Here is a 57,671-nt window from a genome sequence, read left to right as displayed (position 1 = left end):
CGACAAGGTCGAGGACCTGCGGCACGGCCTTGCGGATCTCGCCGCGCGGCTTTCCGATGACCTCCTGGGCGAACGCCACGTTCTCGGCGACGGTCTTGTTGGGCAGGAGGCGGAAGTCCTGGAAGACGGTGCCCAGCTGGCGCCGCATGTGCGGCACCTTCCAGTTGGACAGGCGGGCCAGGTCCTTGCCGAGGACATGGACCATGCCCTGGCTGGCGCGCTCCTCGCGGAGGAGGAGCCGCAGGAACGTGGACTTGCCGGAACCGGACGACCCCACGAGGAAGACGAACTCGCCCTTCTCGATTTCGAGGGAGACGTCGCGCAGGGCAGGTCGGTTCTGCTTGGGGTAGCTCTTGGAGACGTTGTCGAATCGGATCACGGGTGCACCACGGTCGGCCGGGAGTAGGTGTGCGTGACCTTACGCGAACCGGGACGGGCCGTGCAGGCACCGCCCCGACTTGCCCTTTTTGTCCGGTCGAGGAACGGGGGTAATCCGGCGGGGCGCGCCGAAAAGCGCGTGAGCTGGCACAGTGGTAGGGGAACAGTGGCCATTCCCAGTGCGTTGTCGGGAGAGAAATGTGCTGACGGTCCGCGCCTGCGGCTCCGGCGCGCGGGAGGAGGAAAGCGCATGACCTACGACCGATTGGTGTGCGCCAACTGCGCGGCACCCGTTGCCGAGGGCCGCTGCCCGGTCTGCCGGGCCAATCGTGAGCGCCTCCAGCAGCAGGGCCCCTTCGGCGGCATGAGCCCCGTGACGCTGCTGGCTCTGCTGGTGGCCCTGATAGCGACACTGGCGATGTTCGCGGCGTACAGGACCGCATAGCCCAGGACACACCGAAGGGCCCGGGTGCTCGGCACCCGGGCCCTTGTGTTGCGCTATGCGCTTGTTACGGTCCGTATCGCTCAGACAGCAGCGCGTCCGCCACCGACGAGACGCGGCAGCATGCGGAAGCCGATGCCACCGGCGATCATCGTCGCGGCGCCGATCAGCAGGAACGTGGTCTCGGCAGCGCCGGTCTCGGCGAGCTCGCCGCCGTTGCCGTTGCCGGTACCGGACAGCTCTTCCTTGCCCTGGCCCTGCTCGACGGGCTGCGAGCCGGCGTTGTCGGTGTCGGTGCCGTCACCGTCGATCACGCCGCCGTTGGGGTCGGTGTCGTTGCCGCCGTTGCCGTTGCCGCCGTTGCCGTTGCCGCCGTTGCCGCCGTTGCCGTCGCCCGGGTCACCGGGGTCGCCCGGGTCACCGGGGTCACCCGGGTCGCCCGGGTCACCGGGGTCACCCGGGTCGCCCGGGTCACCGGGGTCACCCGGGTCGCCCGGGTCACCGGGGTCACCCGGGTCACCGGGGTCACCGGGGTCACCCGGGTCACCGGGGTCGCCCGGGTCACCGGGGTCGCCCGGGTCACCGGGGTCGCCCGGGTCGCCCGGGTTGCAGCCCAGCGGGGCGACGTCGCAGGGCTCTTCGGGCTCATTGATGCCGATACCGGCGTCGATGCCGTTCTCGTCCGCGTTGGCGGAGACCTCAAGGGGGCCCACGTTGATGTCGAGGGCCTGTGCGGCGCCGGCGGCGGTCAGCGACGCACCCGCGGCGATCACCGCGCCGGCGGCTATACGCGCGACACGGATCCGCGTCTTCTTGGTCATCTGGCTGCTACCCCCAGTAGCTATCTCGTCATTGGAGCAGCGCCCGGGGCAGCCGGCTCGGGGGTCTTTGCTCTGTGCCCCCGTTCACACACGCCCCGGAGATACGCATGCCGCGCGCCAGCTTTCCCAGATTTCGCAACAGCGTCAAGGTCGTTGCGGGCGCGATGTCCGAAATGCTGTCAGTTGACTGACGTGCAGGGATGCAACTGTGACACAAACGGGAACTGCCGCCCGGTGGGCGGCAGTTCCCTTGTCGACAAAGCGAGGATTTACTTCTCCTGCTGCTTGCGCCAGCGAATTCCGGCTTCCAGGAAGCTGTCGATCTCGCCGTCGAGCACCGACTGCGGGTTGCCCACCTCGAACTCCGTACGCAGGTCCTTGACCATCTGGTACGGGTGCAGGACGTACGAACGCATCTGGTTTCCCCAGGAGTTGCCGCCGTCGCCCTTGAGGGCGTCCATCCTGGCCTGCTCCTCCTGGCGGCGGCGCTCCAGCAGCTTCGCCTGGAGGACGTTCATCGCGCTCGCCTTGTTCTGGATCTGGGAGCGCTCGTTCTGGCAGGAGACCACGATGCCGGTCGGGATGTGCGTGATGCGCACCGCCGAGTCGGTGGTGTTGACGCCCTGGCCGCCGGGGCCGGACGCCCGGTACACGTCGATGCGCAGCTCCGACTCGTCGATCTCGACGTGGTCGGACTGCTCGACGACCGGCAGCACCTCGACGCCCGCGAAGGACGTCTGGCGGCGGCCCTGGTTGTCGAAGGGCGAGATGCGCACCAGACGGTGCGTGCCCTGCTCTACGGAGAGCGTGCCGTACGCGTACGGCGCCTTGACGACGAAGGTGGTCGACTTGATGCCGGCCTCTTCCGCGTAGGACGTCTCGTAGACCTCGGTGCCGTAGCCGTGTCGCTCGGCCCAGCGCAGGTACATGCGCTGCAGCTGCTCGGCGAAGTCGGCGGCGTCGACGCCGCCGGCCTCGGCGCGGATGTTGACCAGCGCCTCGCGCTCGTCGTACTCGCCGGACAGGAGGGTGCGGACCTCCATCTCGTCCAGCGCCTTGCGCACGGCCTGCAGCTCGATCTCGGCCTCGGCACGGGTGTCCGGGTCGTCCTCGTCCTCCGCGAGCTCGAAGAGCACCTCGAGGTCGTCGATACGGCCGCGGAGCGCCTCGGCCTTGCGCACCTCGGCCTGGAGGTGCGAAAGCTTGCTCGTGATCTTCTGCGCCGCCTCGGGGTCGTCCCACAGGGACGGTGCCGCCGCCTGCTCCTCGAGCACGGCGATGTCTGCCCTCATCCTGTCGAGGTCCAGAACGGCCTCGATCGACCCCATGGTCGAGGAAAGGGACTTCAGCTCTTCGGAAACATCGACGACTGCCACGGGTCCAGCGTAACGGCTGAGCGGCGGAACCCGTGCTGCCCCTGCTTCCGGCCCCTGGGGACGGGGCCGGGCCGGACGGGACCTAGGGCTCCGAGGGAGCCGACTGCCGCGTCTCCTCCGGCGTGGGCTCGGTGTCGTCGCCGCCGGCGGCCAGCCAGCCGCCGACCCCCACGGCCGCGGCCACCACCACGGCGGCGACACCCACGGTGATGCGGCGCTTGCGCACCGAAGCCGCCCTGTTGCGGGCCGAGCCGGGGCGACGCTGGCCCGGGGCGCGGGGTGCCCGGGCGGTGCCGTGGGCCCCGCCCGCGAGCTCGTCCGGGGCGGGCACCCGCATCGAGGTGTGGGTGTCGCGGTTGGAATCGGCCGGGGCCGATCCGGGGACGAGCGGGACCGCGCCCCGGCGGCGCGCCTCGCCCCGGACGGCCGGGGCCACGTCCTCGTACGGCTCGGGCGCCGGCTCCGCGTCGGGCTCGTCGACATCCAGCGGGGGCATACCGGCGAGCGTCGGCAGCAGGTCGTGCAGCCGGTGCGCCAGCTCGGAGGCGCGCAGCCGGGAGGCGGGCGCCTTCGCCAGGCACTGGACGATCAGCTGCCACAGCTCGTCGGGGATACCCGGCAGCGGGACGACGGTCTCGGTGACATGGCGCCGCAGGACGGCCCCGGGATGACCGCCGCCGAAGGGAGTGAACCCCGCCAGAAGCTCGTACAGGACGGTGGCCAGCGCATAGATGTCGACCGCCGCGCGGGGCGGCAGGCCCTCGACGATCTCGGGCGCGATGTAGTCCGGCGTGCCGATGATCCCCGACGGGTTCGGGGCGCCGCCGCCCGTGGCCCGCAGGGCCTTGGTGCGGCGCGGGGTGTCGATCAGCTTGGCGACGCCGAAGTCGGTCAGCAGCGCCGGGTGAGACCCGGCCGGACCGAGCGGGCCCTCCATGTCGAGCAGGATGTTCTCCGGCTTGACGTCCCGGTGCACGACCCCGGCCGCGTGGGCGGCGGCGAGGCCGTCGGCGACGTCCGCGATGATCGCGACCGCCGCCTCGGGCGCGAGCCGGCGCTCGCGGTCGAGCCGGGTGCGCAGATCGGTGCCGCGTACGAGGTCCATGACCAGCGCGAGGTCGTTGCCGTCGACGACGAGGTCGCGGACGCCGACCACCCGGGGGTGGTCGAGCCCGAGGAGGGCCGTGCGCTCCTGGACGAAGCGGCCGACCAGTTCCTGGTCGCAGGCCAGGTCCTCGCGAAGAAGCTTGATGGCCACGGGCCCTTCGGGGCCCTCGCCGAGCCACACCGTGCCCGCGCTTCCCCGCCCCAGGATCTGATGGGCCGTGTACCGGCTGCCGATATTCCGTGCCAAGACTGCTCCCTCAGCGGCTGGCGTTGCCCCATAACGTACGCGGGCGCGGGGACCTGTGTGCCCCGGATGACACCAACCTCCACCTCTGCGGAACAAATCAGCCCGCAGAAGTCGACAAAACGACAGGGCTACCGCTGTTACTGCTGGTTCTGGATCTGATCGGCGGTGTCCTTCGCCTCACCGAGCTGCGAGATCCAGTCGGTGACCTTGGTGATGCCGTCGCCGATCGCGTCCCAGTAGCTCTTGCCCTCGGCGATCCAGCTCTGGAGCGGTGTGAGCTCCCAGATCAGCCAGCCGCCGATGAAGAACAGCACGATCATCACCAGGCAGCCCTTGAGGCAGCCGAGGCCGGGGATGCGGACCGGGTTGGCGCTGCGCCGGCGCGGCTCGCGCGGCGGTCGCGGCTGCTGGGGCGGCGCCTGCGGGGGCGCGTACGGCTGGGGCTGATGGCGCTGGGGCTGGTGGCGCTGGGGCTGCGGCGGGTACGGCTGCGGCTGGGGGCGCTGTGGGGGCCGCTGCTGATACTGCGGCGGCTGGGGCGGCGGCGCCTGGCGCTGAGGGCGGCGGCGCAGCGGGTCCTGGCTCGGGTCCAGGTACTGCACCTGCGTCTGCTCGTTGCGGTCGCGGGCTGCGCGCAGCTGCGACTGCCAGGGGTGCGGATCCTCGGGACGCTGCGCGTCGCCCGGCGGGACGGGGGGCATCACGGAGGTCGGGTCGGCGCCGCCGCCCGGGCGTCCGGTCTGCGGCATGACGCTCGTCGCGGCCGACGGGTCGTACGCCTGACCGCCGCCCGTGTTCGGCAGGACCTGCGTCGGGTCCGCGGCACCGGGCGTCTCGGGGACGGGCGCCGGGGCGGGGTCGGGCGCGAGCAGCGCGGCGACGCCGAGGGCAGCGTCGACCTGGGCCGCGTTGGAGTGCACACCGATGCCGGCCGCGACCGTGCGCAGGCCGCGGGCGAGATTCTCGGCGCTGGGCCGCTCGCCGGGCTCCTTGCGCAGGCAGCGCTCTATGACCGTCCACAGCGGCTCGGGGACGGTGGTGGGGCGGCGGGGCTCCTCGCTGAGGTGCCGGTGCAGCACTTCGAGCGCCGTACCGCCCGCGAACGGGGGCCGGCCGGTGACCAGCTCGTACAGCAGGATGCCCGCGCCGTAGATGTCGACGGCGGAGGTCTGCGGGCGGCCCTCGGCGGACTCGGGCGCGACGTACGCGGGGGTGCCGACGAACTCGTGCGTGCGGGTCAGGCCCGGGGAGTCGGCGAGGCGCGCGATGCCGAAGTCCGTCAGCATCGGGTGCATCTGACCGTCGGCGTCGGTCTTCAGCAGGACGTTCGCCGGCTTGAGGTCGCGGTGGACGATGCCGTCGGCGTGGCTGGCGGCGAGCGCGTCGGCGATCTGCGCCGTCAGCAGGGAGGCGGCGACCGGCGACAGCGGGCCGTTGTCGCGCAGGTAGTGGTGGAGGTCCGGGCCGTCGACGAGGTCCATGACCAGGGCGAGGAGATCGCCCTCGACGACCAGGTCGCGGGTGCGCACGATGTTCGGGTGGGTGAGCCGCAGGAGGACGGAGCGCTCCCGCAGGAAGCGCATCACCACGTCCGCGTCGTTCGCGAGCTCCTCCTTGAGGACCTTGATCGCGACGGTCTCACCGGGCTGTCCCGCGACGGCGGCCTCGGCGCCCGCGGTCTCCCTCTGACGGGCTCGCCAGACGGTGCCCGTGGCGCCGCGCCCGAGCGGCTCCTCGAGCAGGTACTTGCTGCCTACCGGCCGCACGTCATGCGCTCCCTGCTGGTCGGTCCTCTGGAACCCGGGCTGCCGATGATGCGGTGATCCTGCGGGCCGCCGGGTGTCCGACCCACTGTAATGGTGCCGAACGGATCACCGGCGGTGCGCGCCCCGGTGCCTGTTCGAAGAACAGACGCGGGCATCGTACGGATGGTTGCCCTACGGAAGTGCAGCGAACGTCACGATCAGGGGGCGGGGCGTTCCGGTTCCTGTGCCAACCAGGCACTTTTGCGCCCAGAGCCGACCAATCAAGATCGCTTACGGATGGGGCCCGGGCGTGTTGTCGGCAGCAGGTGCGAGGATGCCTCTCAGCACATGGCCGTGGGAGGGAGCTCATGGCTCGTGCCGACCTGCCGGGCGGGGGGCGATCAGGGCGGCTCCCCTGCCGGGTACCCCGCGCAGAAGGGATGGCTGACGGCGATGCAGATCCGGCTGACTGTGCTCGCGCCGCGCGGGGGGTCGTCCGCGACCGCGGGGCGCCCTTGCGACGTGCTGGTCACCGCGCCCGCGGGCACCGCGCTGGCCGCGGTGGCCTCCGGCCTCGCCGCCGCCGTCTCCGGCCCGGACACCTCGGGCACGGTCGTGCTCTACGCGGGACAGGAGCGTCTCGACCTCCAGCGGCGCACACTCGGCGAGCCGCCGCTGGTGGACGGAGCCGTCCTCGCCCTCCAGTCCCCCGTCGACGAGGACGCGCACGACGCGGTGGACGCGGCGGCGCAGCTCCATGTCGTGGCCGGACCGGACGCGGGCGGGGTCCATCTGCTGCACGGCGGGCGGATAAGCGTCGGCCGCTCGGCCGACGCCGATGTGCCGCTGGACGATCCGGACGTCTCCCGGCTGCACTGCGCGGTGACGGTCGCGGACGACGGCCGGGTGACGGTCGCGGACCTGGGCTCGACGAACGGCACGACGGTCGACGGCGCGTCCGTCGACACCCGCCCGGTCCGCCTCCCGGCGGGCGCGCTGCTGCGCCTGGGCGAGTCGACGCTGCGCCTGGCGACCGCGCCGCCGCCGGAGCCACTGCGGACGACCCCGGACGGCGAGGGTCACCTGCGGGTCTCTCGCCCTTCCGGCGCGCCGGAAGGACCGGACGCCCCGGCCGGAGCGGGCCCGGAGGCCACAGGTCAGACACTGCGCCGGCCGACGAGCTCCTCCGAGCAGGCCGCCGCCGGGCGCGCGGCCGGCGCGGGGCCCGGAGGAGCGTCCGGAGGCGGGCCCGCGGACCAAAGGCCCGCCGGACGCGGCGACGCCCGGCGCGAACCGCCGGACACCCACGCCACCGGCGGCGGCCGGGACGGGTGGCCGGGACCGGCGGGTGCCGACGGGGCAGGGCGCGCAGACGCGCAGAGCCCGGACGCCCGGCGGCCGGCGGGCACGTACGGTCAGGCCGGTACAGGCCACGGGAGTACGGGCCGCGCGGATGCGCCCGGCACCGGCGGCGGCCGGGACGGCTGGCCGGGGCCGACGGGGCCGGGCCGGACCGGCCCGGAGAGCGCGGGGGCACAGAACAGCGACGTGCGCCGCCCCCGGTGGGCCCGGCCCGCCGAGGCGTACGGGCACGGCGGCGTCGAGGGCGTGGGGCGCACCGACACGCCTCCGGCCGATCCGACCGACGCGTACGGGCACGGCAACGCGTGGCGCGAGCCGGCGAGCACCGGAGGCGCGGGCCTCGCCCACGGCCCGGGCGGTCACCCGGGCAACCAACCCGAGCCGGCCGACACGTACGGGCGCGGCCGTGACGGTGCCGGGCAGTACGGCGATGGCGGCGACGGGCCGGACGCCGGGGCCCGCGAGGGGCAGCGCCACCGGGCCGACCGGTCGGGGTCGTCGCAGACGTATCGGGCCGACGCCGCGAGCCCCCGCGTGCCCGCTCAGTACGCCCCCGTCGGCGGCGACACCCACGGGCGGGCGCTCGACGTGTCCGGCGGGGAGCCGGTCCGCAGTCGGGCCCCCGAGGGGCCGACCGCCCGGCGCCGCGGCATCGGCGCCTGGGCGCGGCGGCTCGCCGGCGGCCGCGACGCGCGCGTGCCAGAGCCGCACGAGGCGGCCGGCCCGGACGTCACCACGGGCCCGCCCGCCGTCGAGGCGTGGCCCGACCCCGCCGCCGTGCTGCTGACCGCGCTCGGTCCCGGCCCCCGGTTGTGGGAGCGCGGTCCGGAGCACCCCGAGTCCCTCGTCATCCGGCTCGGCACGACCGACCGTGCCGAGCTGCCCTCCGTACCGGTGACCGTCGCGCTGCGCGAGGCGGGCTCCCTCGGGCTGGCCGGCCCGCGGGCGCGGCTGGCCGGACTCGCCCGCTCCGCCGTGGCGCAGCTCGCCGCGCTGCACTCCCCCTCCGATCTGGAGTTCGTGCTGATCAGCACGGACCGCTCCCGGACCCTGGAGGAGCGGCGCAGCGAATGGGCATGGCTGGGCTGGCTGCCGCATCTGCGTCCCGCGCACGGCCAGGACTGCCGTCTCCTGCTCGCCTACGACCGCGACCAGGCCACCGCCCGCACCGCCGAGCTGACGCGCAGGCTGGACGAGGGGCCGCTCGGCCAGGGCTGGCCGAGCGCCGACCGCCGGGCCGTGGCGGACGCGGCCGACCGGCACACCGGCCCGCGTACGGTCGTGATCGTCGACGGCGACCCCGGTTCCGCAGCGCTGCGCGAGACCACCGCGCGGCTCGCGGGCGCGGGCCCGGCCGCCGGGATCCACCTGATCTGTCTGGCCGAGACCCCGGCCGCCTCCCCTCTCTCCCCCGTGGCGGCGACGTACGAGTCCGCGTGCGCGGCGTCGCTCGCCTTCCGGGAGTGCGGCGCCGTCGCGATGCTCAGCGGTGACGTGGCGACCGCGCTGCGGCTGATACGGGTAGCCGGTGGGCGGCTCGCGGGCCACGGCACGGTCGGTGCGGTGGACGCGGTGTCACCGGCGTGGGCGGAGCGTTTCGGGCGCGCGCTCGCGCCCCTGCGCGCCGAGGGTGCTCCGATGCACCCGGGCCGGGTCGCGGCGCTGCCGCAGTCGGCACGGCTGCTGGACGAGCTGGGGCTCGCCCGGGCCACGCCCGCCTCGCTGATGGCGCGCTGGGCATCGGCGGGCGACGGCACGGTGGTCCTCGGCTCGGGGCCGCGCGGCCCGCTCGCCGTGGACCTCGCCGAAGAGGGCCCGCACCTGCTGATCGAGGGCCCCGCGGGCAGCGGCCGCACCGAGTTGCTGCGCGCGGCCGCCGCTTCCCTGGCCGCCGCCGGCCGCCCCGACCGGCTCGGTCTGCTCCTGGTCGACGGCGCAGGCGGCGAGCGCGGTGAGGGCCTGGCCGCGTGCACGGAGCTGCCGCACGTCACCGAACACCTGGTGGCGAGCGACCCGGTGCGGATGCGGGTGTTCGCGCAGGCGCTGGGCGCCGAGCTCAAGCGTCGCGCGGAGCTCCTGGACGGTGTCGGCTTCGCCGAGTGGCAGGCGCGGCGCGAGGTCGCCGGCCGCATGGTCGGCCAGCGCGGCCCCAGCCCCGCCGAGCAGCGCGGCGATCTGGACTCGCCCGCGTCCGGGACCCTGCGGCTGCGCCCCGGCGGGCGTACGCAGAGCCAGGAGCCGGACCCCCTGCCGCGCCTCGTGGTGCTGGTCGACGACTTCGACGCGCTGGTGGCTCCGGCGCTCGGCAGCCCGGGCCGGCCGGCGGCCGGTTCGGTCGTCCGGGCCCTGGATGCGGTCGCCCGGGACGGTGGGCGGCTCGGAGTGCATCTCGTGGCGACGTCCTCGCGTCCGGACCGGACTGCCGACACGCACCTGGCGGAGGGGGCCCGGCTGCGCGTGGTGCTGCAGGCGCCGCCCGCCTCGCCGGGTCCGGACGACCCGGCCCCCGGCCGGGGCAGGCTGGGGCATCCGGACGGCCGGGTGACCCCGTTCCAGAGCGGCCGCGTCACGGGCCGCATACCGAGGACGGCGACGCTGCGTCCCACGGTCGTCCCGCTGGAGTGGGAACGGATGGGCGACCCGCCGGCCCGCCGTCCCGTCCGCGAGCTGGGCAACGGACCGACGGATCTGGCGCTGCTCGCCAGCGCTCTGCAACGGGCCGCGCAGTCGGTCAACGCCGGTCCGGTCCCGCCCCTCATCCCGGCGCATCCCTGATCCGCTCGTGGGCGCGGCGGGCCGTGGGGCCATCCGCCTGACATCGCGTCACAAGGCCATCACGAAAGGCCGCTTGTCGCCGGAGGCGGTATTGCGACACCCGCAGCTCGGGCGTAGACCTGCTGTCACGGGACAGCAGCGCACAGGAGAGACGGGGCAGCAATGCGCACAACTCTTCGTACGAGCAGGGCCGCGGTGGCGTTCGCCGCCATCGGCGCGCTCGCCCTCACCGGATGCGGCGGCGACAGCGACGCCGGCCGGCCCAGGGGCGACGAAACCACGAAGCCGGCGACGACCGTCCAACTGCCCAAGCTGGACGGCGAGAACATCCAGGTCGCGGCCGTCTGGAGCGGACCGGAGCAGGAGAACTTCACCAAGGTCCTGGACGAGTTCGAGAAGCGCACGGGCGCGAAGGTCACCTTCGTTCCCGCCCAGGACCCGATCGTCAACTTCCTCGGTACGAAGATCGCGGGCGGCAGTCCGCCGGACGTGGCGATGCTGCCGCAGGTCGGCGCGATCCAGCAGGCCGTGCAGCGCAAGTGGGCCAAGCCCGTCGGCCCCGAGGCGAAGGCCCAGCTCGCGAAGAACTACTCGAAGGGCTGGCAGGACCTCGGGGCCGTGGACGGCACCCAGTACGGCGTCTACTACAAGGCCGCCAACAAGTCCCTGATCTGGTACAACAACGCGGTCTTCGAGAACGCGGGCGCCGCCGCGCCGAAGACGTGGAAGGACTTCCTCTCGACGGCGGAGACGATCTCCGCGTCCGGTGTCACGCCGGTCTCGATCGCGGGCGCGGACGGCTGGACCCTCACCGACTGGTTCGAGAACGTCTACCTCTCCCAGGCGGGACCGGAGAAGTACGACCAGCTCGCCAAGCACGAGATCAAGTGGACCGACCCGTCCGTGAAGGACGCGCTCACCACGATCGCGCAGCTGTGGGGCAAGCCGTCCCTGATCGCGGGCGGCGCGGACGGCGCGCTGCAGACCGAGTTCCCCGCCTCCGTCACGCAGACGTTCAGCGGCGGTGACCAGCCCAAGGCCGCGATGGTCTTCGAGGGCGACTTCGTCACCGTCAACATCGCGCAGACGGACGCGGAGATCGGCGGCGACGCGAAGGTGTTCCCGTTCCCCGCGGTCGGTGCGGAGGCGCCCGTGGTGACCGGCGGCGACGCGGCCGTGGCGCTCAAGGACAGCAAGGGAGCACAGGCGCTGCTGACGTTCCTCGCCTCGCCCGACGCGGCGGCGATCTCGGCGGCGGCGGGCGGCTTCATCTCACCGAACAAGTCCCTCGACGTGGCCGCGTACCCGAACGACGTACAGCGCGACATCGCCAAGGCGCTGATCGCCGCGGGTGACGACTTCCGCTTCGACATGTCGGACCAGATGCCGCAGTCGTTCGGCGGCACGCCCGGCAAGGGTGAGTGGAAGGCGCTCCAGGACTTCCTGAAGAACCCGAAGGACATCGCGGGCACCCAGCAGCGGCTGGAGGCCGACGCGGCCAAGGCGTACCAGGACTGAAGCCGTGGCGGCCGCGACAGCGGGGGGGCCGGCCCGTCCGGCGCCCCCCGCCGGTACACGCAAGAGCGTGACAGGCACACGTAAAGTCGTGGCGGCGGGCTTCCTGCTGCCCGCGCTCGTGCTGCTGGGCGCGCTCGTGGTCTACCCGATCGGGTACTCGATCTACCGGTCGTTCTTCGACCAGTCCGGCAGCGGTTTCGCCGGGTTGGGGAACTACCGGGAGATCTTCACCGACGACACCATCCTGACCGCCGTCAAGAACAACGCGATCTGGGTGGTGGTGGCGCCGACCGTGTCCACCGCGCTCGGCCTGATCTTCGCGGTGCTCACGGAGCGGATCCGCTGGGGCACGGCGTTCAAGCTGATCGTCTTCATGCCGATGGCGATCTCGATGCTCGCCGCGGGCATCATCTTCCGCCTGGTGTACGAGCAGGACCCGGAGCGCGGGGTCGCCAACGCGGTCTGGGTGGGCGTGCACGACACGTTCAACGAGTCCGCGGGCTTCCCCAAGGCGCATCCGCTGCCCGCGCATCCGCTGAAGGCGGGCGGCGGCGGTTCGTTCGTCACCAAGGAGCCGGTCTCGGCCGGAACGCCCGTCCAGTTGCCGCTGGTCGGGGTGGCGCCCGCGAAGATGCCGTCGGACGCCGAGCCCGCGAAGGCGCCGGAGGCCGGCGGTGACGGGATCAACGGCACGGCGTGGCTGGACTTCACCCGGGGCGGCGGCGGAAAGCCGAACGTCGTCGACGCCAGGGAACTCGGGCTCAGGGGCATCAAGGTGGAGGCGGTCAAGGACGGCAAGGTCGTCGCGGAGGCGCGGGCCGGTGCGGACGGGCGGTTCACCCTGCCCGCCTCGGCGGAGGGGGCGCTGCTGCGGCTGCCCGCGGAGAACTTCCGCGAGCCGTACAACGGCGTGAACTGGCTCGGCCCGGGCCTCGTCACCCCGGCGATCATCGGCAGCTACGTGTGGATGTGGGCCGGCTTCGCGATGGTCCTGATCGCGGCGGGGCTGGCGAGCGTGCCGCGCGAACTGCTGGAGGCGGCCCGCGTGGACGGCGCGAACGAGTGGCAGGTCTTCCGCAGGGTGACCGTGCCGCTCCTGGCGCCCGTGCTCGCGGTGGTGCTGGTGACGCTGATGATCAACGTGCTGAAGATCTTCGACCTGGTGTTCATCATCGCGCCGGGCTCCTCGCAGGACGACGCGAACGTCCTCGCGCTCCAGCTGTACCGCTCGTCGTTCGGCACGGACGCGAACCTCGGGCTCGGCAGCGCGATCGCGGTCCTGCTGCTCCTGCTGGTGCTGCCGGTGATGTTCCTCAACATCCGGCGGATGCGGAAGGAGGCCGGGCGATGAACACGCGCCACACCGCACCCGGCACCTGCCGCGAGTCCGGGGGTCGCCCCCCGGGCAAGCACAGCAACATCCGGCGGACGCGGAAGGAGGCCGGGCGATGAGCACCATGAGCGGCACCGGCACGGCCGGCACGAGCGCTGCGCCCGTCAAGGCGAAGCAGTCCCTCGCCACCCGCATCGCCGCCCGCACCGGCGGCGGCGTGATGCGTGTCTTCCTCGTCCTCGCCGCCCTGTTCTGGCTGATGCCGACCGTCGGTCTGCTGCTCTCCTCCCTCCGCAGCCCCGGTGACATCGCCGCGAGCGGCTGGTGGGAGGTGCTGACCGCACCCGCCCAGCTCACCACCGAGAACTACACCCGCCTCCTGGAGAACGAGGTGATCACCGGCTCCCTCGTCTCCACCGTCCTGATCACCGTCCCGGCCACCGTGCTCGTCGTGGTGATCGGTGCGCTCGCCGGATACGCCTTCGCGTGGATGGAGTTCCCGGGCCGCGACTGGTGGTTCATGGTCGTCGTCGGGCTCCTCGTCGTCCCCGTACAGGTCGCGCTCGTTCCGGTGTCCGAACTCTTCGGTCTCATCGGCATCTTCGAGACGACGATCGGCGTGATCCTCTTCCACGTCGCCTTCGGCCTGCCCTTCGCGATCTTCCTGCTGCGCAACTTCTTCGCGGAGATCCCCCGGGAGCTGCTGGAGGCGGCCCGGCTCGACGGAGCGGGCGAGATCCGCCTGTTCACCCGGGTCGTGATGCCGCTGGGCGGACCGGCGATCGCCTCGCTCGGCATCTTCCAGTTCCTGTGGGTGTGGAACGACATGCTGGTCGCGCTGATCTTCGCGGACTCCGAGTCCGCGCCGATCACGGTCGCGCTCCAGCGCCAGGTACGGCAGTTCGGCAACAACATCGACGTGCTCGCGCCCGGCGCGTTCGTGTCGATGATCATCCCGTTGATCGTGTTCTTCGCCTTCCAGCGGCAGTTCGTCTCGGGCGTCATGGCGGGCGCCGTCAAGTGACCCTCGTGCACAGGAGGCGGCCCGGTTCCCCGTAACCGGGCCGCCTTCACGCGCTCGTCCCCCGGATGCCACGTGCGGCGTAACCAAGTCACCCCATTGGCCGTTTTCGGGCCATCTGCCCGCGCCGACCCATGGATGTGCCGTGCCCCGGTTCAGCGTCATCGTGCCCGCGTTCAAGGTCCAGGCCTACCTGCATGAATGCCTTGAGTCGGTGCTGAGTCAGAGCTTCGACGACCTCGAACTGATCGCCGTCGACGACTGCTCGCCGGACTCCTGCGGTGCGATCATCGACGAGGTCGCGGCGCGCGACCCGCGCGTGCGGGCCGTGCACCTGCCGGAGAACGCGGGCCTGGGCGGTGCGCGCAACGCCGGACTCGCCCGCGCGTGCGGCGAGTACGTCATCTTCCTGGACAGTGACGACACCCTCGTACCCGGCGCGCTCCAGGCGATCGCCGACCGGCTCAAGCACACGGACGAACCCGACGTCCTGGTCTACGACTACGCCCGCACCTACTGGACCGGTGAGATCACACGGAACAGGTTCGCCGCGCTGCTGAGCGAGCAGGAGCCGGCGACGTTCCGTCTGGAGGACCGGCCCGGGCTGCTGAAACTGCTGATGGTGGTCTGGAACAAGGCGTACCGGCGGGAGTTCGTCGAGCGCGAGCGGCTCGCCTTCCCGCCGGGCTACTACGAGGACACCCCGTTCACCTATCCGGCGCTGCTGGCGGCGTCCACCGTCGCCACTCTGGACCGGGTGTGCGTGTACTACCGCCAGCGCCGGGAGGGCGGCAACATCCTCGCCACCACGAGCCGCAAGCACTTCGACATCTTCGACCAGTACGACCGCGTCTTCGCGTTCCTCGACGCGCGGCCGGAGCTCGCGCACTGGCGGGGCGTCCTGTTCTGCCGCATGGTCGACCACTTCTCGACGCTCGCCATCACCCGCGGCCGGCTGCCCCTCGGCAGCCGCCCCGAGTTCTTCCGCCGCGCCCGCGCGCACTGCGCCCGCCACCGCGCGCCGGGGGCGCGTCCCTCGCTGCGCGGGCGGCTTCGGCACCTGCTGATGCGGCACGGCTGCCACCGCGTCTACCGCCTGCTGTGGACGACGGACCTGCTGCGCGCGCGGGCCCGCCGCGTCGCGGGCGCCGGCCGCCGGGTGCTGCACGCCGCCGCGGTGCGGGTGCACTACCGCATCCAGCTGAGGCTGCCCGTCCGCAAGGACCTGGCCGTGTTCTCCGCGTACTGGAACCGCGGCTACGCGTGCAATCCGGCCGCGATCGAGGAGAAGGTCCGCGAACTCGCACCGCACATCCGCACCGCCTGGATCGCGGACCCCGCCCACCAGCACACGATTCCGGCGGCGACACGGCGTCTGCGGCCGGGTTCGTTCGCCCACTGGTCGGCGCTCGCCCGCGCCAAGTACCTGGTCAACAACGTGAACTTCGACCGCCGGATGGTCAAGCGCCCCGGTCAGATCATGCTCCAGACCCACCACGGCACCCCGCTGAAGACGATGGGCATCGATCTTCGCGAACGCCCGGCCGCGGCGCGTGACATGGACTTCGAGCAGCTGCTCGCGAACGCCGACAAGTGGGACTACTCCCTGTCCGCCAACCGGCATTCGACGCTCGTGTGGGAGCGCGCGTACCCCGCGGCCTGCACCGTCCTCGAGTACGGCTACCCCCGCAACGACGTCTTCCACCGGGCCACGCCCGCCGACGTGGCCCGGCTGCGCGCCGCGCTCGGCGTCCCGGAGGGCCGCACCGCGATCCTGTACGCGCCCACCCATCGCGACTACCGCCGCACCCAGCGGCCGCCCCTGGACCCGGCGCGGCTCGCGAACGCGCTCGGCGACCGCTTCGTGGTGCTCGCCCGCGCCCACTACCTCGCCGACGGCGGCACGTTCGGAGCGGCTCACCGGGTCGTGGACGTCTCCGGCCATCCGAGCGTCGAGTCCCTGGCGCTCGCCTCGGACGCCCTCGTCACCGACTACTCGTCCCTGATGTTCGACTACGCGGGCCTGGACCGCCCGATCGTGCTGCACACCTCCGACTGGGACGCCTACCAGGCGGCCCGCGGCACCTACTTCGACGTGCGCACGTGCCCGCCGGGCGCGGTGGCCCGCACCGAGGAGGAGCTGATCGACATCTTCACCACGGGCCACTGGCGCGGCTCGCGCTCGGCCCAGCTGCGGACCGCGTTCCGGGAGCGGTTCTGCCCGTACGACGACGGCCACGCGGCGGAGCGTGTCGTACGGCGGGTCTTCCTGAAAGAGACCGGGGGCCTGCCCGCCTTCGTCCCGCCGGCCGAACGGATCCCGGTCCCGCCGGCCGGGACCGTCCCGCAGCTGCCCTGCCCGCGGCCCGCCACCGGCGCCCCGCTCTCCGTCCGCCCCCTGTGACCTGTACGAGAAAGAGTCTTCATGCCCCGCCTGAGCATCGTCGTCCCTGTCCGTCTAGTGCGTGGAAGCCTGCGCGAGTGCCTGGAATCGGTACTGACGCAGTCGTTCGCCGATGTCGAGATCATCGGGGTCGCCGACGGATCACCGGACGGCTCGGGGCAGTTGCTCGACGAGATCGCCGCCCGTGACCCCCGCGTGCGCGCCGTGCACCTCGCCGAAGCGGCGGGCTCGGACGGCCGCCGCACGGCGGGCGCCGAGCGCGCGACGGGCGACTACCTGCTGTTCCTGGAGGGCTCCCACGTCATGCTGCCCGGCGCGCTCCAGCTGATCGCGGACCGGCTGGAGACGGCGAAGGACCCGGACGTGCTGCTGTTCGGGCATGTCCACAGGCCGTTCCGAGGACTGCCGCTGCCGAGCCGTTCGCTGCACCTGCTGACGGAGATGGGCGACACCGACCTGTGCACGCTCGCCGACCGCCCGGCACTGCTGGGGGTCGCGGCCGTCTGCTGGAACCGGGCGGTCCGCCGCGACTTCCACGAGAGCGGCCAGGTGCCCTTCGCCCCCGGCCCGTACGGGGACCGGATGTACGCGCTCGGCACGCTCGCGACGGCGGAGACCGTCGCCGCGCTGCCCGTCCCCTGCGTCGAGCACCGCCGGCGGCGGTACGTCCCCGGGCTCGACGACCCCGCGGAAAGGGTCGCCCCGCACGACGTGGTCGAGCAGTTCTGCGACCTGTTCGACGCCCTGCGGGGCACACCGCGTTTCGCTGGGGTGCACGCCCCGCTGTTCCAGCTGGCCTCGCAGCATCTGCTGGAGACGTACACGGAGGTCTCACGCCGCCGGCGCGCGTACGTGCGGGCCGTGGCCGCCTTCCACCGGGAGTACCGGCCCCGCGGGTACCAGCCGCCCGGCGGCCTCGCCTGGCTGCGGCTGCGGCTCCTCGCCGGCGGCCGGACGGCCGCGCTGCGCGGGTTCGACGCGGCGCTCACCGTGCGGCGCGGGCTGCGGGCCGCGGCGGCCGGGGCCCGGTCCCGGCTGGCACACAGGGTGCTCCCCGTGCTGTACCGGCTCCACCGGCTGCGCCCGCTGGACCCCCGGCTCGCCGTGTACAGCGCGTACTGGAACCGCGGCATGAGCTGCAACCCGGCGGCGATCTACCACAAGGCCGCCGAGCTGGCCCCTGACGTCCACGGGGTGTGGGTGGTGTCGAAGAAGGCGGCCGCCTCCCTCCCGCCCGGCGTGGACCACGTCGTGCCGGGCTCGCGCCGCTACTGGGCGGTCATGGCCCGCGCCACGTACTTCATCAGCAACGTCAACTTCCCCAACCAGGTGGTGAAGCGCCGCGGTCAGATGCATGTGATGACCCATCACGGCACTCCGCTGAAGGTGATGGGCGTGGGCCAGTACCAGTACCCGGCGGCCGCGCAGGGCCTCAACTTCCCTGACCTGCTGCACCGCGTCGACCGCTGGGACGTCAGTCTGTCGTCCAACCCGCACTCCACCGAGGCATGGACGAGCGCCTACCCGAGCGCCGTGCGCCACCTGGAGACCGGCTACCCCCGCAACGACGTCCTCGTGAACGCCACGCCCGAGCAGGTCGCCGCCGTACGCGCCTCGCTGGGCATCCGCCCCGAACAGCGCGCCGTCCTGTACGCGCCGACCTTCCGCGACCACGAGCGCGGCTACACCTGCCGGCTCGACCTTGCCCGGATCGCGCGGGAGCTGGGCGAGGACACGGTGCTCATGATCCGGGCCCACTACTTCCACGACGGCAGCGGACTCGGCGCACAGCCGGGCATCATGGACGTCTCCGGCCATCCGAGCACCGAGGAACTGTGCCTGGCGGCGGACGCACTGGTCACGGACTACTCCTCAGTGATGTTCGACTACGCCAACCTGGACCGGCCCATCGTGGTGCACGCCCCCGACTGGGAGATCTACCGCGCGGTGCGGGGCGTCTGCTTCGACCTGCTGTCGGGGGCCCCGGGAGACACCCCCGGAGCGGTGACCCGCAGCACCGACGAGCTGATCCGCGTCCTCACGGACGGCACCTGGAACAGCGCGGCGAACGCCGGGCTGCGCGCGGCCTTCCGGGCCCGCTTCTGCGCGTTCGACGACGGCCGGGCGGCCGAGCGCGTGGTGCGCCACGTGCTGCTGGGGGAACGCGAGCTGCTTCCGGTGACGCCGCCCGAGGAGCGGGGCGCGGTGGCGCTGCCGCGGCAGGCGGCGGCCGAGCAGAGCGAGGCACCGGCCGGGACGGCGGTCTGAGCCGACGGGCGGCCCGGCCCTCGCCCGAGCCGCCGTCGTCACTGCTGGCCCGCCATCACCGTCACCAGCCCCGCCACCACCATCAGCGAGCCGCCCCAGGTCCACGGCGACGTCCGCTCGTGCAGCACGGTGGAGCTCGCGAGGACGATCAGCAGGTACCCCAGGGCGTTGAAGGGGTACGCGATGTTCAGCGGCACGCGGGCCAGCGTCGACATCCACGCCACCGCGGAGACGGCGAAGACGACCAGTCCGATGACGACCCACGGGGTCGTGGCGGCCCGCATCACCAGCGAGCCGCCGCCGTGCTGGGCGGCCGCGGCGGCGGACCGCATGCCGTGCTTGAGCATGATCTGGCCGCCCGCCGACGAGAACACCGCGAAGAGCAGCAGCAACAGGCTGGACAGCGTCAAGATCTTCCTCCTGCGCGGGGGCCGGGGCTTCGGCTCAGGCCGTGGCACCCACGCGGTCGGCCCGCTCGGCGGGGACGTACTGGCGGTTGAGAATGTCTTGGACATCGACGTGCTCCCCGGCGATGATCGTCTGCGCCGCATGCGGGGTGAGCACTGCGACGTACTGGTAGCCGAAGAGTGTCGGCCGCACACGGGTCAGCAGCCGGGACGCCCCGCCCAGGACCTTCGCCACGGGTCCGCCGCCGAGCACGGACCAGAACGGCGCCCCGGTGGCGGCGAGCCGCAGTTCGTCGTAGCCGGCGGCCCGCACCGTGCGGCGCAGACTGGCGCGGGTGAAGAAGCGCAGATGCGTCTCGTCGAGGATGCCGCGCCGGTCGTATCCGAACACCCCGAGGACGACCCGCAGCCGCGCGTACCAGTGGCTGAAGTTCGGTACGGAGAGCAGCAGACGGCCGCCGGGGCGCAGGACGTCCCGCAGGTCGGACAGGACGCGTTCGGGCCGGGAGAGATGCTCGATGACGTCTGCGGCGATCACGTAGTCGTAGTCGGCGGCGATGTCGGGCGGCAGGCCCTCCTCCAGGTCGGCGAGGACGAAGTCGGTGCAGCGCTCGCGTACGCCCGGCACCTCGACGAAGTCCAGGCCGGTGACGGTGTGTCCGAGGGCCTCCAGGCGCTCGGCGAACAGGCCGCCGGAGCAGCCGACGTCGAGGACGCGGCCGGGCGGCATCGTGCGCATGAGCCGCAGGATCGCCGAGTGCGAGGAGCCGTCGCCCTCCTTGAAGGCGTACTCGACGGGCTTGGGGATCCACGGGCAGGTGCCGAAGCCCTTGAGCGCGAGCCGGTATTCGAGCACGTCCTTGACCACGTCCTTGGCGTAGCGCATGCCGTTGACGTAGCAGATCTCGTCGCCGTAGTAGGTGGGGATGGGGATCTCGCGGATCCGCATGCCCGCGTCGATCAGCTGGACGACGATCTGGGTGTCGAAGTCGAAGGCGTCGGTGTTGCGTTCGATGGGCAGCCGGCGCAGTGCGGCGACGCTGTAGGCGCGGTACCCGGAGTGGAACTCGCTGAGCCGGGAACCGAGCAGCCCGTTCTCGAAGCGGGTGAGGACGCGGTTCCCGAGCCACTTGTAGAACGGCATACCGCCCTTGAGCGCGCTGCCCGGGTTCATCATCCGCGAGCCGAACACCGCCTCGCACTCGCCGCGTTCGATGGGGGCGACCATCTCGGGCAGCAGCTCGGGGGCGTACTGGCCGTCGCCGTGCAGCAGGACCACGATGTCGAGTCCGCGCTCGGCGGCCAGGGCGTAGCCCGCCTTCTGGTTGCCGCCGTAGCCGAGGTTCTTGGTGTGCCGCATGACGACGGTCGGCGGCATGCCCTGCAGCTGCGACCAGCGGCAGCCCGCCGTGAACGTCTCGTCACTGCTCGCGTCGTCGAGGATGAGGATCTCGGCGATGCGGGACCGGAAGTCCTTCGGGATGCGGTCGAGCGTCTTCTCCAGCGTGGCCTCGGCGTTGTACGCCACCACGAGGATGCCGATCCGCGGTCCCGGGCCGGACGGCCGGCCGCCGTGGGGGGCGGTCCGCGAGCTCTCCAGCGTGCTCTCCATCACCAGCGCTTCTCTACTCTTTCGTCGGTTCGCTTCAGTTGACAGGGGATGCGGGGGTGGACGGGCTCTTCGCCCGGGGCGCCACCACGGGCAGCGTCCGGTGCGGGAGCGCCGGGGGCGGCTCGGCGAGCACGCGGCGCAGGCCGGTCACGATCCCGGCGGCGAGCAGCAGCCACCCGAGGGCGGCGAGGTTCAGCGCCCAGTCGTTCCAGCGGACGGCGCTGGCTCCCGAGTACACGCACACCGTGACGACACCGACGACCACGCCGAACGCGGCGCCCTCCCAGAGGCCGAACAGGCACAGGCCGACCACCGGCCAGGCGAGGTACTGGACGGCCGAGCCGGTGCTGAGCAGAAGCAGCAGGGTGAGCGACAGGGCGACCGCGTAGGCGGGCGCGGCGGGCCGCACCCACGCGAGCCAGACGCCGGCCGCCATGCAGACGAGCACGAACAGGAGGCGGAAGTCGCTGTGGAGGGCGACGATGAACGCGTCGGAGGCGCCCGCCCAGTCGGCGAACCGTACGAAGCCCCAGAGCCTGGCCCGCCCGCCCTCGTATTCGAGGACCTTCTGGCGCAGCGGCTCCGGCACGGTCACGAGCACCGGCCCCCACAGCACCGGCATGACGGCGGCGAGGCCGGCGGCGAAGCGTACGAGGACGGGGCGCCCGGCGCGGAAGGCCGCCACGAGCAGGGCGGGGATCGCGACGACAGGAATGAGCTTGATGCTCACCGCCACGGCGGCGCAGATCCCCGCGGCGAGCGGTGCCCTGCGGTCGGCGAGGAGGTGGGCGGCGAGAACGGCGAACATGACGGCGACCGAATCGGTGTTGCCGTGATATCCGGACGTGGCGAAGAGAACGGGGCTCAGGGCGCAGCCGAGGGCGCACGCCATGGCCGTTCCGGTGGACCTCCGGCGGCGGAGGATCTCGAATACGAGAACGGCGGAGACGAAATCGGCGAGGCAGGCGGGCGTACGGATCAGAACCGCGAAGGGAATTCCCAGCCGGTCCAGTTCGTCGAGCCCGAGCAGCATCCAGCTCGCGAGCGGCGGATGGTTGTAGACGGGCAGGCGCGGCATCGGGTGTTCGTAGATGCGCACGGGGCCGACCTGGGCGATCGCCCGGGCGAAGGCGTCGAAGAACCGGACGTCGGCGGGGCCGCGTGTCTGAGCGGCGAGAACCATTTTCGCGACGAAGGCGAGTGCCGACACGGAGAGGACGACGGATCGCGCCCGGCGCACGTCGAGCGTTCCCGTTCCCGTTTTCGTTCGCATTCGCAGGTCCATGGCCGCTGAACGTAGCAATCGTCGACATCGGCGGCTGGCACCCGATAAACACACTAAATGCTGGACAGTTGACTGCGCTGCGATCTTTGGCAAAGTCCCGGCACGCGAATCACCCGGAAGGTCCATTCCCTCAGGGCGCGGTCTCCTTCAGGATCCGGTCGGCGACCGTGGCGGCGGCGTTCGCGTCGTCGAGGTCGCAGAACACCTGGCAGAAGGCCGCGTACGCCTCCTCGTGTCCGGCGGTCGACGCGGCCGGGTCGCGCAGCGCTTCGATCAGTTCGGCGCCGTCGGCGACGAGCGGCCCGGGGGCCTGCTTCTCGAAGTCGAAGTAGAAGCCGCGCAGCGTGTCCCGGTAGTGCTCCAGGTCGTAGGTGTGGAACAGCATGGGGCGGCCGGTCTGCGCGAAGTCGAACATCAGCGAGGAGTAGTCCGTGACCAGCACGTCGCTCACCAGCATCAGTTCGGCGACGTCGGGGTGGCGCGAGACGTCGCGGGCGAAGCCGCCGGTGTCGGGCAGCCGGTCGTTGACCAGGTAGTGGCGGCGCACGAGCAGCACATGGCTGTCGCCGAGCGCGGCGCGTGCGGCGGCGAGGTCGAGCCGGAGGTCGAGCGCGTAGCGGCCGCCGTCCTTGGGGCGGTCCTCGCGCCAGGTCGGGGCGTACAGGACGACGGTCCTGCCCTCGGGGAGGTCCAGGCGCTCGCGGACGCTCGCGGCGACCTTGGCCCGGTCCTCGGCGTGCAGCAGGGCGTTGCGCGGGTAGCCGGACTCGACGACCTCGCCGTCGTAGCCGAAGGCGCGGCGAAGGATCGGGGTGGAGAAGCGGTTGGGCGAGACGAGCACGCTCCACTGCGCCGCGCGGGCCGGAAGGGACTCGATGTAGGGCCGGTTGGCCTGGGAGGTGCCCAGCAGGTCCCGGCCGATGCGCTTGAGCGGTGTGCCGTGCCAGGTCTGCACCACGAACTGGTCGGTGCCGCGCTCGAACCACTCGGGCAGCTGGGTGTTGGTCACGACCACCCGGGCTGTGGCCAGTTCCTCGTGCCACTCGGCGCCGCCGTGGGGGACGGCCCGCACGCCTGCGGGCAGCGCGGCCTGCTGGTCGCGCACCACCCACAGGTGCTCGAACGGGCTCTTGCGGCGCAGCAGTTCCTCATGGACGGCGCGCGGCGAATCGGAGAACTGGCGGCCGTCGAAGCTGCTGAACAGGACGGTTTCGCGGCGGGGTCCGCCGCGCAGGGCGGCGAACCGCTCCCGCATCCGCCGCTCGGCCACACCGCCGCGCTCGCGGGCGCCGAGGACCGGGCCCGACTCCACGAGAAGCTGGTCGTGGTAGCGGCGGTCGAGCGCGAAGTCGCGCCCCCGCACGCTCCGCACGGAGGGTACGGCGGCGTGCTCCGCGAAGGCGAGGCGCACGGGGGCGTAGCACGCCGGGTCGCTCTCGCCCCGCTCGCGGAAGAACAGGAACCACCGGCCCTCGGCGAGCGGCAGTTCGCCGCCGGGCCCGTCGACGGCGGCGGGGGCGACGACGGCGCGGAAGCGGCCGTCGCGCAGCTCGTGCGCGAAGACGGCCTCCTCCTGGCAGCCGCTGTGCTGGAGCACCAGCTCCGGCCGCCGCAGGGCGTGCTGCGGGAAGCCGCCCTCGACGACGAGTTCGCCGGAGGGGGTCCAGGAGAAGGCGTCGACCACGGGCTGGGGGCACTGGTCGCTCAGCACGAGGTTGCCCGCCGCGCTCGCGATGACGGCGAGCTCCCGGGCCGGATCGCCCAGCCCGTACCGCCCGGGCGCGGTCGTACGGGGGACGGCGACGGGCACCCGGCTGCCGTCGGCACGGACGAGGCGGACGGTCCAGGGCGAGGTGCGCGGTGCGTCGGCTCCCGCGCTCGTGAGGGCGATGTCGGCGGTGAAGACGCCGGACGGGCCGGGGACGACGGGCACCTCGCGCTCCTCCCCCGTGTGGCGGTTGTGCAGCCGCACCGCGGTCGGGGCGGGGCCGGTGGCGATCCCCTCGATCCGCACGCCGTCGTCCGTGGCCCCGTGGGCGGTGAGCCTGGCCGCGACGCGTTCCGCCTTCAGGCGCAGCTTGTCACCGGACAGTTCGGGAACGATGCGCAGCTCGTCGCCGACATCGTGGACGGCGGGGACCGCCCGGTTGCCGAGCAGTCGCAGAGGGCCGCGGCGGAACGTCCCGGCCGCGAGGATGCCGACCTCGAGGTTCCACGTGCCGGTCCTCAGCCGGGCCGGATCGACGACGGCCTCGAAGCCCGCCCGGTCGTAGGGGTGCAGGCCCTGGCGGGAGCCGGCGTTCGCCTCGGGCACGTCCGCGGGACGCAGCCGCAGCGGGACCACCCGTCTGCGCCCGGACCGCAGCCAGGCGAACGTGCGGGGCCGTCGCTCGCTCGCCGGGTGGTTGCGGACGTACGCGTAGCCCTTGAGGTGCAGCTTTCCGTCCCGCCACACCGCCTCGGTGATGTCGGACAGGACCGGCAGGTCGGCGGGGGCGGGGCGGTCGACGCCGCGCGGGAGAGGCGCGGTGAGCGCCGGGTGTTCGGCGCGGCGGGCGCGCGGACCGCGGATGCGGAAGACGTCGCGGCCCTCCTTCTTCTCGAAGGCGAGGAGCGCGAGGAGTTCGGCGAGGCGCCGTTCGCGGACGAGCTGCCACTTGACGCGCAGGTGCAGCGCGAGCCCCTCCAGAACGGGCCGGCACACGCTGGTCACGAAGTCCCCCGCGTGCCGGAGGAAGGCTTCGCGGTAGTCGTCGTCGCCGTCGGGCAGGGCGTCCATGAAGAGCATCAGGTCACTGGCGAGGACGCTCGCCTCGTAGCGCCGGCGCGCCTCGCCGCCCAGGAGGCCGCGTGCCGCGGTGACGGAGGCGGCCCGGTCCCGCACGGCTTCCGGCCGGGCCCTGCGGGTGGTGATGGACCCGTCGCGGTCGCGCCACAGGTAGACCGTGTCGTGCAGGACGTCGACGGAGCGGGCGAGAAAGTGCGCCGGGACGACGACGGGGATGTCCTCGAAGAGGACGCCCTCGGGGAAGGCGAAGGAGTTCCGGTCCCAGAAGTCCCTGCGGAAGACCTTGTTGCAGGCGATGCGGTCGTATAGCAGCGCCCAGTCCCGGGTGACGTGGGTGGCGGTACGGGAGGTCGCCATCGGCTCGCGGAACATGGGCGACTGCTGCGTCCTGCCGACGGCCCGCAGCCGGTGGACGTTGCCGGTGGCGAAGTCGGACCCCGAGGCGTCGAGCGAGCCGACCATCTTCTCGTACGCGTCGGCCGGCACGACGTCGTCGCTGTCGACGAACGCCAGGAACTCGCCGCGCGCCCGCCGGATCCCGGCGTTGCGCGCGGCTCCGAGCCCGGCGTTCTCCTGCGAGACGAGCGTGAACCGCCGATCCTCCGCGACGAAGCGCCGTGCGATGTCACCGCTGCCGTCGGTGGAGCCGTCGTCGACCATGACGACCTCGACGTCCCGCAGACTCTGCTCGGCGAGGGAGCGCAGGCACTCCTCGAGATAGTCCTCCACATTGTGGACGGGGACGACGACGCTGAGCCGAATCGGCATGGTGGACACGTCCGTTCAAGAGCGCGGGGTTGCTGCGCGGGACAACCGGTCCACCGCCCGGGGGTCACCGCGCCCTGCGCCGAACGGGTGATCCCGGGGGCGCGCACGGGGTGCGCGTGCGCCGAGTACGGATCCGCGGTGCGCCCTGCCGGGGCGTCACGACCGCAGCGCCGCCACCGCCGCCCGCCGGGGCGTCACGACCGCAGCGCCGCGACCGCCGCCCTCGCCAGCCCGTCCAGGTATTCCTTCGGCAGCCCGCCGCGCACCACCACCAGCCGCCAGTACAGCGGTCCCACGATCAGGTCGAGAGCCCTGTCCGGGTCCGTTCCCTCGGGGAGCTCGCCCCGGGCGACCGCTTCGCGGACGACCACCGCCGCCACGCCCTGCTGGCTGTCCAGCAGCGCCGCCTTGATCGCGTCCGAGATCTCGGGGTTGCGCGCCGACTCCACCAGCAGGTCGGGGATGACCTGCGAGGCGACGGGGTGGCGCAGCGCGTGCGCCGCCACCTCCAGGAGCGCCCGCACGTCCCCGTGGAGGGAGCCGGTCGACGGTGCGGGCAGGCCCTGGACGGCGACGGCCGAGACCAGGTCGAGCACCAGCGACAGCTTCGACTTCCAGCGGCGGTAGACGGCCGTCTTGCCGACGCCCGCCCGCCGCGCGATCCCCTCGATCGACATGCGCGCGAAGCCGACCGCCGCCAGTTCCTCGAAGACGGCTTTGCGGATCGCGTCGGTCACCTCCTCGCGGAGCACGGCGGCTCCTGCCGGGGCGCGGCGCGGGGTTCCGGAGTCCGTAGGCATGGCCGGAATCATACCCGTCACGACGAAACGGTTGCGTTCCGACGCGCGACCGTCCTACCCTCGGCGTAGCGACGATACGGTCCCGTTCCGTCGAAACTGCTTTCCGCCGTCACCACGAAAGCGACCCCGCGTGACCACAGCCACCCCGTCCCGGCCGTCCCCGGCCGCCCCCGCCCCGCCCACCGACCTCGCCGCGCTCGCCGCCCGCCACGGCCTGACCGTCAGCGGCGCCCGGCCCTCCCTCGGCGCGTACATCCGCCAGCTCTGGTCGCGGCGGCACTTCATCACCGCCTTCGCCACGGCCAAACTCACGGCCCAGTACAGTCAAGCGCGCCTCGGACAGGTCTGGCAGCTCGCGACCCCGCTGCTCAACGCCGCCGTCTACTACCTGATCTTCGGCAAGCTGCTCGGCACCGGCGACGACGTCCCCGACTTCGTGCCGTTCCTCGTCACGGGTGTCTTCATCTGGACGTTCACCGCGAACTCGATCATGGCCGGCACCCGCGCCATCTCCGGAAACATCGGGCTCGTGCGCGCGCTGCACTTCCCCCGCGCCTCCCTGCCCATCGCGCTCGCCCTCCAGCAGCTGCAGCAGCTGCTGTTCTCGCTCGGTGCGCTCGTCGCGATCCTGTTCTGCTTCGGCGAGTTCCCGAGGGGCTCCTGGCTGCTCGCGATCCCCGCGCTCGTCCTCCAGGCCACGTTCAACACCGGCCTGTCGATGGCCATGGCCCGGATCGCCGCCCGCACCCCCGACGTCGCTCAGCTCATGCCGTTCGTCCTGCGCACCTGGATGTACTCGTCCGGCGTGATGTGGTCCATCGACAAGGTCCTCGGCAGCGACCGGCTGCCCCACCTCGTGGCCGTCCTGATCCGGTACAACCCGGCCGCGCTCTACATCGACCTCGTGCGCTTCGCGTTCATCGAGTCCTTCACCGCCGACCGGCTGCCCCCGCACGTGTGGGCCGCCGCCCTGCTCTGGGCCGTGCTCACCGGCGCCGGCGGTTTCCTGTACTTCTGGAAGGCAGAGGAGCAGTACGGCCGTGGCTGATCCGGCAGAGCCCGTCCCCACCGTCGTCGTCGACGGCGTCCACATCACGTACAAGGTCAACGGCGCCCGCACCGGCAGGGGCAGCGCCACCTCCGCGCTCAGCCGGATCGTCTCCCGCCGCGCCGCGCCCGGTGTGCGCGAGGTGCACGCCGTCAAGGGCGTCAGCTTCGCCGCGTACAAGGGCGAGGCGATCGGCCTCATCGGCTCCAACGGATCGGGCAAGTCCACCCTGCTCAAGGCCATCGCGGGGCTGCTGCCCACCGCGAAGGGCAAGGTCTTCACCCAGGGCCAGCCCTCGCTCCTCGGCGTCAACGCGGCCTTGATGTCCGATCTCACCGGCGAACGCAACGTCGTCCTCGGCGGCCTCGCGATGGGCATGACCCGCCGGCAGATCCACGAACGGTACGACGACATCGTCGACTTCTCGGGCATCAACGAGAAGGGCGACTTCATCTCGCTGCCGATGCGCACGTATTCCTCCGGCATGGGCGCCCGGCTGCGCTTCTCCATCGCCGCCGCCAAGAGCCATGACGTCCTCCTGATCGACGAGGCCCTGTCCACGGGCGACGCCCGCTTCCGTCACCGCAGCCGGCAGCGCATCGAGGAACTGCGCGAGGAGGCGGGCACGGTGTTCCTGGTCAGCCACAGCAACTCGACGATCACCGAGACCTGCGACCGCGCGATCTGGCTGGAGGCGGGAGTCCTGCGGATGGACGGGCCCGCGAAGGAAGTCGTGGCGGCGTACGAGGAGTTCACCGGAGGGAGGAAGTGACGGCGGCGGGGTAGGCTCCCCTGCCGTCGGCGAGGGGGTCGGGATGAGGGGCACGCGTGGTCCGGAGCCGTTGCGGGACGAGGACCCGCGGGAGATCGCGGGGTACCTCCTCACGGCGCGTGTCGGCGAAGGCGGCATGGGAACGGTCTTCCTCACCCGCGGCCGGGACGACGGGCTGCCCGTCGCGCTGAAGCTGATCCGCCGCGAGCACGCCGAGAACGAGAAGTTCCGGCGCCGTTTCGCCCGCGAGGTGGAGGCGGCGCGCACGGTCCAGGGCCACCATCTGGTGCCCGTCGTGGACCACGACGCGGACGCGGAACGCCCGTGGCTCGCCACCCGCTACGTGCCGGGCCTGCCGCTCGACGAGGCGCTCGGCGAGTTCGGGCCGCTCCCGCTCGACTGCGTCCTGCGGCTGACGGCCTGCGCGGCGCGGGCGCTGAGCGCGGTGCACGCGGCCGGGCTGATCCACCGGGACGTGAAGCCCGCCAACCTGCTGCTGACCGCGCGGGGACTGTGGCTGCTCGACTTCGGCATCGCGCGGGCCGCGGACTGCACGTCCGCGCTGACGACGGTGGGGCGGATGGTCGGGACGCCGAAGTACATGTCCCCGGAACATGCGATGGGCCGTGCGCTGACGCCCGCGTCGGACGTGTTCACGCTCGGCCTCGTCGCCGCGGAGGCGGCGACGGGACGCCACCCGTACGGCGAGGGCGGCGGCCTGGTCGTCGCGACCCGCATCGCGGGCACGGCCCACGAGCCCCCGGACCTGAGCGCCCACCCCGAACCGCTGCGCCGTCTGCTGACGGCGACGCTCGCGCCCCGCCCGGAGGACCGCCCGGAGGCCGCCGACGTGGCGTCGCTGTGCACGCCGCCCCACCACTCCCCGGACTGGCTACCGCCGTCCATAACAGCGGCGGTCACCGCGATCCACCGCTCCACCTTCCCCCCGGACCCCCGCACATCCCCCTGGCGCTGACCCAAGCCAGCGGTACGGGTCCCACGCGCGGCGCGAAGCCGCCGCCGTCCCAGTGGGCACGGGCGGCGTCAACACCGCGCGCGGCGCGTGAGGGCGTCTACCCAGCCCCGCGTTGGGGCGACGCACCGCCAGACGGCCCACGTCACGAACGCACCCGGCGCGAGAGACCCGCAGACACGCGGTCGCGAAGCCGCCACCGGGGGCGGGGGCGTCAGCCCCACCTCCCACAGGGGTCTGGGGCGCAGCCCCAATTACGGGAAGGGGCGGGGTGGGGAACACCACCCCGCCCACAGCCCTCAGCGGTGCATCCGCAGCAACTGCCGCATCGTCCGCATCGCCACCGACAGGTTCGCCAGATCGAACGTGTCCGACCCCTGGATCTCGTCCAGCGTCGACCGCGCCCGCCCCAGCAGCGCCGCGTTCTTCTGCTCCCAGGCCTTGAACCGCTCCTCCGGCGTCGCGCTGCCGTTGCCCACCGACAAGACGTCCGCCGTCAGCGCCGCGTGCGCCGCGTAGAGGTCCTCGCGGATCGAGGCGCGGGCCATCGACTGCCAGCGGTCCGCCCGCGGAAGCTCGATGATCCGGTCCATCAGCTGCGTGATCGAGAGCCGGTCGGCGAGGTCGTAGTACACCTCGGCCACCGCCAGCGGCTCCTGCCCCGTACGGTCCGCGATCGCCACGATGTCCAGCGTCGGGAACGCCGACGAGAACCCGGCCACCCGCAGTGCGAGGTCCTCCGGGACACCCGCCGAGGTGAGCTCGTCCAGGATGCCCTGGTACCACTCGAGGTCCGCGCCGCGCAGCATCTTCGGCAGCGAGGCCCACACGTCCTCCACCCGCTCGGCGAAGAAGTCGACGGTCTCGGCCAGCTCCAGCGGCTGCGGCCGGTTGCCCAGCAGCCAGCGCGTGCCACGCTCGACGAGCCGGCGCGAGTGCAGCCGGATACGCGTCTGGACATCGGCGGCGACCGTGTTGTCCAGTGCCTCCACCGCGTCCCACACCGCGCTGAGACCGAAGATCTCTCGGGCCGCGGTCTGCGCCCGCACGATCTCCTCGACCGACGCGCCGGTCTCCTCCCGCAGGCGGTGCAGGAAGGTCGAACCGCCGGTGTTCACCGTGTCGTTGACCAGCACGGTCGTGATGATCTCGCGCCGCAGCGCGTGCGCGTCGATCGCGTCGCCGTACTGCTCTCGCAGCGGCTTCGGGAAGTACGCGTGCAGCAGCCGGCGCAGGTACGCGTCGTCCGGCAGCGACGTACGGATCAGCTCGTCGGCCACCGTGATCTTGGTGTACGCCAGCAGCACGGCAAGCTCCGGCTGGCTGAGCCCCTTGGCGGCGTTCAGCAGCTCCCTGATGTGGCGGTCGTTGGGCAGGAACTCCAGCGCCCGGTCCAGGTGCCCGTCCCGCTCGAGGCGCCGCATGAAGCGCTGGTGGGCGTGGAGCAGGGACGGCGACTGCGTGACCGCGTTGGCGAGGGCGACGTTCTGCGCGTAGTTGTTGCGCAGGACGAGCGCGCCGACCTCGTCGGTCATCTTCGCCAGCAGCTGGTTGCGCTGCTTGACGGTCAGATCGCCGTCCGTGACCAGCCCGTTGAGCAGGATCTTGATGTTCACCTCGTGGTCGGAGGTGTCCACACCGGCGCTGTTGTCGATCGCGTCCGTGTTGACCTTGCCGCCGTGGCGGTCGAACTCGATACGGCCCAGCTGGGTCAGACCGAGGTTGCCGCCCTCGCCGACGACGCGGACGCGCAGGTCCTCGCCGTTGACGCGGATCGCGTCGTTGGCCTTGTCGCCGACATCGGCGTGCGACTCGGTCGACGCCTTGACGTACGTGCCGATGCCGCCGTTCCACAGCAGGTCGACCGGCGCCTTGAGGATGGACTGCATCAGCTCGGCGGGCGTCAGCTTGGAGACGCCCGCGTCGATGCCCAGTGCCTCGCGCATGGCCGCGTTGACGGGGATCGCCTTGGCGGTGCGCGGGTGGATGCCGCCGCCGTGCGACAGCAGCTCCGTGTTGTAGTCCGCCCACGACGAGCGCGGCAGCTCGAAGAGCCTGCGCCGCTCGGCGTACGAGACGGCCGCGTCCGGCGTCGGGTCGATGAAGATGTGCCGGTGGTCGAAGGCCGCGACGAGCCGGATGTGCTCGCTCAGCAGCATGCCGTTGCCGAACACATCACCGGACATGTCGCCGACGCCGACGACCGTGAAGTCCTGGGTCTGGGTGTCGTGGCCCAGCTCGCGGAAGTGCCGCTTGACGGACTCCCACGCGCCGCGGGCCGTGATGCCCATGCCCTTGTGGTCGTAACCGGCCGAGCCGCCCGAGGCGAAGGCGTCGCCGAGCCAGAAGTCGTAGGAGACGGCGACCTCGTTGGCGATGTCGGAGAACGACGCGGTGCCCTTGTCGGCGGCCACCACCAGGTAGGTGTCGTCCTCGTCGTGCCGGACGACCTGCGCCGGCGGGACGACCTCGCCCGCGACCATGTTGTCGGTGATGTCGAGCAGCGCCGAGATGAAGGTCCGGTAGCAGGCGATGCCCTCGGCGAGCCAGGCGTCGCGGTCCACGGACGGGTCCGGGAGCTGCTTGGCGACGAAGCCGCCCTTCGCGCCGACCGGCACGATCACGGTGTTCTTGACCATCTGCGCCTTGACCAGGCCGAGGATCTCCGTACGGAAGTCCTCGCGCCGGTCGGACCAGCGCAGACCGCCTCGCGCGACCTTGCCGAAGCGCAGGTGCACGCCCTCGACGCGCGGCGAGTACACCCAGATCTCGAAGGCGGGGCGGGGGGCGGGCAGGTCCGGGATGGCCTGCGGGTCGAACTTCATCGACACGTAGCCGTGCGGCCCGCCGTCTTCCGTCTTCTGGAAGAAGTTGGTGCGCAGCGTCGCCTTGATGACGGTGAGGAAGGAACGCAGGATGCGGTCCTCGTCGAGCGAGGCGACCTGGTCGAGCGCGCCGTCCAGCTCCTCCAGCAGTCCGTCGGTCAGCTCGGTGCCCGCCCGCTGGCGCTCCGGCGACATCCGGGCCTCGAAGAGGGAGACCAGCAGCCGGGTGGTGTGGACGTTGTTGCGGAGGGTGTCCTCCATGTAGTCCTGGCTGAAGGTCGAACCGGCCTGGCGCAGGTACTTCGCGTACGCGCGCAGCACCATGGCCTGGCGCCAGCTCAGCCCGGCGCCCAGCACCAGGGAGTTGAAGCCGTCGTTCTCGGCCTGGCCGGTCCACACCGCGGCGAACGCGTCCTGGAACCGCTCGCGGGCGTCGTCGGCGAGGTAGTCGCCGTTGCCGTCGGACTTCGGCATGCGCAGGCCGAAGTCGTAGATCCACGCGTGCGTACGGTCGGCGCAGCGCAGCTCGTACGGACGCTCGTCGATCACCTCGACGCCGAGCCGGTTGAGGACCGGCAGCACGGCGGAGAGGGAGACCTGGTCGCCGATCCGGTAGATCTTGAAGCGGCGCTCGCCCGGGGCGGCGACCACCGGCTCGTACAGGGAGAGCGCGAAGTCGCGGCCGGAGCTCGTGACCTGCTCCAGGTTGACCAGGTCGGCGACGGCGGAGCGCGGCGAGTGGTCGGCCTTGTAGCCCTCGGGGAAGGCGTTGCTGTACTTGCGCAGCAGCTCGGCGGCGCGCTCCTCGCCGGTCTCCGCGTTGAGCGCCTCGGCGAAGCCGTCGGCCCAGGAGCGGGCGGCCTCGACCAGCCGGGCCTCGATGCGCTCCTTGTCGGCGTCGGTGAGGTGGGTCAGCTCGGTGCCGGTCGCGACGCGCACGACGAAGTGGAGCCGGGTGAGCACCGACTCGGTGCTCATGAGGGTGAAGTCGACGCTGGTGCCGCCCAGCTCCTCCTTGAGGATGCCGGTCAGGCGCTCGCGGACGGTGGTGTTGAAGCGGTCGCGCGGCAGGTAGACGAGGGCCGAGTAGTACCGGCCGTACTCCTCCTGGCGCAGGTACAGCCGCAGCCGGCGGCGCTCCTGCAGGTAGAGGACGCTGGTGACGATCTCGCGCAGCTCGTCGGGCGGGGTCTGGAACAGCTCGTCGCGCGGGTACGTCTCCAGGATCTGCAGCAGGTCGCGGCCGTCGTGACTGCTGGGCGCGAAGCCGGCTCCCTGGAGGACCTCGTCGACCTTGCGGCGGATGACGGGGACGCGGCGCACGGACTCGGTGTACGCGGCGGAGGAGAACAGGCCGAGGAAGCGGCGCTCGCCCACGACGTTGCCCTCGGCGTCGAACTTCTTGACGCCGACGTAGTCCAGGTAGGACGGCCGGTGCACGGTGGCACGGCTGTTGGCCTTCGTCAGGACGAGCAGCTTGTGCTCACGGGCCTTGGCGCGGGCGTCGGCGGGCAGCCTGCTGAACGAGGGGCTGACCGGGTGCGCCTCGTCCTCGCTGTGGTGCGGGTCGGAGCGCAGGATGCCGAGGCCGGTGCCGGGGACGGCGGCCAGTGCGTCGGAGTCGGTGAGCTCGTACTCGCGGTAGCCGAGGAACGTGAAGTGGTCGGCGGCGAGCCAGCGCAGCAGCTCGCGGGCCTCCTCGACGTCCTGCTCGCGCAGGTCGTCGGCGGTCGGCTCGTTCGGCAGCTCGTCGGCGATGCGCAGCGCGCTGTCGCGCATCTTCTCCCAGTCCTCGACGGCCTCGCGGACGTCGGACAGGACGCGCAGCAGGTCGGCGGTGATCTGCTTCAGGTCGGCGCGGTCGGTCTCGCGGTCGATCTCGACGTGGATCCAGGACTCGACCAGCGCGTCGTGCGGCAGGCCCTTGGCGCTCGGCTCGGCCGGCAGCACCTCGATGAGCTTGCCGGTCACATCGCGGCGGACGACGACCTGCGGGTGGATCACGACATGGATGCCGCGGCCCTGCCGGGAGAGCTCATTGGTGACCGAGTCGACGAGGAAGGGCATGTCGTCGGTGACGACCTCGACGACGGAGTGGCTGCAGGTCCACCCGTTCTCTTCCACGGTCGGGGTGTGGACCCGGACGTTCGCCGTGCCCTGGGGGCGGTTTTCGGCGAGCCGGTAGTGGGAAAGTGCCCCACCGAAGACGTCGACCGGGTCACGGTCGGTGAGGTCCTCGGGAGCAGTGTGCAGGTAGTAGCGCTGGAGGAACGAGAGCACGGTGTCCCGGTCGGGACGCTTCCCCGGCTCGGCCCCAGTCGGAAGGTGCCCCCCGACCGGGCTGTTCTCAGCTACCCGGGCAGCCCGTGCGAGCAGCTCGGCCTTGGCTTCGTCCAGCTTGGTCTGCATGTCCTCTGGCTCCTGTCGCGCGCCGTTGCGTGACGTAGGTGAAAGATGCTGCGACGCAACGCCACGACGCGGGGTGTCCGGTCGCAGTCGACGTTATGCCGCGATGAGAGATGTCCGATCCGCTTTCAGCCGATTCAGGCGGGAAGGCCGGACAGAGAAGATCAGGTATCGCCCGGGCACGGTGGCGCTCCGGGCGCAGGCCGGGGGCTTCGCTGCCCCCACGGCGTATCGCGCTGATCACGCCCCCAGGCTATCGCCCCTGACCCCCGAACCGTCATGAGCCGTATGTGTACAAAAGAGGGCCCCGAAGTTTGACACTCTGGACAGCGACACAGGCCCTTCTGGCAACCACTCACCGGGAGCAGCCATGACCACGAAGATCCTCATCGTCACCGGGGACGCCGCCGAGTCGCTCGAAGTCCTCTACCCCTACCAGCGGCTGCTGGAGGAGGGGTACGAGGTGCACATCGCGGCCCCCACCCGCAAGAAGCTCCAGTTCGTCGTGCACGACTTCGAGCCGGGCTTCGACACCTACACCGAGAAGCCGGGCTACACCTGGCCCGCCGATCTGGCCTTCTCCGAGGTCGACACCGGGGCGTACGCCGCCGTCGTCATCCCCGGCGGGCGCGCCCCGGAGTACCTGCGCAACGACGCCGAGCTGCGCAAGATTCTCAAGGCCTTCTTCGACGCGGACAAGCCCGTGGCGCAGATCTGTCACGGTCCCCTGCTCACGGCGGCGATCGGCGGCGTGGAGGGCCGCCGCGTGACCGCATACCCCGCTCTGGAACTCGACATGCAGGCGGCCGGAGCGTCGTTCAAGGACTCGGAGGCCGTCGTCGACGGCACCCTCGTCTCGTCGCGGGCATGGCCGGACCACCCGGCCTGGATGCGCGCGTTCCTCGAAGTGCTGCGCGAGAAGGCGCCCGTCACGCGGGACTGACCGGCGGGCGTACGCCGCCGCCCGGCCCCGGTCGGGCGGCTACGCCGCGGTCACGAGATCCTCCGCCACGGCCACGGCCTCGTGCAGCGAGTCCACCACCGGCACCCCCGCCTTCTTCAGACTGCCCCTGCTGTGCGATCCGCCCGTGTAGAGCACGGCCTTCGCCCCGACGTGGCCCGCCGCCACGGCGTCGTCCACCGCGTCACCGATGACCACGACGCGGTCCGGCGTCACGCCCTCCAGGGCGGCCAGATGGCGCACCATGTGCTCCGCCTTGCCCGTGGTCGAGGCGCCGACGCGCCCGTCCACCCGGACGAACCGCTCCTCGATGCCGTGCCGGCGCACGATCGGTATCAGATGCTCGTGCGGGGCCAGGGACAGCAGCGACTGGGTCAGCCCGGACTGCTGCCGTCCCGCGAGCAGCTCGGCAGCGCCCGCCGCCAGACCGCACGCGTCGGCCCTCGCCCAGTAGTGCTTGTGGAAGGCGGCGTCCATGACGAGCCACTCCGCGTCCGTGGGCAGCCGGCCCATCAGCCGCTCGTAGAAGCGCGGAACGGGCACGCAGTACAGCTCGCGGTAGCGCTCGAGCGTGATCTGCTCGAGCCCTGTCTCCGCGAAGGCGGCATTGGTCGCCTCGATGACCGCGGCGATGTCGTCGAGCAGTGTGCCGTTCCAGTCCCACACCAGGTGGGCGCTGTGGTGCCCCGAAGTCCCCATGCCGGGAAACGGTACCGGCCGGGTACGACAACGGGGCTCCGGCCTCGTCTCAGCCGACGATGTTCGGGATCTCCTGCACGCCGTACCAGAGCAGCTCGTGGTCCTCGGCGCCGTCGACGGTGAACCGGGCGTCGTCGTCCCCGTGGTCGGCGGCGCCGAGCGCGTCCACCGCCGCGGTCACGTCGGCCACGGCGTCGTCGGCGTCGACGTGGACGGCCGCGGCCTTGGACATGGGCACGGCGGCGGCGACACGGACCTCCCCGAGCGCGCTCGCGTCGAGGACCTGGTCGGGATCGGCGACCGCGTCCTGGTCGCGCACGTCGACGGCGACGACGACGCGGCGGCGGGGGGCGTCGGGGGCGCCGGCCAGCAGGCGCAGGGAGGCGGCGGCGGCACGGCTGAGCGCCGCATACTCCAGCTCCTCGATGTCGTCGGACACGTACCACTCGCGCAGGCCCGGGGTGACCGCGTACGCGGACAGCGGGCCGGGGCCGAGCTCGCCCGTCTTGTGCGCCTCTGCGAGACCGGGAAGGGTCAGGGGGACGTAGACGCGCATGGCTGGCCGCTTTCGTAGTCGGAAATGCGCCCTCAGGATACGTGCGACGTCCCCCTTCGGGGGTCCGCCCGCGCCTCTCAGGGCGTCCACCGCGCGCACTTTCGGCACGGCGTGCGCGCAGGCGTGCCATGGGCCGGTCCACCCTGATAGGTGATCCTTCCCCGGCAGCCGACAGGAGGGCCGGGGTTGTTGCAGCCGGTCCTGGCGCGCCGTACAAGTTCCCCGTCGAAGCTACTTCCCGGTATCCCCTTGGGAACCAGGCACATCGGGGGCGATCTGCATGGACAGGACCCGGCCCGCGGGCCGACGCGACCAGCGAAGGCCCGCCGCGGCGGCGGCCACGGCGCTGACCCGCGCACGAGGCAGGCAGCACAAACCGCACTACTGGTTCGCCGACCGCCTGCTGGCGGTCCTGAGCGGCCAGCGCCCGGTGCACTGGATGCTCGGGCACACGATCGGCGAGGCGTACGAGCAACTGGTCCACCTGGCCCCGGGAGCGCCGCTGCGCCCGGCGGACCGGGTGATGCCGGTCGTCCGCCACTGCGGCGAGTTCCACCCGGGCCCGGGCGTGATCGAGGCGTTCGCCCGCATCGGCTCGGGCGACCGGGTCAGCGCGATGGCGTTCCGCCTGGAACAGGGCTCGGACCGCCGCTGGCGCTGCGCAGCGGTGGAACTGGGCGGCGAACGCAACACGACGGAGGGCCGCGCCTGACCCGGGCGGGCTGGGCGACGGGCGCGGCCCGCGTGCCGGCGCAGCCGACCGGCTCCAGCCGCCGGTGGCACTGGGGCAGGCGCGGCACGTCAGTGCGGCCGCCTCCACCCCGGTGGGCACGGGCGGCCCGCCCACCCAGGCCACAAGGCCGACGCGAACGCACGCGCGTGCCGGCGCAGCCAACCGGCTCCGGGCCGCCTGCCCGCCGCTGGAAGCGCAGGCGCACGTCCGGGGCACGTGGCCACCGGGCCGGGTGGAGCGGGTGCGGCCGCGACCCGTCGGGTCGGGCCGCCGCTCCACCCTGGGTGGGCGCGGCGGCCCGACCCAGTGAGGCCATAGGCCGACACGGGCGCACGCCCGTGCCGACGCAGCGACCATGGCCGCGTGCCCACCGCTGGAGGCGCGGGCACGCGTCCGCGGCATGCGGCGGCCGCGGGTGGACACGGAAGCAGCCCGCCCGCAGGGACGGCTGGGCGACCGCGGCCCGTCGGCGACGGCCACCTCCGCCCTGGTGGACACGGCGGAGGCGCACTGGGGGACCGTGCCTGCCGCCGAAGGCAGCAGGGGCGTCCGCGGCACGCGGCCCACTTGGCCGGGTGGCGCGGGTGCCAGCCGCCCTACGGCGCGGCGCAGTTGTAGGCCGCGCCCTGGGACGAGGCTGCAGCCCGCCGCCGGGCTGGCTCTCCAGGCGCGGCGCGCGGTGCAACCTGCTGGAGATGCCACTCCGCCCCGGTGCGGCGCAGGAGCAGCCCCGCTGGGCGTGGCGCGGGCGCGACCCGTCGGGGTCGACATGGGCGCTGGTCGGCCCTGTGGCGGTACCCGCAGCCAGCGGGAGCGCAGACCCGGTCGGCCCGGGCCGACCGGGCGGCGCTGACGAAGGCCTCGCGCCAGAGGGCGACGCTCCAACTCGCGTCCACGCAGCGGGCTGCCACGGGCCGGAGGACCCACCTCCCGGATCCGCCGGTCCGAGGGCCCCCAGCCGGCCTCCACGGGGCCAGAACGTCACCTGGGCGCACGAGGTAGGAGGCCCCGTCCAAAAGGCAGCCAAGCCCGGCCCCGCGGGCCCCCACACGACACCGGGGCCGGACACCCCTCGGTGTCCCGGCCCCGGATCGATCAACCCGCCCCGTTACTTCTTACGGCGGCGACCGCCGCCCTTCGCCGCCTTCCGGCGCTCCGCGCGGGTCATGCCGTCCGTCTCCGACCGCGGCCCGCCGTCGTTCTCGAAGTCGCCTTCGACAACGCCGCCCTCGCCGTCCACCGTCGGCGCCGAGAAGTGCAGGCGGTCCGGACGCTGCGGGGCCTCCAGGCCCTTCGCGCGGATCTCCGGGCGCGCCGCGCCCGCCGGCACCGCGTCCTCCTTGGCCAGCGACGTCTTCTCGGCGGCGTCCTGCACCGGAACCTCCTCGACCTGCTGCTCGACCTGGACCTCCAGGTTGAACAGGTAGCCGACGGACTCCTCCTTGATGCCCTCCATCATCGCGGTGAACATGTCGAAGCCCTCGCGCTGGTACTCGACCAGCGGGTCCTTCTGCGCCATCGCGCGCAGGCCGATGCCCTCCTGGAGGTAGTCCATCTCGTAGAGGTGCTCGCGCCACTTGCGGTCCAGCACGGAGAGGACCACACGACGCTCCAGCTCACGCATGATGTCCGAGCCGAGCTGCTTCTCGCGCTCGTCGTACTGCGCGTGGATGTCTTCCTTGATCGCCTCGGCGATGAACTCCGCGGTGATGCCCGCCCGGTCGCCCGCCTCGTCCTCCAGCTCCTCGATCGTGATCTTCACCGGGTAGAGCTGCTTGAACGCGGTCCACAGGCGGTCGAGGTCCCACTCCTCCGCGAAGCCCTCGGCGGTCTCCTGGCGGATGTAGTCGTCGATGGTGTCGTCCATGAAGTGGCGCACCTGCTCGTGCAGGTCCTCGCCCTCCAGGACGCGCCGGCGCTCGCCGTAGATGACCTCGCGCTGACGGTTGAGCACCTCGTCGTACTTGAGGACGTTCTTGCGCGTCTCGAAGTTCTGCTGCTCGACCTGGGACTGCGCGGAGGCGATCGCCCGGGTCACCATCTTGTTCTCGATCGGGACGTCGTCGGGGACGTTCGCCATCGCCATGACGCGCTCGACCATCTGCGCCTTGAACAGGCGCATCAGGTCGTCGCCCAGCGACAGGTAGAACCGGGACTCGCCCGGGTCGCCCTGACGGCCGGACCGACCACGCAGCTGGTTGTCGATGCGGCGCGACTCGTGCCGCTCGGTGCCCAGCACGTACAGCCCGCCGAGCTCCTTGACCTCGTCGTGCTCCGCCTTCACGGCCGCCTCGGCGCGCTCCAGCGCGGCGGGCAGGGCCGCGGCCCACTCCTCGACGTGCTCGACCGGGTCGAGCCCGCGCTGACGCAGCTCCGCCTCCGCCAGGTCGTCCGGGTTGCCGCCGAGCTTGATGTCGGTACCACGGCCGGCCATGTTGGTGGCGACGGTGACGGCGCCGCGGCGGCCGGCCTGGGCGACGATCGTCGCCTCACGGTCGTGCTGCTTCGCGTTGAGCACCTCGTGCTGGATGCCGCGCTTGTTGAGCTGCTGCGAGAGGTACTCGGACTTCTCGACCGAGGTGGTGCCGACGAGGATCGGCTGCCCCTTCTCGTGCTTCTCCGCGATGTCGTCCACGACGGCCGCGAACTTGGCGACCTCGGTCCGGTAGATCAGGTCCGACTGGTCCTTGCGGATCATCGGCCTGTTGGTCGGGATCGGCACGACGCCGAGCTTGTAGATCTGGTGGAACTCGGCGGCCTCGGTCATGGCCGTACCGGTCATGCCGGAGAGCTTGTCGTACAGGCGGAAGAAGTTCTGCAGGGTGATCGTGGCGAGGGTCTGGTTCTCGTCCTTGATGTCCACCCCTTCCTTCGCCTCGATCGCCTGGTGCATGCCCTCGTTGTAGCGGCGGCCGGCGAGGATACGGCCGGTGTGCTCGTCGACGATCATGACTTCGCCGTCCAGGACGACGTAGTCCTTGTCCTTCTTGAACAGTTCCTTGGCCTTGATGGCGTTGTTCAGGTAACCGACGAGCGGGGTGTTGACCGACTCGTAGAGGTTGTCGATGCCCAGCCAGTCCTCGACCTTGGCGACGCCGGCCTCGTGAATGGCGACGGTGCGCTTCTTCTCGTCGACCTCGTAGTCGCCGGTCTCCTCGATGCCCTTGAGCGGGTTGCCCGGCTCGCCCTTGGTGAGACGCGTCACAAGCTTGGCGAAATCGCCGTACCACTTGGTGGCCTGATCGGCGGGACCGGAGATGATCAGCGGCGTACGGGCCTCGTCGACGAGGATCGAGTCGACCTCGTCCACACAGGCGAAGTTGTGTCCGCGCTGGACCAGCTCGTCCTTGGACCACGCCATGTTGTCGCGCAGGTAGTCGAAGCCGAACTCGTTGTTCGTCCCGTACGTGATGTCGCAGTTGTACTGTTCGCGGCGCTGCGCGGGCGTCATGTTCGCCAGGATGCAGCCGACGGTCAGGCCGAGGAACTTGTGCACCCGGCCCATCAGCTCCGAGTCGCGCTCGGCGAGGTAGTCGTTGACCGTGATCAGGTGGACGCCCTTGCCCGACAGCGCGTTCAGATACGCGGGGAGCGTGCCGACGAGGGTCTTGCCCTCACCGGTCTTCATCTCCGCGACGTACCCGAGGTGGAGCGCGGCGCCGCCCATGATCTGGACGTCGTAGTGGCGCTGGCCGAGAACGCGCTTGGCGGCCTCGCGGACGGTCGCGAACGCCTCGGGCATCAGGTCGTCCAGGCTCTCGCCGTCGGCGTGGCGCTGCTTGTACTCCTCGGTGAGCGCCCGCAACTCGGCGTCGGAGAGGTTGACGAAGTCCTCTTCGATGGAGTTGACCTGGTCCGCGATGCGGTGCAGTTTGCGCAGGATCTTGCCTTCGCCTGCACGCATGAGCTTGTTGAAGACGGACACTGAGGCTGGTCTCCTTGCCGGTCGGGCCTGGCACTGGGTCGTGTGACGGACACTGGCGCGGGCACGGCAGGTGGTCCCCACCGCATCGGCCATCGTAAGCGAGGACACCGCCACGTCGGGAGGTCCATCGCCACGCGGGCCTGCCGTCCGCCCTACAGGAGAACGCACGGGAAGCTCCGAAGGTGCCGGGGAGCGGCCAAAAGTGCTCGCATCGGACGGCGGAGGTGTCCACAATCCCGGCATGGAGCCGATCACACTCACCACCGAGCGCCTGCTGCTGCGTACCTTCACGGCCGCGGACACCGAGGCCGTCTACCAGTCCTGTCAGGACCCGGACATCCAGCGGTGGACGACGGTTCCGTCGCCGTACGAACGACAGCACGCCGTCGAGTTCACGGAGCACATGGTCCCGGACGGCTGGAGCAACAGCACCATGTGCACCTTCGCCGTGCTGCCGCGCGAGGGCGGGCCGCTGATGGCTTCGGTCGCGGTCACTCTGCGTACCTTCTCGGGCACGTGGGAGATCGGCTTCTGGACCGGCAAGGAGCACCGGGGGCGCGGGGTGATGGCCGAGTCCGTCGCCGCCGTCTCGCACTGGGCCTTCATGCGGCTCGGCGCCACCCGGCTGGAATGGCGGGCCGAGGTGGGGAACAAGGGCTCCCGCGCGGTCGCCGAGAAGGCCGGATTCCGCATCGAGGGCGAGCTGCGCGCCGCCCTGCTCAACAAGGGCACGCTGCGTGACGTGTGGGTCGGCTCCCTGCTGCCCTCCGATCTCGGCCTGACGAGCGCCCACCCCTATCTGCCCGCCAGTGCGTGACCCCAGGCCCCCGGCCGGTTGTCAGTGACGGCCTCTAGGGTGCCCACCATGACCACGTTGCCACCGCCCGTCATCGACCTGTCCGCCGACGAGGCGCGCCGCATCGCGCTGCGCGCCCAGGGACTCCTCGGCGCGCCGGACCGGCGCGGTGGCGTCCGCGGCGTGCTGCGCCACCTCGGAGCGGTGCAGCTGGACACGATCTCGGTGCTGGCACGCTCGCACGAGCTCATCCCGTACGCACGTCTGGGCGCCGTGGGCCGCAGGACGGTCGAGGATGCGTACTGGACGGAGAGCCACAGCTTCGAGTACTGGTCGCACGCCGCGTGCATCCTCCCCGTCGAGGAATGGCCGCACTTCGCCTTCCGCCGCCGCGCCTACCGCTCCCGCCCGCACTGGTACCACGACCTGCCGGACGGCGCGTACGACGCGGTGATCAAGCAGCTGCACGCCGAAGGCCCGCTCACCGCGACCGAGTTGGGCGGCGCGAAGAACGGCGGCGAGTGGTGGGACTGGTCCGCCTCCAAGGTCGCCGTCGAGCGTGCCCTGATGTACGGGGAGGTGGTGTGCACCGAGCGGCGCAGCTGGAAGCGCGTGTACGACCTCGCGGAACGGGCGATCCCGGACGCCGTCCTGCACGACGACCTGGATGACAGGGAGTGCCTGCGCCGCCTCGTCCGCCTGGCCGGCCAGGCGCTGGGAGTGGGCACCCGCGCGGACATCGCGGACTACCACCGTCTCAAGGGGGAGCAGTTCGACGCCGTGGTCGCGGACTCCGGTCTGGTGCCGGTCACGGTCGAGGGGTGGGGCAAGCGCGCATGGGCCGATCCCGCGGCCCTCGCGTCCCCGCCGCGCGGCCGGCACCGGACGACGCTGCTCTCCCCCTTCGACTCGCTCGTCTGGGAGCGGGCGCGCACCGAGCGCATCTTCGGCTTCACCCACCGCCTGGAGGCGTACGTCCCCAAGCAGAAGCGCGTCCACGGATACTTCGCGATGCCGCTGCTGGCGGGCGGGCGGCTCCTCGGCCGGGTCGATCCGGCGCGCGAGGGCCGGACGCTCGTGGCCCGGCAGGTGTCCCTGGCAGGCGCCAAGGCGGTCGCCCCGATGGCGCAGGCGCTGCGCGAGGCAGCCGAATGGGTGGGGTGCGACGCCGTCCGCGTCGAGAAGGCCGACCGTCCCGAGCTCGCGGCGGATCTGGTCCGGGCACTGGGCTGACGCGCCCCCGCACCGCCGCCGGTCTCAGCGGATCTCGAGGATCTTCTCCCGCATCGCGTACACCACGGCCTCCATCCGGGAGTGGAGCTGCAGCTTCTCCAGAATGTTGCGGACGTGGTTCTTCACGGTGTTCTCGGAGATGAACAACTCCTTGGCGATGTCGCGGTTGTTCATCCCCGTGGCGACGAGCTTGAGCACCTCCAGCTCCCGGTCGGTCAGCCGGGGGGCGGGCACGAGCCTGCGCTCGTCGGTGCGCTGGATCATCGACTTGAACTCGGTGAGCAGCTTGGAGGCCATGGAGGGACTGATCTGCGACTGGCCGTCGGCGACGGCGCGGATCGCGGTCGCGACCTCGTCCGTGGAGATCTCCTTGAGGAGATAGCCCGTGGCGCCGGCCTTGATCGCGTCGTAGAGGTCGGCCTCCTCGTCGCTGATCGTCAGCATGATGATCTTGGCGCTGGGGGCCACCTCCTTGATGGAGGTGCATGCCTCGATACCGCCGCGTTTGGGCATCCGCACGTCCATCAGCACGATGTCGGGCAGCAGGTCGGCCGCCTTGTCCACCGCCTCGGCCCCGTCGCCGGCCTCGCCCACGACCTGGATGTCCTCCTCCTGCTTGAGGACGATCTCCAGCCCTCGCCGGAAGAGCGCGTGGTCGTCCACCACGAGCACCCGGATCGGCTCGGCCGCGCGGGCGCCGCGCGACTCCTCCGCCTCGGTGTCGACGACTGCGGGGCGGCCGCCCGCTTCGCTGTGCACCGGCCCGAAGCTGTCCGCCATCGTTCCTCCCCCTGAAGGCCGTGGCCCGAAGATCATGTCTGGTCTGCCAACCTCAGTGCGACGCACATCCGTTGGCTTGCCACGTCATGCTTTCATGCCCGGACGACAGAGCGGTGATCCAGTGGTTGCACGGGGGTGCCCCTGGGGGGCGCACAGGGCGCTCCAGGGGCACCACTTCATCGCTGACGGGGCTCAGTACGCGCCGGGGTCAGCCGCCCAGCGCACCTCCGGCTCCACCTGCCTCGGAACCGGCCAGCGGGTCGGTCTCCAGGCGGATCACGCCGTAGTCGTAGGCATGCCGCCGGTAGACGACACTGGGCTGCTTCGTCTCGGAGTCGACGAAAAGATAGAAGTCATGGCCGACCAGCTCCATCTCGTAGAGAGCCTGGTCGAGCGACATCGGCGCTGCCGTGTGCAGCTTCTCGCGAACCACCAGCGGTCCCTCGCCCTGTACTTCGAGCGAACCGATCCTGGTGGTGGGAATGGATTCCGTCGCCTCTTCGGCGAGAGTCTTGCCATTGGCGTTCAACTCGGCGACACCGGGCACCACATCGGCCACCTCTGCCGCCGACAGCCGACCGGTGCCGCGCCGGGTGTGGCGCTTGTCGTGCTGCTTGCGAAGCCGTGCCTCCAGCTTGCCGGTGGCGAGGTCGAGCGCTGCGTACGGGTCGGCGGCAGCTGCCTCCGCCCGGATCACCGGGCCGCGGGAGCGAAGCGTGATCTCCACGCGGTCGGAACGGTCTGCCTGCCGCGGGTTGTGCTCCTTGGACACCTCGACGTCGAGGCTGATCACCTTGCCGTCGAGCTTCTGGATCTTCTCCAGCTTCAGCTTCTCGGCCACGTGCTTGCGGAACCGCTCGGGCACCTCGGTCTTGCGGCCCTTGACGACGATGTCCACGCAGAACTCCGTTCCCGGATCGCTCCGACGGCTCACCGGCCGCGGAGCATCTCCCTCTTGCACCAGGCTCCGGTGATCACCGGGGCCTCGGACTTGGCGACTTTCACCTCCTCCTCCCCAGTCGACAAGATCCCCACCCCACCCAATTTCGAGGGTGTCCCTGTCCCGAATCCCCGGCCGGGAAATCGGCAGCGCATTCGGTGAGGTTCGGGCATCGCCATTCCTCACAACCGAACATAGCTCGCTCGGACGGATGTCGGCACCCGATACCTGAAGGTACCTCCGATCAGGCGTTTTTGCCCTCTCACTACCTGCAACGATGCGAGTTCCTCTTCAGTTCCGGTTTATTCGAAGGACACCGGTGGCACCGCCACGACAGCAGCTCTCGGCCGTACGAATCCCGGACCCGCCGCCTCCTCCACGGCACTCAGTGCCCGCGCCGCCTCCACCAAAGAAGCGCCGGTCGTCATGACGTCGTCCACTAGAACTGCTGTATCGCCCTTCAGCAGCCGCGCCGCCCCTTGCCGCAGTCGCAGTGCCCCCGAGAGATTGACGAGCCTCTCGCGGGCGGTCAGCCCCGCCTGATCGGCCACCGGCCGGTGCTGGCGCAGTACCGGCAGCACCTGCGCGGGGCACCCCGTGCGCCGCAGCTCGGCCGCCGCCGCCAGCGCGATCCGGCGGGCCGGATCATGACCGCGGGCCCGCACCGCCCTGCGGGCGGACGGCACCGGCACCAGCAGCAGCACCCCGTGCGCCGCGCCGTGGGGCCGCCGGGCAGATGCCCGCACCGCTCCGGCGAGGGCCCGGCCGAGCGGCCCGGAGAGCCCTAGCGCACCCCGCTCCTTGTGCGCGAGCAGCACGGCCCGCACGGCATCGGTGTACGCGGCGGCGGCATGCACCACCGGCAGGCCCTCCGGCTCCGGCACCGGTCTCGCACGCCGTGCCGGCCTCCCGTGCAACGCGGCCGCGCAGCGCTCGCACAGCTCGGTACGCGGCCTGCCGCAGCCGCCGCAGGCCACCGGCAGCACCAGACCGGAGATCTCCCGCCACCATCCCCGCACGGAAAACCACTGTGCCGAGGTCCCCGCCCGGGGGCCACCCCTGTGGACAACGCACCGGAACCCGCCCACCGGACGGGGAAAGGTCCCTGTCAGCCGGGGTAGACGGGTGACGACCCCTTCTCGACCACCGTCTGCCAGTTCGCGCCGGCCGGCAGACGCACGATGCCGTCCTCCTCCGAATACGCCACCAGCGGCCTGCTCTCGTCGTCCGACGCGGCGACCGCCTTGACCTGGTTCAGGCCGGGCAGGATCGCGTTGGGAGACGTGGACCCGTCGGTCTGCATGTAGCGCACCTGCTGGACACCGCCGGACTCCTTGCCGACCACGACCAGCCGGCTGGGACCCGCCCAGGACACCGCCGTCACCGTCTCCAACTGAGGAGCCGCCGGACGCAGTTCGGTCACGGTCACGGCGAGGGCGTCGCTCGGGCCGTGCCGCTCCACGCGCCCGATCTTCAGCGTGGTCCTGCCGTCCTTCGTCAGCAGCAGCGCCACGCGGACACCGTCCGCCGACACCTTCACCGCCTCGATCCGGGCGCCGTCCAGACCAGGCACGATCTTGACGTCCTGAGGAGTCTCCTCACCACCGGGCACCCGCATCAGCGCCGGATCGGCGGCATCCCGGTCCGCGACCCACAGGTCTCCCCTGCCGTCCCAGCTGGGTGCGGACAGACGGTTGCCGCCCTTGCCCCGGCTGGTCACCAAGGGACCGCCCAGCTCCGTACCGGAGACGATGGACGCCACGTACAGCTTGCTCCCGTCGGGGGAGACCGCCGCCGCCGTGCGCTCGTCACGGGAGACCGCCACCGAGCTCATCGACAGAGTGCCGTCGCCGAACGGCCCCGGCACGTTCTGCGGCGCGCCGATCTCCTTGGTCCCGGCCGCGAGCAGCGCCAGCCGGTGCTTCTCGTCGACGAAGTACTGGTTGTCGTGGGTGCCCGAGCCGTGGTCCGGCGCGTACTCCTCGGCCTGGCCGGCGGTGAGCACGCACAGCTGGCTGCCGTCCGACCGCAGCAGCTCCACCTGCTCGGCACGCGAGGACGACAGGTCCTTGAGCGTGAAGAGGATCTGCGCGGCCATCTTCGTGCACTGCGGCCTGCCCACGCCGGAGGCCTTGCCGTTCAGCGGGACCTTCAGTCCGTTCCGGTCGTCGAACGACAGCGACCTGGTGCCCTTCTTCAGGGCCGTGCCCGTCGGGAAACGTGACTCGACCACCGGCTTCAGCCAGTTCGTCGGGCCCTCCAGCAGCGCGGAGACGGCCTGCGTGACCGGGTCCTGCCGGGTCACCGGGTCCTGCCGCTGCCGGATGTAGACGGGATCGGCCACCATGACGCTCCGCCCGGAGGCGAAGTAGTACTTGTTGACCGAGACGTAGTTGCGCTCGAAGTCCGACGCACCGAGCAGCAGACCGGGCGGCAGACTGTCGATCCGCCACTCCTTGCCGTCAGGACCGCTCTGCTGCGACAGGTGAATGGTCCTGCGGTAGTCCGCGGGCGTCACCGGCTGATAGGCGCGCTGGGAGTCCACCGTGGCTATCTGGCGGCCGAACAGCGGATAGTTCATGCCCGGGTTGTCCCGGCCGCCGAGGACCGGCATGCCGGGGACGGGCGCGGCCTCCAGAACCGTCGTACTCGCCTCGGGCCGCCACTTCTGCGACGTCTCCGGCGTGAGGTACGAACGGGCCGTGGCGAAGTTCGAGTCGTCACTGGTCATCGCTTCGAGGAAGCCCGTGACGATCTCGTCGGGCGTCGCGCCCTTGCGCGGCTGCACGGCGTACACCCGGACCTGCGAATCGCCGCGCTGCGACGCCTTCACGGGGTGCACGTCGCCACTGTCCGGCATCGACGCGCACCCGGCGAGCAGCACTCCGCTCGCGCCGAGCAGCGCCACCGCACGTGCCCCACCCGCGCGCCCCTGACGACGGGGATCAGCGCCCACGACTCGTGTCCTCCTGCTCCGTCGGAACCTTGCCCGTGGCCTCATCGACCCGCTCCCCGGCCGGCCGCGCCACCACCCGGGCACCACTGCCCGGCAGCGCCGCCGGGTCGACGCCCCGCGGCGCCGCGCCACGCACCTGGCCGGGCAGCGGCGCGAACTCCGCCCCCGACTGCACGGGCACGGACGTCAGCCGGTGCCCGTTCACCGGTGCCTCCGCCGAGGACCGCGCACGCTCACAGTTCTGCCGCGAGTCCTCGGGCTCGAGCGGGATCGGCGAACCGCGCAGCGGCTCGTCCGCTGTACGTGGCAGGGTCAGCCTGAACTGCGAACCGCCGCCCGGCTCCCCCCAGGCCTGCAGCCAGCCGCCGTGAAGACGGGCGTCCTCGACGGCGATCGACAGACCGAGACCGGTCCCGCCCGTGGTGCGGGCACGCGCCGGATCGGCGCGCCAGAACCGGTTGAACACCCGGGTCGCCTCGCCCGGCTTGAGTCCGACCCCGTAGTCCCGCACGGCGACTGCCACGGCCCCGCCGGCGGCGGCCATGCGCACCACGACGTCCCGGCCCTCGCCGTGCTCCACGGCGTTGACCACGAGATTGCGCAGCACACGCTCCACCCGGCGGGCGTCCGCCTCGGCCACCACCGGCTGCTCGTCGCCGGCCACCCGTATCCGGGAGCCCTTGCGCTCGGCCAGCGGCTCGGCGCCGCCGATCACCCGCCGTACCACCTCGCGCAGGTCTATCGGCTCCGCCTCCAGCGCCGCGGCTCCGGCGTCGAAGCGGCTGATCTCCAGCAGGTCGGACAGCAGCGACTCGAAACGGTCCAGCTGGTCCCCGAGGAGCTCGGCGGAACGGGCCGTCACCGGGTCGAAGTCGATGCGCGCCTCGTGGATGACATCGGCCGCCATGCGCACGGTCGTGAGCGGCGTCCGCAGCTCGTGCGACACGTCCGACACGAAGCGGCGCTGCATGCGGGACAACTCCTCGAGCTGCTGGATCTTCAGCTGAAGGTTCTGCGCCATCTTGTTGAAGGCCTCACCGAGCCGGGCGATGTCGTCCTCACCGGTGACCTTCATGCGCTCCTGGAGCCGCCCGGCGGCAAGCCGCTCGGCGATCCCCGCGGCCATGCGCACGGGTGTGACGATCTGGCGCACGACGAGCCACGCGATGGCGCCCAGCAGGACCACGACGAACAGCCCGGCCGTGGCGAGCGTCCCCCGGACGAGGTTGAGCGACTGCTCCTCCTGCGCCAGCGGGAACAAGTAGTACAGCTCGTACGGCTGCCCCTCGATGTCGTTCAGCCGGGTGCCCACGACCAGCCCGGGCTCCGGGTCGAACGCGTTGTTCCAGTACCGGATGCTGACGTACGTCTCGTACGTCCCCGAGCCCTGGCCCACGGCGTCCCGCAGCGCCTGCGGAATGCTCGCGGGGTCCACCAGACCCGACGTACGCGGCGCGCGCCCGGACCCGTCCTGTTGGGAGTCGGCGCTGAGAGCCACCACGTTGTACGAGCCCTGGCCGCCGCTGGCGAGCTGCACGACGAGATCGGATCGCCACGAATTGGCGTTCCTGCCCGATGCCGCACCGTCCGGGCCCACGGGGTCGACCGGCGCACTGGCCTGTTCCCGCGCGACGGCGAAGCCGCCGGCCGCCTGGCTCTGCGCCGCCTTGCTCTTTGCGTCGAGCAGACCGTTGCGCACCTGCCCGATCACGACGAAACCGAGGAGCAGAACCACACCGAGCGACATCAGCAGCGTGGTCACGACCACGCGGAGCTGGATGTTCCGCCGCCACAGGCGGACAGCGGGCAGCAGTGGACGGCGCAACCAGCGCATCACGAGCCGAGGCACAGGCCCGCCGGATGCCGCCCCCTCCGGGAGCAGCAGGCACCCCTGGAACAGACGGCCGAATCGCGCGGGCTTGCGCCCCGGTCCGGCAGCCCGCCCCGTACGGACTCCCGGCTCCCCGGGCTTCGGAGCAACGCTGCCAAGGGACATGTCAGCTCGGCCCGGCCTTGTAACCGACACCCCGGACGGTCACCACGATCTCCGGCCGCTCCGGGTCCTTCTCGACCTTGGAGCGAAGCCGCTGCACATGGACGTTGACCAGTCGGGTGTCCGCCGCATGCCGGTAACCCCACACCTGCTCGAGGAGCACCTCGCGGGTGAACACCTGCCACGGCTTGCGCGCGAGCGCGACCAGCAGGTCGAACTCCAGCGGCGTCAGCGCTATCGACTGACCGTCCCGCTTCACGGAGTGCCCCGCCACGTCGATCACCAGGTCACCGATGGCCAGCTGCTCCGGAGCAGGATCCTCCGACCTCCGCAGCCTCGCCCGGATACGGGCGACAAGCTCCTTCGGCTTGAACGGCTTGACGATGTAGTCGTCGGCCCCGGACTCGAGACCCACCACCACGTCCACCGTGTCGCTCTTGGCCGTCAGCATCACGATCGGCACACCGGACTCCGCCCGGATGAGCCGGCACACCTCGATGCCGTCCCTGCCGGGCAGCATCAGGTCCAGCAGCACCAGGTCCGGCTTGCACTCCCGGAAGGCGGTAAGTGCCTTGTCACCGTCCGCTACGAACGACGGCTCGAAACCTTCTCCACGCAGCACAATCCCGAGCATCTCGGCCAGCGCGTTGTCGTCGTCGACGACAAGGACTCGTCCCTTCATATTCGACATCATCCCATTAGCTAATCGTTACCTGGCGTGTCCTGGCACACAGCTCGGCGATGCCGGCCCTCGTGACCGGCGACACCACACCCTCCTCCGTGACGACGGCCGTGACCAGATCGGGCGGCGTGACATCGAACGCGGGGTTGTACGCCTGAGTTCCGAGCGGCGCTACGGACACTCCACCAGCTCCGGACCCCGCCGCCCCTATCTGCGGGGATGTGACCTCCGTCACCTCGCTGCCGGAGCGCTGCTCCACCTCGATCGAGGCACCGTCCGGTGTACTCGGATCCACCGTGGTGGTCGGCGCCACGACGATGAACGGCACATGGTGGTACTTGGCCAGCACCGCGAGCGGATAACTGCCGACCTTGTTGGCCACCGATCCGTCCGCAGCGATCCGGTCCGCGCCGATCAGCACCGCATCGACCTCCCCCGCGGTGAACAGCGAGCCCGCGGCGCTGTCCGTCAACAGGCTGTACGGCATACCGTTGCGCGCCGCCTCGTACGCCGTGAGCCGCGCACCCTGCAAAAGCGGCCTCGTCTCGTCCACCCACAGCCTGCGCAGCTCACCGGCCCGGTGCGCGGCCAACGCGACCGCGAACGCCGTGCCCTCCCCGCCGGACACCAGTGCCCCGGTGTTGCAGTGCGTCAGGATCCGGTGCCCGCCCCCGGGCAGCAGCTCCCCGAGCAGCGCCAGCCCGTGCGCGGCCATTCGCCGGCTCGCCTCCGCGTCCGCACGGTGCAGCCCCCGCGCCGACGCGAGCGCCGCTGCCGCCGCCCGCTCGCCGTCCGCACCCGCTTCCACTGCTGTCCGGTACGCGGCGGCCGCCAGGCGCACTCCGTACCCCAGGTTCACCGCGGTGGGCCGCGCGTTCTCGAGCAGCGCCACCGCTTCCTCGACGTCATAGCCCCGGGCAGCCGCCAGGGCGACACCGTAGGCGCCCGCGATCCCCAGCAGGGGCGCCCCGCGCACCGCCAGGCTATGGATGGCCCGCACGAGGGCCGGAACATCGGTGCAGACCAGCTCCACCTCCTCGACCGGCAGCCGGGTCTGGTCGAGGAGCACCAGTACAGGACCTTCGGGCGGCTCGTCCCAGCGCAGTACCGGAAGCTTCGGCGGCACCGCCTCGGCAGGGTTTTGTGCGTACTGATCAGCCATCCGCCCAGTCTGCACGGTGAGGCTCCGACAATGAAGGTGCGAAGGTGACCGATGCCCCCGCCCACCGGCGGCCGCCGCGTGGCACGATGGCTGCCACAACCGCCCTGCCGGGCGGAAGGGCACCGTGAACTGCCGGCTCGGCGAGCCGGCCCCGCGACCAATCCATGAGGTGGACCACCGTGAACGACACTCCGGGCTGGGCCTCGCCCGGATCGGCTCCCTCCAACGGGCAGAACGCCGGCGTGCCGAATCCCGCCGAGCCCGCCGACGCTCCTTCGTCGAAGTGGTCCAAGGAGCAGCCGCCCCCCGGGCAGTGGTCCGCACCGAGCGGATCCGGTTCTGTCCCGCGGCCTCCCGCCCCCGGCTGGGGCGGCGCGCCGCAGGGAGGCTGGGGTCGTCCGCCCGCTGCGGCCAAGCCCGGAGTGATCCCTCTCCGCCCTCTCGGCGTCGGCGAGATCCTCGACGGCGCGGTGTCGACACTGCGAGCTCACTGGCGCACCGTCCTGGCCGTGACGGTCAGCGTCTCCGTCGTCACTCAGATCGCCAGCATCCTCGTCGAGCGCTATCTGTTGCCCGAACCGCCCGAGGTCAACCCCGACGCGACCCCCGAGGAAGCTCTGCAGCAGTCCGTGGAGTCCCTGCAGGCCAGCATGATCGCCATGGGCCCGGCGCTGCTCATCATGCTGATCGGCACGCTCCTGACCACCGCCCTGCTCACCGTGGTGATCAGCCGCTCCGTCCTGGGCCGTTCCGTGACGCTCCCCGAGGCCTGGCGGGAAGCCCGGCCCCGGCTGCCCCACCTGCTCGTCCTCATCCTGCTGCTGCCGCTGGGCAGTGCGCTGGTCCTGTGCGTGGGCATTCTGCCCGGCGTGCTGATCGGCGGAGCCGGAGTGCTCCTGTCGATCATCGGCGGCATCGCCGCGATCGTGGCCGTCATCTGGTTGATGATCCGCTTCGCACTCGCGCCCCCCGCGCTCGTACTCGAACGCCAGGGCGTCATCGCCTCGCTGCGCCGCTCCGCCAAGCTGGTACAGGGCGCCTGGTGGCGCGTCTTCGGCATCACCCTGCTGACCGTCCTGCTGGCTTTCCTGGTCAGCATGGTCATCGCCATCCCCTTCACCATCATCGGCTTCGCCGTGGACGGCGTCAGCCTCAGCGACTTCTTCAGCGGCAACTCCCCCGAGTTCGGCTGGCCATTCCTGATCATCACCGGCATCGGCTCCGTGATCGCCTCCTCGATCACGTACCCGATCTCGGCCGGTGTGACCGCGCTTCTCTACGTCGACCAGCGCATCCGTCGCGAAGCACTCGACCTCGAGCTCGCCCGCGCCGCAGGCGTCCCCGGCTACGGAACCGAGCCGCCCGGCAACCACTCCACCGGGGGCTGATGCGGTGCTGAGTGCGGGGGGCGCAACGGCAGCTGGGTCGCTGATCCGAGCGAGCGACGACGTACCGGTGGACATTCCGCGTGTCCCCGCCCGTGAGGCGGCGGAACGCGAGCTGTCCGATCCGATGTACCACGAGGACGATCCGAACCTGCTCGAGCGGGCACTGGACAGGTTCTGGGACTGGGTCGGCGGTCTCTTCGAGGGCGCAGGCGGTGCAGGCATCGGCGGAACGGCCGGACTGGTCGTCATCTTCCTCGTCGTCATCGCCCTGGCGGCAGCCCTGTGGTGGCGTCTCGGCACACCCCAGCGCACCCCCGTCCCGGCGGACTCCCTCTTCGACGCCGGGCCCCGCAGCGCTGCCGAACACCGCACCGCTGCCGAGGAACACGCCGCCGCCGCACGCTGGAACCAGGCCGTCCAGGAGCGGATGCGCGCCATCGTCCGCTCCCTGGAGGAGCGAGCCCTGCTCGCGCCGCGCCCCGGGCGCACCGCCGACGAGGCCGCCGCCGAAGCCGGCCGCTCCCTGCCGCCCCATGCCGATGAACTCCGCGCAGCCGCCAGAGCGTTCGACGACATCACATATGGCGGCCGTAGCGCGGACCGGCAGTCGTACGAACTCCTGCGAGACCTGGACCTCGAACTGGAGCGCGCCAAGCCCCAACTGACAGGGGCCGCCCAAGGAGCCGCCGAATGACCGGGGCCGCCACCACCTCCATGTCTCCCACCGCGCGCCAGGTGTGGACGCGTGCTCGCGGAGTCCTCGTCGTCATCCTCCTGCTCGTCGCGGCGGGCATCGCCATGGCCGCCGTGCGCTCGGGAGATCACCACGGCCGACTCGACCCACGCTCCGCGGACCAGTACGGCAGCCGCGCGGTTGCCGAACTCCTCAAGAACCGCGGGGTGTCCGTCCGGGTCGTCACCACACTCGACGCGGCAGGCGCAGCCGCCGGCCCTGGCACCACACTCCTCGTCACCGAACCCGACCTGTTGACCAGCGGCCAGCAAGAGGCCCTCCACTCGGCGACCTCGTCCTCCGGCGGGCGCACAGTGCTCCTTGCCGCAGGCTCCGCCTCCATCGACACGCTGGCTCCCGGCGTCCGTGCCGACGTCCCGGCACGGGTCGCGCCCCGGACTCCGCAGTGCACCTACCCGGTCGCGCGCCGGGCGGGCAACGCCGAGCTCGGCGGGGAGCGTTACAGCACCGACGCACCTGGCGCCGACAGCTGCTACCCGAGCGACGGACTGCCGTCCCTGCTCAGGGTCGACACCGCGGCCGACGGTGACACCGTCCTTCTCGGCGCCCCGGACATCCTCTACAACGACCGTCTCGACAAACACGGCAACGCCTCCCTCGCGCTTCAACTCCTCGGGGCACGGCCCGAACTGGTCTGGTACATGCCGTCGCTCAGCGACCCCTCCGCCGTAGACAGCGGTCAAGAGCGGGACGGCGGCGAAGAAGGTGCCGAGAGTGAAAGCGCCTTCCTGGACCTCATCCCGTCCGGCTGGCTCTGGGGCACGCTCCAACTCGCGCTCGCAGCCGTCCTCGCCGCCATCTGGCGTGCACGCCGCCTCGGCCCGCTGGTCACCGAGCGCCTGCCGGTCGCCATCCGCGCCTCAGAGGCCACCGAGGGCCGCGCCCGCCTCTACCGCAAGGTCAACGCCCGCGACCGCGCCGCCGCCTCGCTGCGCTCCGCCACCCGGGCCCGCCTCGCCCCGCTCCTCGGTCTGCCGCCTGCCGAAGCGCACTCCCCCGACGCCCTGATCCCTGCGGTCTCCGCCCAACTGCCCGACACCGCCCGGGACATCCGCGACCTGCTCTTCGGCCCCGCCCCGGCCGACGACCCCAGCCTTGTTCACCTGGCCGACCAACTCGACGCCCTCGAAAGAGAGGTACGCACCTCATGAGCGCCCCGACCCCCGAGACAGCCGAGAACTCGGACCGCGCCCGCACCTCCCTGGAGGCCCTGCGCACCGAGATCGCCAAGGCGGTGGTCGGCCAGGACCCTGCTGTCACCGGTCTCGTCGTGGCTCTGCTCTGCCGCGGCCACGTCCTGCTCGAAGGAGTCCCCGGAGTCGCCAAGACCTTGCTGGTCCGCGCACTTGCCGCCTCCCTCGAACTCGACACCAAGCGCGTCCAGTTCACCCCCGACCTGATGCCCAGCGACGTCACCGGCTCCCTGGTCTACGACACGCACACCTCAGAGTTCTCCTTCCAGCAAGGCCCGGTGTTCACCAACCTCCTTCTGGCCGACGAGATCAACCGCACCCCTCCCAAGACGCAGTCGTCACTGCTGGAAGCGATGGAAGAGCGCCAGGTGACGGTCGACGGCACACCGCGCCCCCTCCCCGAGCCCTTTCTCGTCGCCGCTACGCAGAACCCCGTCGAGTACGAGGGCACCTACCCGCTCCCCGAGGCACAGCTCGACCGCTTCCTCCTCAAGCTCACCGTCCCCCTCCCCTCACGCGAGGACGAGATCAATGTCCTCACGCGTCACGCCGAGGGCTTCAACCCGCGCGACCTCGCTGCCGCGGGCGTCCGCCCCGTAGCCGGCGCCGCAGACCTGGCGGCGGCCCGGGCCGCCGTCGCCAAGGTCTCGGTTTCGGCCGAGATCGCGGGCTATGTCGTCGACATCTGCCGCGCCACCCGCGAATCCCCGTCGCTCACCCTGGGCGCCTCACCTCGCGGTGCGACAGCCCTGCTCTCCACCGCCCGCGCCTGGGCCTGGCTCACGGGCCGGGACTACGTCATCCCGGACGACGTGAAGGCTCTGGCCCTGCCCACCCTGCGTCATCGGATCCAGCTGCGCCCCGAAGCAGAGATGGAAGGAGTCACCCCCGACTCCGTCATCACTGCCATCCTCGCCCACGTCCCCGTCCCCCGCTGAGGCTGGTCATGGCCCTCACCGGACGGACGGCGCTTCTCGCGGCGCTTGGCTCTCTCCCCGTCGGCATCCTCGCCCCCAGCTGGACGGGGATGCTCGCCATCAACGCGCCCCTCTCACTCGCAATCTTGTGCGACTACGCCCTCGCCGCGCCAGTGCGGACGCTCCGTTTCACCCGATCCGGTGACACGTCTGTTCGACTCGGTGACACGGCTCAGATCGAGCTGACCCTCACCAATCCGTCCGGCCGCCCCCTCCGCGCCCAGCTTCGGGACGCATGGCCCCCGAGCAGTTGGGCTCCCGGGACCGAGCAGTCCGCCTCCAGACACCGCCTGAACGTGCCCGCAGGAGAGCGCCGGCGCGTCACGACGCTGCTCACTCCCACCCGTCGAGGCGACCGGCACTCCGAGCGCCTCACCGTGCGCTCCTACGGACCGCTCGGCCTCGCCGCCCGCCAGGGCAACCACCACGTCCCCTGGACCGTACGCGTGCTGCCCCCCTTCACCAGCCGCAAGCACCTGCCCTCGCGACTGGCCAGGCTCCGCGAACTCGACGGCCGGACCAGCACCCTGATCCGCGGGCAGGGCACAGAGTTCGACAGCCTCCGCGACTACGTCCCCGGAGACGACACCCGCTCGATCGACTGGCGTGCCACCGCCCGCAGGACCACCGTCGCTGTCCGCACCTGGCGGCCGGAGCGGGACCGGCACATTCTCGTGGTCCTCGACACCGGCCGGACATCGGCAGGCCGGGTCGGTGACGTCCCGCGACTGGACGCCGCCATGGACGCGGCGCTGCTCCTCAGCGCGCTTGCCTCACGCGCCGGCGACCGAGTCGGCCTGCTGGCCTATGACCGACGGGTACGTGCTCAAGTTCAAGGCCGCTCGGCCGGTGACATCCTTCCCGCCATGGTCAACGCGTTCGCGCCGCTGGAACCGGAACTCGTCGAAACCGACGCCCGCGGGCTCAGCGCCGCCGCACTCCAGAACGCTCCCCGCGGGTCACTCGTCGTCCTCTTGACCAGCCTCGATGCCACTCCGATCGAGGAGGGGCTGCTGCCGGTTCTTCCTCAGCTCACTCGTCGGCACACCGTGCTGGTCGCGTCCGTCGCCGACCCGCACGTCGAGCAGATGACCGCCAAGCGCGGGAGCGCAGAGGGCGTCTACGAGGCAGCAGCCGGCACACAGGCCCATATCCAGCGACAGCGAACGGCCGAACAACTCCAGCGCCACGGGGTCACGGTCGTCGACGCAACACCGAAAAAGCTCGCCCCCGCACTGGCAGATGCCTACCTCGCGTTGAAGGCCGCCGGTCGCCTGTGACGCCGACGAAGGCGTAAGCAGCCTCAGCATGCTCGGCCGTCCACGTCCTGTGGCCGGCCGAGCACGAGAAGCATCACATCGAAAACACCCGGAACGCAGGAAAGCCCCGGAACAGTGTTCCGGGGCTTTCCCACAATGATTGTTCGGCGGCGTCCTACTCTCCCACAGGGTCCCCCCTGCAG

Annotated in this window: 40 protein-coding genes (1 of these 40 running past the window's edge); 19 read left to right on the top strand and 21 right to left on the bottom strand. The window is 71.7% G+C overall.

Annotated features, from left to right (window positions below; translation table 11 throughout):
* Positions 1–379, bottom strand: partial view of a cell division ATP-binding protein FtsE gene (gene ftsE / locus ACWD0A_RS24120; protein ID WP_177152610.1) — the 5' portion only. Its footprint begins 311 nt before the window's first position; the window shows 379 of its 690 coding nt (coding positions 1–379); the start codon lies at positions 377–379; the stop codon falls past the left edge of the window.
* Positions 380–628: 249 nt separating this feature from the next.
* Between ftsE and ACWD0A_RS24115 the strand changes: the two genes are divergently transcribed.
* Complete coding sequence (locus ACWD0A_RS24115) at positions 629–823, top strand: hypothetical protein (protein ID WP_451301261.1); 195 nt, start codon at positions 629–631, stop codon at positions 821–823.
* 80 nt (positions 824–903) lie between these two features.
* Here the strand turns inward: ACWD0A_RS24115 and ACWD0A_RS24110 are convergent, their stop codons facing one another.
* The 4 genes from ACWD0A_RS24110 to ACWD0A_RS24095 all read right to left on the bottom strand — a co-directional run bounded on the left by ACWD0A_RS24110 (position 904) and on the right by ACWD0A_RS24095 (position 6,137).
* On the bottom strand, positions 904–1,641 hold the full coding sequence (locus tag ACWD0A_RS24110; RefSeq protein ID WP_451301259.1) for an LPXTG cell wall anchor domain-containing protein: 738 nt from the start codon (positions 1,639–1,641) through the stop codon (positions 904–906).
* Between the two features lie 269 nt (positions 1,642–1,910).
* Positions 1,911–3,017: a peptide chain release factor 2 gene (gene prfB, locus ACWD0A_RS24105; RefSeq protein ID WP_451301257.1), complete on the bottom strand. Its 1,107-nt coding sequence runs from the start codon at positions 3,015–3,017 to the stop codon at positions 1,911–1,913.
* Between the two features lie 82 nt (positions 3,018–3,099).
* Positions 3,100–4,371, bottom strand: coding sequence for a serine/threonine-protein kinase (locus ACWD0A_RS24100; RefSeq protein WP_451301255.1), 1,272 nt, complete (start codon positions 4,369–4,371; stop codon positions 3,100–3,102).
* A gap of 137 nt (positions 4,372–4,508) precedes the next feature.
* Complete coding sequence (locus ACWD0A_RS24095; protein ID WP_451301253.1) at positions 4,509–6,137, bottom strand: serine/threonine-protein kinase; 1,629 nt, start codon at positions 6,135–6,137, stop codon at positions 4,509–4,511.
* A 432-nt stretch (positions 6,138–6,569) separates the two neighbouring features.
* Between ACWD0A_RS24095 and ACWD0A_RS24090 the strand changes: the two genes are divergently transcribed.
* The 6 genes from ACWD0A_RS24090 (at position 6,570) to ACWD0A_RS24065 (ending at position 18,797) form a co-directional block, all read left to right on the top strand.
* Positions 6,570–10,253 carry an FHA domain-containing protein gene (locus ACWD0A_RS24090; protein WP_451301251.1) on the top strand — a complete coding sequence of 1,228 codons (3,684 nt, stop codon included), beginning with the start codon at positions 6,570–6,572 and terminating at the stop codon, positions 10,251–10,253.
* 162 nt (positions 10,254–10,415) lie between these two features.
* Complete coding sequence (locus ACWD0A_RS24085; protein WP_451301249.1) at positions 10,416–11,771, top strand: ABC transporter substrate-binding protein; 1,356 nt, start codon at positions 10,416–10,418, stop codon at positions 11,769–11,771.
* Positions 11,772–11,775: 4 nt separating this feature from the next.
* Positions 11,776–13,122 carry a carbohydrate ABC transporter permease gene (locus ACWD0A_RS24080; RefSeq protein ID WP_451301247.1) on the top strand — a complete coding sequence of 449 codons (1,347 nt, stop codon included), beginning with the start codon at positions 11,776–11,778 and terminating at the stop codon, positions 13,120–13,122.
* Between the two features lie 97 nt (positions 13,123–13,219).
* Positions 13,220–14,128: a carbohydrate ABC transporter permease gene (locus tag ACWD0A_RS24075; protein ID WP_451301245.1), complete on the top strand. Its 909-nt coding sequence runs from the start codon at positions 13,220–13,222 to the stop codon at positions 14,126–14,128.
* Between the two features lie 142 nt (positions 14,129–14,270).
* The gene (locus ACWD0A_RS24070; RefSeq protein ID WP_451301243.1) at positions 14,271–16,529 is read left to right on the top strand and encodes a bifunctional glycosyltransferase/CDP-glycerol:glycerophosphate glycerophosphotransferase; all 2,259 of its coding nucleotides are present in this window, start codon (positions 14,271–14,273) and stop codon (positions 16,527–16,529) included.
* Between the two features lie 21 nt (positions 16,530–16,550).
* Positions 16,551–18,797 (top strand): bifunctional glycosyltransferase/CDP-glycerol:glycerophosphate glycerophosphotransferase, encoded by a 2,247-nt coding sequence (locus tag ACWD0A_RS24065; protein WP_451301241.1) that lies wholly within the window; start codon positions 16,551–16,553, stop codon positions 18,795–18,797.
* Positions 18,798–18,835: 38 nt separating this feature from the next.
* Here the strand turns inward: ACWD0A_RS24065 and ACWD0A_RS24060 are convergent, their stop codons facing one another.
* The 5 genes from ACWD0A_RS24060 to ACWD0A_RS24040 all read right to left on the bottom strand — a co-directional run bounded on the left by ACWD0A_RS24060 (position 18,836) and on the right by ACWD0A_RS24040 (position 26,469).
* Positions 18,836–19,207 carry a DMT family transporter gene (locus ACWD0A_RS24060; RefSeq protein ID WP_307715216.1) on the bottom strand — a complete coding sequence of 124 codons (372 nt, stop codon included), beginning with the start codon at positions 19,205–19,207 and terminating at the stop codon, positions 18,836–18,838.
* A gap of 34 nt (positions 19,208–19,241) precedes the next feature.
* Positions 19,242–20,816, bottom strand: a complete 1,575-nt coding sequence (locus tag ACWD0A_RS24055; RefSeq protein ID WP_451301239.1) for a methyltransferase domain-containing protein — start codon at positions 20,814–20,816, stop codon at positions 19,242–19,244.
* A 34-nt stretch (positions 20,817–20,850) separates the two neighbouring features.
* Complete coding sequence (locus tag ACWD0A_RS24050; protein ID WP_451301237.1) at positions 20,851–22,089, bottom strand: glycosyltransferase family 39 protein; 1,239 nt, start codon at positions 22,087–22,089, stop codon at positions 20,851–20,853.
* Between the two features lie 142 nt (positions 22,090–22,231).
* Positions 22,232–25,657, bottom strand: a complete 3,426-nt coding sequence (locus ACWD0A_RS24045) for a CDP-glycerol glycerophosphotransferase family protein (RefSeq protein ID WP_451301235.1) — start codon at positions 25,655–25,657, stop codon at positions 22,232–22,234.
* Between the two features lie 194 nt (positions 25,658–25,851).
* Positions 25,852–26,469 carry a TetR/AcrR family transcriptional regulator gene (locus ACWD0A_RS24040; RefSeq protein ID WP_451301286.1) on the bottom strand — a complete coding sequence of 206 codons (618 nt, stop codon included), beginning with the start codon at positions 26,467–26,469 and terminating at the stop codon, positions 25,852–25,854.
* 118 nt (positions 26,470–26,587) lie between these two features.
* Here ACWD0A_RS24040 and ACWD0A_RS24035 point away from each other — a divergent pair, with 118 nt between their 5' ends.
* Genes ACWD0A_RS24035 through ACWD0A_RS24025 form a run of 3 tightly spaced genes read left to right on the top strand, consistent with a single transcriptional unit; the run spans position 26,588 to position 29,253 of the window.
* The gene (locus ACWD0A_RS24035) at positions 26,588–27,505 is read left to right on the top strand and encodes an ABC transporter permease (RefSeq protein WP_451301233.1); all 918 of its coding nucleotides are present in this window, start codon (positions 26,588–26,590) and stop codon (positions 27,503–27,505) included.
* Positions 27,498–28,277 carry an ABC transporter ATP-binding protein gene (locus ACWD0A_RS24030; protein WP_451301231.1) on the top strand — a complete coding sequence of 260 codons (780 nt, stop codon included), beginning with the start codon at positions 27,498–27,500 and terminating at the stop codon, positions 28,275–28,277. The genes ACWD0A_RS24035 and ACWD0A_RS24030 overlap by 8 nt, the downstream gene beginning before the upstream one ends.
* A 43-nt stretch (positions 28,278–28,320) precedes the next feature.
* Positions 28,321–29,253 (top strand): serine/threonine-protein kinase, encoded by a 933-nt coding sequence (locus ACWD0A_RS24025; RefSeq protein WP_451301229.1) that lies wholly within the window; start codon positions 28,321–28,323, stop codon positions 29,251–29,253.
* Between the two features lie 296 nt (positions 29,254–29,549).
* Here the strand turns inward: ACWD0A_RS24025 and ACWD0A_RS24020 are convergent, their stop codons facing one another.
* Complete coding sequence (locus tag ACWD0A_RS24020) at positions 29,550–34,484, bottom strand: NAD-glutamate dehydrogenase (protein WP_451301227.1); 4,935 nt, start codon at positions 34,482–34,484, stop codon at positions 29,550–29,552.
* A 367-nt stretch (positions 34,485–34,851) separates the two neighbouring features.
* Between ACWD0A_RS24020 and ACWD0A_RS24015 the strand changes: the two genes are divergently transcribed.
* The gene (locus tag ACWD0A_RS24015; RefSeq protein ID WP_177153247.1) at positions 34,852–35,424 is read left to right on the top strand and encodes a DJ-1/PfpI family protein; all 573 of its coding nucleotides are present in this window, start codon (positions 34,852–34,854) and stop codon (positions 35,422–35,424) included.
* Positions 35,425–35,463: 39 nt separating this feature from the next.
* Here the strand turns inward: ACWD0A_RS24015 and ACWD0A_RS24010 are convergent, their stop codons facing one another.
* A complete protein-coding gene (locus ACWD0A_RS24010; protein ID WP_451301225.1) occupies positions 35,464–36,141 on the bottom strand; it encodes an HAD family hydrolase in 678 nt (225 codons plus the stop codon).
* A 49-nt stretch (positions 36,142–36,190) separates the two neighbouring features.
* Complete coding sequence (locus ACWD0A_RS24005; RefSeq protein WP_451301223.1) at positions 36,191–36,697, bottom strand: DUF6912 family protein; 507 nt, start codon at positions 36,695–36,697, stop codon at positions 36,191–36,193.
* Between the two features lie 280 nt (positions 36,698–36,977).
* On the opposite strand from ACWD0A_RS24005, the gene ACWD0A_RS24000 reads away from it, so the two are divergent.
* Complete coding sequence (locus tag ACWD0A_RS24000; protein ID WP_451301221.1) at positions 36,978–37,409, top strand: Rv3235 family protein; 432 nt, start codon at positions 36,978–36,980, stop codon at positions 37,407–37,409.
* A gap of 1,129 nt (positions 37,410–38,538) precedes the next feature.
* Here ACWD0A_RS24000 and secA read toward each other — a convergent pair.
* Positions 38,539–41,355 carry a preprotein translocase subunit SecA gene (gene secA / locus ACWD0A_RS23995; protein ID WP_451301219.1) on the bottom strand — a complete coding sequence of 939 codons (2,817 nt, stop codon included), beginning with the start codon at positions 41,353–41,355 and terminating at the stop codon, positions 38,539–38,541.
* 241 nt (positions 41,356–41,596) lie between these two features.
* Between secA and ACWD0A_RS23990 the strand changes: the two genes are divergently transcribed.
* Positions 41,597–42,172: a GNAT family N-acetyltransferase gene (locus ACWD0A_RS23990; protein ID WP_451301217.1), complete on the top strand. Its 576-nt coding sequence runs from the start codon at positions 41,597–41,599 to the stop codon at positions 42,170–42,172.
* Positions 42,173–42,220: 48 nt separating this feature from the next.
* Complete coding sequence (locus ACWD0A_RS23985) at positions 42,221–43,384, top strand: winged helix-turn-helix domain-containing protein (RefSeq protein ID WP_451301215.1); 1,164 nt, start codon at positions 42,221–42,223, stop codon at positions 43,382–43,384.
* Between the two features lie 24 nt (positions 43,385–43,408).
* On the opposite strand, the gene ACWD0A_RS23980 is transcribed toward ACWD0A_RS23985, so the two are convergent.
* The 7 genes from ACWD0A_RS23980 to mtnA form a co-directional block, all read right to left on the bottom strand.
* Entirely contained in the window at positions 43,409–44,164 is a 756-nt protein-coding gene (locus tag ACWD0A_RS23980; RefSeq protein ID WP_451301213.1) for a response regulator, read from the bottom strand.
* Positions 44,165–44,372: 208 nt separating this feature from the next.
* Positions 44,373–45,062: a ribosome hibernation-promoting factor, HPF/YfiA family gene (hpf, locus tag ACWD0A_RS23975; protein ID WP_177153255.1), complete on the bottom strand. Its 690-nt coding sequence runs from the start codon at positions 45,060–45,062 to the stop codon at positions 44,373–44,375.
* Positions 45,063–45,406: 344 nt separating this feature from the next.
* Complete coding sequence (locus tag ACWD0A_RS23970) at positions 45,407–46,123, bottom strand: ComF family protein (protein ID WP_451301210.1); 717 nt, start codon at positions 46,121–46,123, stop codon at positions 45,407–45,409.
* Between the two features lie 89 nt (positions 46,124–46,212).
* Positions 46,213–48,060, bottom strand: coding sequence for an LpqB family beta-propeller domain-containing protein (locus tag ACWD0A_RS23965; protein WP_451301208.1), 1,848 nt, complete (start codon positions 48,058–48,060; stop codon positions 46,213–46,215).
* The gene (gene mtrB, locus ACWD0A_RS23960) at positions 48,050–50,056 is read right to left on the bottom strand and encodes an MtrAB system histidine kinase MtrB (protein WP_451301206.1); all 2,007 of its coding nucleotides are present in this window, start codon (positions 50,054–50,056) and stop codon (positions 48,050–48,052) included. The genes ACWD0A_RS23965 and mtrB overlap by 11 nt, the downstream gene beginning before the upstream one ends.
* 1 nt (position 50,057) lies before the next feature.
* A complete protein-coding gene (gene mtrA, locus ACWD0A_RS23955; RefSeq protein ID WP_451301204.1) occupies positions 50,058–50,747 on the bottom strand; it encodes a two-component system response regulator MtrA in 690 nt (229 codons plus the stop codon).
* A 4-nt stretch (positions 50,748–50,751) separates the two neighbouring features.
* Positions 50,752–51,897, bottom strand: a complete 1,146-nt coding sequence (gene mtnA, locus ACWD0A_RS23950; RefSeq protein WP_451301202.1) for an S-methyl-5-thioribose-1-phosphate isomerase — start codon at positions 51,895–51,897, stop codon at positions 50,752–50,754.
* A 179-nt stretch (positions 51,898–52,076) separates the two neighbouring features.
* Between mtnA and ACWD0A_RS23945 the strand changes: the two genes are divergently transcribed.
* From ACWD0A_RS23945 to ACWD0A_RS23925, 5 genes are read left to right on the top strand one after another with little or no spacing between them, the layout of a single operon-like run.
* The gene (locus ACWD0A_RS23945; RefSeq protein ID WP_451301200.1) at positions 52,077–53,285 is read left to right on the top strand and encodes a glycerophosphoryl diester phosphodiesterase membrane domain-containing protein; all 1,209 of its coding nucleotides are present in this window, start codon (positions 52,077–52,079) and stop codon (positions 53,283–53,285) included.
* 4 nt (positions 53,286–53,289) lie between these two features.
* On the top strand, positions 53,290–53,979 hold the full coding sequence (locus ACWD0A_RS23940; RefSeq protein ID WP_451301198.1) for a DUF4129 domain-containing protein: 690 nt from the start codon (positions 53,290–53,292) through the stop codon (positions 53,977–53,979).
* Positions 53,976–55,190, top strand: coding sequence for a DUF4350 domain-containing protein (locus tag ACWD0A_RS23935; protein ID WP_451301196.1), 1,215 nt, complete (start codon positions 53,976–53,978; stop codon positions 55,188–55,190). Before ACWD0A_RS23940 ends, ACWD0A_RS23935 begins: the two co-directional genes overlap by 4 nt.
* Positions 55,187–56,170 carry an AAA family ATPase gene (locus ACWD0A_RS23930; protein WP_451301194.1) on the top strand — a complete coding sequence of 328 codons (984 nt, stop codon included), beginning with the start codon at positions 55,187–55,189 and terminating at the stop codon, positions 56,168–56,170. Before ACWD0A_RS23935 ends, ACWD0A_RS23930 begins: the two co-directional genes overlap by 4 nt.
* Before the next feature lie 8 nt (positions 56,171–56,178).
* A complete protein-coding gene (locus tag ACWD0A_RS23925; RefSeq protein ID WP_451301192.1) occupies positions 56,179–57,489 on the top strand; it encodes a DUF58 domain-containing protein in 1,311 nt (436 codons plus the stop codon).
* Positions 57,490–57,671: the final 182 nt, after the last annotated feature.

It is taken from the genome of Streptomyces sp. NPDC002867 (assembly GCF_053591895.1).
Note: the sequence above shows the minus strand (reverse complement) of the source record. Positions and strands in the feature narration are given on the sequence as shown.

Excerpts from the sequence above, each read along its gene's own strand:
- ACWD0A_RS24025 (WP_451301229.1), top strand. The coding sequence starts at position 28,321 with ATGAGGGGCACGCGTGGTCCGGAGCCGTTGCGGGACGAGGACCCGCGG.
- ACWD0A_RS24045 (WP_451301235.1), bottom strand. The coding sequence starts at position 25,657 with ATGCCGATTCGGCTCAGCGTCGTCGTCCCCGTCCACAATGTGGAGGAC.
- ACWD0A_RS24005 (WP_451301223.1), bottom strand. The coding sequence starts at position 36,697 with ATGCGCGTCTACGTCCCCCTGACCCTTCCCGGTCTCGCAGAGGCGCAC.
- ACWD0A_RS24015 (WP_177153247.1), top strand. The coding sequence starts at position 34,852 with ATGACCACGAAGATCCTCATCGTCACCGGGGACGCCGCCGAGTCGCTC.
- ACWD0A_RS24010 (WP_451301225.1), bottom strand. The coding sequence starts at position 36,141 with ATGGGGACTTCGGGGCACCACAGCGCCCACCTGGTGTGGGACTGGAAC.
- ACWD0A_RS24000 (WP_451301221.1), top strand. The coding sequence starts at position 36,978 with ATGGACAGGACCCGGCCCGCGGGCCGACGCGACCAGCGAAGGCCCGCC.
- ACWD0A_RS23980 (WP_451301213.1), bottom strand. The coding sequence starts at position 44,164 with ATGGCGGACAGCTTCGGGCCGGTGCACAGCGAAGCGGGCGGCCGCCCC.
- ACWD0A_RS23985 (WP_451301215.1), top strand. The coding sequence starts at position 42,221 with ATGACCACGTTGCCACCGCCCGTCATCGACCTGTCCGCCGACGAGGCG.
- ACWD0A_RS24020 (WP_451301227.1), bottom strand. The coding sequence starts at position 34,484 with ATGCAGACCAAGCTGGACGAAGCCAAGGCCGAGCTGCTCGCACGGGCT.
- ACWD0A_RS24050 (WP_451301237.1), bottom strand. The coding sequence starts at position 22,089 with ATGCGAACGAAAACGGGAACGGGAACGCTCGACGTGCGCCGGGCGCGA.
- ACWD0A_RS24090 (WP_451301251.1), top strand. The coding sequence starts at position 6,570 with ATGCAGATCCGGCTGACTGTGCTCGCGCCGCGCGGGGGGTCGTCCGCG.
- mtrB (WP_451301206.1), bottom strand. The coding sequence starts at position 50,056 with ATGTCCCTTGGCAGCGTTGCTCCGAAGCCCGGGGAGCCGGGAGTCCGT.
- ACWD0A_RS24115 (WP_451301261.1), top strand. The coding sequence starts at position 629 with ATGACCTACGACCGATTGGTGTGCGCCAACTGCGCGGCACCCGTTGCC.
- ACWD0A_RS23935 (WP_451301196.1), top strand. The coding sequence starts at position 53,976 with ATGACCGGGGCCGCCACCACCTCCATGTCTCCCACCGCGCGCCAGGTG.
- ACWD0A_RS24085 (WP_451301249.1), top strand. The coding sequence starts at position 10,416 with ATGCGCACAACTCTTCGTACGAGCAGGGCCGCGGTGGCGTTCGCCGCC.
- ACWD0A_RS23925 (WP_451301192.1), top strand. The coding sequence starts at position 56,179 with ATGGCCCTCACCGGACGGACGGCGCTTCTCGCGGCGCTTGGCTCTCTC.
- ACWD0A_RS24075 (WP_451301245.1), top strand. The coding sequence starts at position 13,220 with ATGAGCACCATGAGCGGCACCGGCACGGCCGGCACGAGCGCTGCGCCC.
- mtnA (WP_451301202.1), bottom strand. The coding sequence starts at position 51,897 with ATGGCTGATCAGTACGCACAAAACCCTGCCGAGGCGGTGCCGCCGAAG.
- ACWD0A_RS23930 (WP_451301194.1), top strand. The coding sequence starts at position 55,187 with ATGAGCGCCCCGACCCCCGAGACAGCCGAGAACTCGGACCGCGCCCGC.
- ACWD0A_RS24040 (WP_451301286.1), bottom strand. The coding sequence starts at position 26,469 with ATGATTCCGGCCATGCCTACGGACTCCGGAACCCCGCGCCGCGCCCCG.
- ACWD0A_RS24055 (WP_451301239.1), bottom strand. The coding sequence starts at position 20,816 with ATGGAGAGCACGCTGGAGAGCTCGCGGACCGCCCCCCACGGCGGCCGG.
- mtrA (WP_451301204.1), bottom strand. The coding sequence starts at position 50,747 with ATGATGTCGAATATGAAGGGACGAGTCCTTGTCGTCGACGACGACAAC.
- ACWD0A_RS24110 (WP_451301259.1), bottom strand. The coding sequence starts at position 1,641 with ATGACCAAGAAGACGCGGATCCGTGTCGCGCGTATAGCCGCCGGCGCG.
- ACWD0A_RS24065 (WP_451301241.1), top strand. The coding sequence starts at position 16,551 with ATGCCCCGCCTGAGCATCGTCGTCCCTGTCCGTCTAGTGCGTGGAAGC.
- ACWD0A_RS23990 (WP_451301217.1), top strand. The coding sequence starts at position 41,597 with ATGGAGCCGATCACACTCACCACCGAGCGCCTGCTGCTGCGTACCTTC.